56 protein-coding genes and 3 pseudogenes are annotated in these 54,726 nt (G+C 45.9%); 41 read left to right on the plus strand and 18 right to left on the minus strand.

What is annotated here, in order from left to right:
- The first annotated feature begins 340 nt into the window (after positions 1-340).
- Together JGK36_RS08400 and JGK36_RS08405 are read left to right on the plus strand one after the other, a co-directional pair.
- Complete coding sequence (locus tag JGK36_RS08400) at positions 341-634, plus strand: NAD(P) transhydrogenase subunit alpha (protein ID WP_106150865.1); 294 nt, start codon at positions 341-343, stop codon at positions 632-634.
- A complete protein-coding gene (locus JGK36_RS08405; RefSeq protein WP_293178165.1) occupies positions 631-2,040 on the plus strand; it encodes an NAD(P)(+) transhydrogenase (Re/Si-specific) subunit beta in 1,410 nt (469 codons plus the stop codon). The genes JGK36_RS08400 and JGK36_RS08405 overlap by 4 nt, the downstream gene beginning before the upstream one ends.
- Positions 2,041-2,422: 382 nt before the next feature.
- Here JGK36_RS08405 and JGK36_RS08410 read toward each other — a convergent pair whose 3' ends face one another.
- From JGK36_RS08410 to JGK36_RS08420, 3 genes are read right to left on the minus strand one after another with little or no spacing between them, the layout of a single operon-like run.
- On the minus strand, positions 2,423-2,785 hold the full coding sequence (locus JGK36_RS08410; protein WP_293178168.1) for a DUF5615 family PIN-like protein: 363 nt from the start codon (positions 2,783-2,785) through the stop codon (positions 2,423-2,425).
- Positions 2,785-3,126: a DUF433 domain-containing protein gene (locus JGK36_RS08415; protein ID WP_293178171.1), complete on the minus strand. Its 342-nt coding sequence runs from the start codon at positions 3,124-3,126 to the stop codon at positions 2,785-2,787. The genes JGK36_RS08410 and JGK36_RS08415 overlap by 1 nt, the downstream gene beginning before the upstream one ends.
- A 36-nt stretch (positions 3,127-3,162) precedes the next feature.
- On the minus strand, positions 3,163-3,549 hold the full coding sequence (locus JGK36_RS08420) for a tetratricopeptide repeat protein (protein ID WP_293178174.1): 387 nt from the start codon (positions 3,547-3,549) through the stop codon (positions 3,163-3,165).
- 295 nt (positions 3,550-3,844) lie between these two features.
- Here JGK36_RS08420 and JGK36_RS08425 point away from each other — a divergent pair, with 295 nt between their 5' ends.
- From JGK36_RS08425 to JGK36_RS08475, 11 genes and pseudogenes are all read left to right on the plus strand, one after another.
- Positions 3,845-4,450: a COP23 domain-containing protein gene (locus JGK36_RS08425; protein WP_293178177.1), complete on the plus strand. Its 606-nt coding sequence runs from the start codon at positions 3,845-3,847 to the stop codon at positions 4,448-4,450.
- A 30-nt stretch (positions 4,451-4,480) separates the two neighbouring features.
- Positions 4,481-4,750: pseudogene (locus JGK36_RS08430) on the plus strand (DUF5615 family PIN-like protein); the annotation flags it as partial.
- A gap of 38 nt (positions 4,751-4,788) precedes the next feature.
- Positions 4,789-5,115, plus strand: coding sequence for a DUF433 domain-containing protein (locus JGK36_RS08435; RefSeq protein ID WP_293178179.1), 327 nt, complete (start codon positions 4,789-4,791; stop codon positions 5,113-5,115).
- 123 nt (positions 5,116-5,238) lie between these two features.
- Complete coding sequence (locus JGK36_RS08440; RefSeq protein WP_293178182.1) at positions 5,239-5,934, plus strand: hypothetical protein; 696 nt, start codon at positions 5,239-5,241, stop codon at positions 5,932-5,934.
- A gap of 62 nt (positions 5,935-5,996) precedes the next feature.
- Positions 5,997-6,320 (plus strand): DUF433 domain-containing protein, encoded by a 324-nt coding sequence (locus JGK36_RS08445; RefSeq protein ID WP_293178245.1) that lies wholly within the window; start codon positions 5,997-5,999, stop codon positions 6,318-6,320.
- A gap of 195 nt (positions 6,321-6,515) precedes the next feature.
- Positions 6,516-9,062, plus strand: coding sequence for a protein-arginine deiminase family protein (locus JGK36_RS08450; RefSeq protein ID WP_293178185.1), 2,547 nt, complete (start codon positions 6,516-6,518; stop codon positions 9,060-9,062).
- Between the two features lie 316 nt (positions 9,063-9,378).
- Complete coding sequence (locus JGK36_RS08455) at positions 9,379-9,618, plus strand: DUF5615 family PIN-like protein (RefSeq protein ID WP_293192917.1); 240 nt, start codon at positions 9,379-9,381, stop codon at positions 9,616-9,618.
- 194 nt (positions 9,619-9,812) lie between these two features.
- Positions 9,813-10,904 (plus strand): hypothetical protein, encoded by a 1,092-nt coding sequence (locus JGK36_RS08460; RefSeq protein WP_293196696.1) that lies wholly within the window; start codon positions 9,813-9,815, stop codon positions 10,902-10,904.
- An 85-nt stretch (positions 10,905-10,989) separates the two neighbouring features.
- Positions 10,990-13,965 carry an L-glutamate gamma-semialdehyde dehydrogenase gene (gene pruA, locus JGK36_RS08465; RefSeq protein ID WP_293196697.1) on the plus strand — a complete coding sequence of 992 codons (2,976 nt, stop codon included), beginning with the start codon at positions 10,990-10,992 and terminating at the stop codon, positions 13,963-13,965.
- A gap of 517 nt (positions 13,966-14,482) precedes the next feature.
- Positions 14,483-16,156, plus strand: a complete 1,674-nt coding sequence (locus JGK36_RS08470) for a glycosyltransferase family 39 protein (RefSeq protein ID WP_293196698.1) — start codon at positions 14,483-14,485, stop codon at positions 16,154-16,156.
- A gap of 280 nt (positions 16,157-16,436) precedes the next feature.
- Positions 16,437-16,988, plus strand: coding sequence for a hypothetical protein (locus JGK36_RS08475; RefSeq protein WP_293200880.1), 552 nt, complete (start codon positions 16,437-16,439; stop codon positions 16,986-16,988).
- Positions 16,989-17,169: 181 nt separating this feature from the next.
- Here JGK36_RS08475 and JGK36_RS33820 read toward each other — a convergent pair whose 3' ends face one another.
- A complete protein-coding gene (locus tag JGK36_RS33820; RefSeq protein ID WP_367120247.1) occupies positions 17,170-17,247 on the minus strand; it encodes a hypothetical protein in 78 nt (25 codons plus the stop codon).
- Positions 17,248-17,255: 8 nt separating this feature from the next.
- The gene (locus JGK36_RS08480) at positions 17,256-19,178 is read right to left on the minus strand and encodes a S8 family serine peptidase (protein ID WP_293200882.1); all 1,923 of its coding nucleotides are present in this window, start codon (positions 19,176-19,178) and stop codon (positions 17,256-17,258) included.
- 104 nt (positions 19,179-19,282) lie between these two features.
- Between JGK36_RS08480 and JGK36_RS08485 the strand changes: the two genes are divergently transcribed.
- The 5 genes from JGK36_RS08485 to JGK36_RS08505 all read left to right on the plus strand — a co-directional run bounded on the left by JGK36_RS08485 (position 19,283) and on the right by JGK36_RS08505 (position 22,007).
- Positions 19,283-20,329, plus strand: coding sequence for a UPF0104 family protein (locus JGK36_RS08485; RefSeq protein ID WP_293196701.1), 1,047 nt, complete (start codon positions 19,283-19,285; stop codon positions 20,327-20,329).
- A gap of 202 nt (positions 20,330-20,531) precedes the next feature.
- Entirely contained in the window at positions 20,532-20,843 is a 312-nt protein-coding gene (locus JGK36_RS08490) for a DUF433 domain-containing protein (protein ID WP_293196702.1), read from the plus strand.
- Between the two features lie 70 nt (positions 20,844-20,913).
- Positions 20,914-21,333, plus strand: a complete 420-nt coding sequence (locus tag JGK36_RS08495; RefSeq protein ID WP_293196703.1) for an element excision factor XisH family protein — start codon at positions 20,914-20,916, stop codon at positions 21,331-21,333.
- Positions 21,321-21,656 carry a XisI protein gene (locus JGK36_RS08500; protein WP_293147098.1) on the plus strand — a complete coding sequence of 112 codons (336 nt, stop codon included), beginning with the start codon at positions 21,321-21,323 and terminating at the stop codon, positions 21,654-21,656. The genes JGK36_RS08495 and JGK36_RS08500 overlap by 13 nt, the downstream gene beginning before the upstream one ends.
- 120 nt (positions 21,657-21,776) lie before the next feature.
- The gene (locus tag JGK36_RS08505) at positions 21,777-22,007 is read left to right on the plus strand and encodes an addiction module protein (protein WP_293192906.1); all 231 of its coding nucleotides are present in this window, start codon (positions 21,777-21,779) and stop codon (positions 22,005-22,007) included.
- Positions 22,008-22,037: 30 nt separating this feature from the next.
- On the opposite strand, the gene JGK36_RS08510 is transcribed toward JGK36_RS08505, so the two are convergent.
- Positions 22,038-22,553 carry a LuxR C-terminal-related transcriptional regulator gene (locus tag JGK36_RS08510; RefSeq protein WP_293192904.1) on the minus strand — a complete coding sequence of 172 codons (516 nt, stop codon included), beginning with the start codon at positions 22,551-22,553 and terminating at the stop codon, positions 22,038-22,040.
- 369 nt (positions 22,554-22,922) lie between these two features.
- On the opposite strand from JGK36_RS08510, the gene JGK36_RS08515 reads away from it, so the two are divergent.
- From JGK36_RS08515 to JGK36_RS08530, 4 genes are all read left to right on the plus strand, one after another.
- Positions 22,923-23,147, plus strand: a complete 225-nt coding sequence (locus tag JGK36_RS08515) for a hypothetical protein (protein WP_293192902.1) — start codon at positions 22,923-22,925, stop codon at positions 23,145-23,147.
- A 40-nt stretch (positions 23,148-23,187) separates the two neighbouring features.
- Complete coding sequence (locus JGK36_RS08520) at positions 23,188-23,613, plus strand: ubiquitin-conjugating enzyme E2 (RefSeq protein WP_293192899.1); 426 nt, start codon at positions 23,188-23,190, stop codon at positions 23,611-23,613.
- A 108-nt stretch (positions 23,614-23,721) separates the two neighbouring features.
- Positions 23,722-24,573, plus strand: a complete 852-nt coding sequence (locus JGK36_RS08525) for a ThiF family adenylyltransferase (protein ID WP_293196704.1) — start codon at positions 23,722-23,724, stop codon at positions 24,571-24,573.
- 1 nt (position 24,574) lies between these two features.
- Positions 24,575-25,555 carry a hypothetical protein gene (locus JGK36_RS08530; protein ID WP_293192895.1) on the plus strand — a complete coding sequence of 327 codons (981 nt, stop codon included), beginning with the start codon at positions 24,575-24,577 and terminating at the stop codon, positions 25,553-25,555.
- Positions 25,556-25,660: 105 nt separating this feature from the next.
- Here the strand turns inward: JGK36_RS08530 and JGK36_RS08535 are convergent, their stop codons facing one another.
- The 4 genes from JGK36_RS08535 to purM all read right to left on the minus strand — a co-directional run bounded on the left by JGK36_RS08535 (position 25,661) and on the right by purM (position 28,378).
- Complete coding sequence (locus JGK36_RS08535) at positions 25,661-25,996, minus strand: DUF5615 family PIN-like protein (RefSeq protein ID WP_293196705.1); 336 nt, start codon at positions 25,994-25,996, stop codon at positions 25,661-25,663.
- Positions 25,989-26,309: a DUF433 domain-containing protein gene (locus JGK36_RS08540; RefSeq protein WP_293196706.1), complete on the minus strand. Its 321-nt coding sequence runs from the start codon at positions 26,307-26,309 to the stop codon at positions 25,989-25,991. Before JGK36_RS08540 ends, JGK36_RS08535 begins: the two co-directional genes overlap by 8 nt.
- 139 nt (positions 26,310-26,448) lie before the next feature.
- Positions 26,449-27,090, minus strand: a complete 642-nt coding sequence (locus JGK36_RS08545) for a Uma2 family endonuclease (RefSeq protein ID WP_293196707.1) — start codon at positions 27,088-27,090, stop codon at positions 26,449-26,451.
- 259 nt (positions 27,091-27,349) lie between these two features.
- Complete coding sequence (purM, locus tag JGK36_RS08550) at positions 27,350-28,378, minus strand: phosphoribosylformylglycinamidine cyclo-ligase (RefSeq protein ID WP_293196708.1); 1,029 nt, start codon at positions 28,376-28,378, stop codon at positions 27,350-27,352.
- A 54-nt stretch (positions 28,379-28,432) separates the two neighbouring features.
- On the opposite strand from purM, the gene JGK36_RS08555 reads away from it, so the two are divergent.
- The 4 genes from JGK36_RS08555 (at position 28,433) to JGK36_RS08570 (ending at position 33,614) form a co-directional block, all read left to right on the plus strand.
- A complete protein-coding gene (locus JGK36_RS08555; RefSeq protein WP_293185425.1) occupies positions 28,433-28,699 on the plus strand; it encodes a hypothetical protein in 267 nt (88 codons plus the stop codon).
- Positions 28,700-29,235: 536 nt separating this feature from the next.
- A complete protein-coding gene (locus JGK36_RS08560; RefSeq protein ID WP_293185424.1) occupies positions 29,236-30,303 on the plus strand; it encodes a septal ring lytic transglycosylase RlpA family protein in 1,068 nt (355 codons plus the stop codon).
- Positions 30,304-30,762: 459 nt separating this feature from the next.
- Positions 30,763-32,349 (plus strand): bifunctional pantoate--beta-alanine ligase/(d)CMP kinase, encoded by a 1,587-nt coding sequence (locus JGK36_RS08565; protein ID WP_293185422.1) that lies wholly within the window; start codon positions 30,763-30,765, stop codon positions 32,347-32,349.
- Between the two features lie 341 nt (positions 32,350-32,690).
- The gene (locus tag JGK36_RS08570) at positions 32,691-33,614 is read left to right on the plus strand and encodes a polysaccharide deacetylase family protein (protein WP_293185445.1); all 924 of its coding nucleotides are present in this window, start codon (positions 32,691-32,693) and stop codon (positions 33,612-33,614) included.
- Positions 33,615-33,813: 199 nt separating this feature from the next.
- Here JGK36_RS08570 and JGK36_RS08575 read toward each other — a convergent pair whose 3' ends face one another.
- A complete protein-coding gene (locus JGK36_RS08575; protein ID WP_293185421.1) occupies positions 33,814-33,999 on the minus strand; it encodes a hypothetical protein in 186 nt (61 codons plus the stop codon).
- Here JGK36_RS08575 and JGK36_RS08580 point away from each other — a divergent pair.
- Complete coding sequence (locus JGK36_RS08580) at positions 33,991-34,896, plus strand: Uma2 family endonuclease (protein ID WP_293196709.1); 906 nt, start codon at positions 33,991-33,993, stop codon at positions 34,894-34,896. The genes JGK36_RS08575 and JGK36_RS08580 overlap by 9 nt on opposite strands.
- 21 nt (positions 34,897-34,917) lie before the next feature.
- Here the strand turns inward: JGK36_RS08580 and JGK36_RS08585 are convergent, their stop codons facing one another.
- The gene (locus JGK36_RS08585; protein ID WP_293196710.1) at positions 34,918-35,988 is read right to left on the minus strand and encodes an NAD(P)/FAD-dependent oxidoreductase; all 1,071 of its coding nucleotides are present in this window, start codon (positions 35,986-35,988) and stop codon (positions 34,918-34,920) included.
- Between the two features lie 257 nt (positions 35,989-36,245).
- Here JGK36_RS08585 and JGK36_RS08590 point away from each other — a divergent pair, with 257 nt between their 5' ends.
- Both JGK36_RS08590 and JGK36_RS08595 read left to right on the plus strand, forming a co-directional pair.
- A complete protein-coding gene (locus JGK36_RS08590; protein ID WP_293185418.1) occupies positions 36,246-37,091 on the plus strand; it encodes a YaaW family protein in 846 nt (281 codons plus the stop codon).
- 52 nt (positions 37,092-37,143) lie between these two features.
- Positions 37,144-38,805, plus strand: coding sequence for an O-antigen ligase (locus JGK36_RS08595; protein WP_293196711.1), 1,662 nt, complete (start codon positions 37,144-37,146; stop codon positions 38,803-38,805).
- 41 nt (positions 38,806-38,846) lie between these two features.
- Here the strand turns inward: JGK36_RS08595 and glmS are convergent, their stop codons facing one another.
- The 4 genes and pseudogenes from glmS to JGK36_RS33825 all read right to left on the minus strand — a co-directional run bounded on the left by glmS (position 38,847) and on the right by JGK36_RS33825 (position 43,036).
- The gene (gene glmS, locus JGK36_RS08600; protein ID WP_293192880.1) at positions 38,847-40,790 is read right to left on the minus strand and encodes a glutamine--fructose-6-phosphate transaminase (isomerizing); all 1,944 of its coding nucleotides are present in this window, start codon (positions 40,788-40,790) and stop codon (positions 38,847-38,849) included.
- A 518-nt stretch (positions 40,791-41,308) separates the two neighbouring features.
- On the minus strand, positions 41,309-41,554 hold the full coding sequence (gene psaC / locus JGK36_RS08605) for a photosystem I iron-sulfur center protein PsaC (protein WP_015175986.1): 246 nt from the start codon (positions 41,552-41,554) through the stop codon (positions 41,309-41,311).
- 239 nt (positions 41,555-41,793) lie between these two features.
- Positions 41,794-42,670 (minus strand): annotated as a pseudogene (locus JGK36_RS08610) (CoB--CoM heterodisulfide reductase iron-sulfur subunit B family protein).
- A 144-nt stretch (positions 42,671-42,814) separates the two neighbouring features.
- Positions 42,815-43,036, minus strand: a complete 222-nt coding sequence (locus JGK36_RS33825; RefSeq protein ID WP_366516547.1) for a zinc ribbon domain-containing protein — start codon at positions 43,034-43,036, stop codon at positions 42,815-42,817.
- A 553-nt stretch (positions 43,037-43,589) separates the two neighbouring features.
- Between JGK36_RS33825 and JGK36_RS08615 the strand changes: the two genes are divergently transcribed.
- The 12 genes from JGK36_RS08615 to JGK36_RS08670 all read left to right on the plus strand — a co-directional run bounded on the left by JGK36_RS08615 (position 43,590) and on the right by JGK36_RS08670 (position 53,499).
- On the plus strand, positions 43,590-44,471 hold the full coding sequence (locus JGK36_RS08615; RefSeq protein WP_293185412.1) for an AraC family transcriptional regulator: 882 nt from the start codon (positions 43,590-43,592) through the stop codon (positions 44,469-44,471).
- Between the two features lie 147 nt (positions 44,472-44,618).
- Positions 44,619-45,074 carry a DMT family transporter gene (locus tag JGK36_RS08620; protein ID WP_293185411.1) on the plus strand — a complete coding sequence of 152 codons (456 nt, stop codon included), beginning with the start codon at positions 44,619-44,621 and terminating at the stop codon, positions 45,072-45,074.
- A gap of 202 nt (positions 45,075-45,276) precedes the next feature.
- Positions 45,277-45,864: a cytochrome b/b6 domain-containing protein gene (locus tag JGK36_RS08625; RefSeq protein ID WP_293185409.1), complete on the plus strand. Its 588-nt coding sequence runs from the start codon at positions 45,277-45,279 to the stop codon at positions 45,862-45,864.
- Positions 45,865-45,874: 10 nt separating this feature from the next.
- A complete protein-coding gene (locus tag JGK36_RS08630) occupies positions 45,875-46,462 on the plus strand; it encodes an isochorismatase family protein (protein ID WP_293185408.1) in 588 nt (195 codons plus the stop codon).
- A gap of 2 nt (positions 46,463-46,464) precedes the next feature.
- The gene (locus JGK36_RS08635; protein ID WP_293196713.1) at positions 46,465-48,261 is read left to right on the plus strand and encodes an iron uptake porin; all 1,797 of its coding nucleotides are present in this window, start codon (positions 46,465-46,467) and stop codon (positions 48,259-48,261) included.
- A gap of 12 nt (positions 48,262-48,273) precedes the next feature.
- Positions 48,274-48,435: a hypothetical protein gene (locus JGK36_RS08640; RefSeq protein WP_293185406.1), complete on the plus strand. Its 162-nt coding sequence runs from the start codon at positions 48,274-48,276 to the stop codon at positions 48,433-48,435.
- 295 nt (positions 48,436-48,730) lie between these two features.
- Complete coding sequence (locus JGK36_RS08645; RefSeq protein ID WP_293185405.1) at positions 48,731-50,122, plus strand: transposase; 1,392 nt, start codon at positions 48,731-48,733, stop codon at positions 50,120-50,122.
- A gap of 3 nt (positions 50,123-50,125) precedes the next feature.
- Positions 50,126-50,602: a hypothetical protein gene (locus JGK36_RS08650; RefSeq protein WP_293185404.1), complete on the plus strand. Its 477-nt coding sequence runs from the start codon at positions 50,126-50,128 to the stop codon at positions 50,600-50,602.
- Positions 50,603-50,972: 370 nt separating this feature from the next.
- The gene (gene acpP / locus JGK36_RS08655) at positions 50,973-51,227 is read left to right on the plus strand and encodes an acyl carrier protein (protein ID WP_293185403.1); all 255 of its coding nucleotides are present in this window, start codon (positions 50,973-50,975) and stop codon (positions 51,225-51,227) included.
- A gap of 97 nt (positions 51,228-51,324) precedes the next feature.
- Positions 51,325-52,578 carry a beta-ketoacyl-ACP synthase II gene (gene fabF / locus JGK36_RS08660; RefSeq protein WP_293185402.1) on the plus strand — a complete coding sequence of 418 codons (1,254 nt, stop codon included), beginning with the start codon at positions 51,325-51,327 and terminating at the stop codon, positions 52,576-52,578.
- A 301-nt stretch (positions 52,579-52,879) separates the two neighbouring features.
- Entirely contained in the window at positions 52,880-53,245 is a 366-nt protein-coding gene (locus JGK36_RS08665) for a papain fold toxin domain-containing protein (protein WP_293196714.1), read from the plus strand.
- Positions 53,246-53,271: 26 nt separating this feature from the next.
- On the plus strand, positions 53,272-53,499 hold the full coding sequence (locus JGK36_RS08670; protein WP_293185399.1) for a hypothetical protein: 228 nt from the start codon (positions 53,272-53,274) through the stop codon (positions 53,497-53,499).
- A gap of 4 nt (positions 53,500-53,503) precedes the next feature.
- Here the strand turns inward: JGK36_RS08670 and JGK36_RS08675 are convergent, their stop codons facing one another.
- Both JGK36_RS08675 and JGK36_RS08680 read right to left on the minus strand, forming a co-directional pair.
- On the minus strand, positions 53,504-54,385 hold the full coding sequence (locus tag JGK36_RS08675) for an IS66 family transposase (RefSeq protein ID WP_367120248.1): 882 nt from the start codon (positions 54,383-54,385) through the stop codon (positions 53,504-53,506).
- Positions 54,373-54,726: pseudogene (locus JGK36_RS08680) on the minus strand (hypothetical protein); the annotation flags it as partial. The pseudogene JGK36_RS08680 and the gene JGK36_RS08675, both read right to left, overlap by 13 nt.

Consider the following 54,726-nt stretch of genomic DNA (forward strand, 5'->3'; position numbering starts at 1 on the left):
GCGGCTACACAAACAATGTCCGCCTCCGCGGACTAATGAAGCCCCGGCGATTGAAATCGCGGCTACACAAACAATGTCCGCCTCCGCGGACTAATGAAGTTCTATAGTTACAGGGCTCTGCCTATCAGTGATACCAAATCTGGCTAGAATACCCCTTTTATTTCTTAGTCTGCGGAGGCAGACTTCGTTTGTGTAGTAGCGGTTTCAACCGCCGAATCATCTTTTATTTCTTAGTCTGCGGAGGCAGACTTCGTTTGTGTAGTAGCGGTTTCAACCGCCGAATCTTAATGCAAAACGCAACCGAGAACGAGTTATTTCCAATTACCAATTACCAATTGTCATGGCAGAAGGATTGATTGCAGGTTTAGTGGTGTTTACCCTAGCATCGTTTGTGGGATTTGAAGTTATTAACAAAGTCCCCCCGACGCTACATACACCTTTGATGTCGGGTTCTAATGCGATTTCTGGAATTGCAGTTTTAGGGGCGATTCTAATTTCCGGCCAAGGTAATGTAACTGTTACTTCGATTTTGGGGACGATCGCGATCGCCCTTGCCACAATTAACGTTGTCGCTGGTTTCTTAGTCACCGATCGAATGCTACAAATGTTCAAGAAAAAAGAGGTTAAAGCGTGAGTGATTTTCTGCCAAGTGCCATTCAACTAGGTTATTTAGTTGCCGCATCTTTGTTTATTGTCGGTTTGAAACAGTTGGGATCGCCCGCAACTGCGCGTCAAGGAAATGTGTTAGCTGCGATCGGGATGTTGATTGCGATCGTTGGTACATTACTAGAAAAGCAAGTAGTCAGCTACGAATTAATTGTAGTCGGAATTATCATTGGTTCGATCGCCGGAACAATCATGGCGAAAACCGTGGCGATGACGGATATGCCGCAGATGGTAGGTTTGCTTAACGGCTTTGGGGGCGCGGCTTCTGCCCTCGTTGCTGTGGGGGAATTCTGGCGCTATCTCAGCATCCCGGAATCGCCGGCACCTGATGCGACAATCACGATCCTTTTGGGCGTGTTGATTGGCGGAATCACTTTCACTGGAAGCCTTGTGGCGTTTGCGAAGCTGCAAGAATTGCTACCAGGTGCGCCGATGACGTTTCCGCTACAACAGCCGTTTAATGCCATGCTGGCGATCGCGCTTTTAGCCGGCAGCGGTTATATGCTGGCGAATCCCGAAAATGTCCCGGTATTCCTCGGTTTGGTGGCGATTTCCAATATCCTGGGAATCATGTTTGTGCTCCCGATTGGTGGCGGTGATATGCCCGTGGTGGTGTCGCTACTTAACTCTTATTCGGGGATTGCGGCGAGTGTGGCTGGGTTCATTTTGATGAACAATATGCTGATTATCGCTGGTGCACTTGTTGGCGCGTCGGGGATTATTTTGACGCAAATTATGTGCAAGGGGATGAATCGATCGCTTTCTAGCGTGCTGTTTAGCGCCTTTGGTAGTGGTGGCGGAAGTGCTGCGGCTGCTGGGGCTGCTGCTGGGGCGATCGACAAAACTGTTCGCAGCATTAATCTCGAAGAAAGTGCGATGATGTTAGGCTATGCGCGATCGGTTGTGATCATTCCGGGTTACGGGATGGCTGTAGCGCAAGCACAGCACGCGGTACGCGAGTTAGCCGACGGTTTGGAAAAAATGGGTGTTGACGTGAAATACGCGATTCACCCGGTGGCTGGGCGGATGCCGGGGCACATGAATGTGTTGCTGGCGGAAGCAAACGTGCCTTATCCGCAGTTGTACGATATGGATGACATCAATCCGCAGTTTGAAGAGACGGATGTGGCGTTGGTGATTGGTGCGAATGATGTGGTGAATCCGGCGGCGCGTCACGATACCGCTAGCCCGATTTATGGGATGCCGATTTTGGAGGTTGATAAGGCTAAACATACGATCGTAATTAAGCGCGGAATGAGTGCTGGTTTTTCGGGTGTTGACAATGAGTTGTTTTATAAGGATAAGACGATGATGTTGTTTGGTAGCGCTAAGGATGTGGTTGCGAAGTTGGTTGCTGAGGTGAAGCAGTTGTAGGATTGCGAGGCCTAGAAACCGGGTTTTTTACGAAAAGACGCGCTGTAGTCGATATATTTGATGAAAAACCCGGTTTCTTTGGAGTTAGCAACCATCTTGATTACTCGGCGGTTGAAACCGCGTCTACACAAACAAAGTCCGCCTGCGCGGACTAAGAAAATAAGCGGGTATTTAAGTCTAGTTTGATATCAATATTCTTCAGTCGGCGGAGGCCGACTTCGTTTATGTAGAAGCGATTTCAATCGCCGAATCTTATCTCAGAAAATAAGCGGGTATTTAAGTCTAGTTTGATATCAATATTCTTCAGTCGGCGGAGGCCGACTTCGTTTATGTAGAAGCGATTTCAATCGCCGATTCTTATCTATATTGTCCGCCAGATAAATTAATTTAACGGGATAAATTCAATCCGATCTTGATATTCATTTTCAAAAGATGCTCCCGCAATTTCTATTAATTCGTCAATCACTTTGCCCATATCTGCATTCAAGCGAATTGTGAGAATTCCTAGAACGTGACGACCTTCGGCTGTATGATCTGACAAATGAACTGGCATTGAGCGTCGGTTATTAGTAACAAGGATAAAATTATTATCCTCGCACCAACACAAGATTTCTGGGTCTTTCGTTCCTTTCGGCGGAACACCTTCATCACCAACCATCAAAACAACCAGATCGGATTGATGATACAAAAGCTGCACCCGATATTCAGGATCGATATTTTCGTCTAACAGATATTTGACACTCATTAATAAACTCGATCTAGTTGTTGAGATTTCTGATTTTGCTCTTTAATCTGACGCATTTTCAAGACAAAAGGTGATGGATTGCGATCGTATTCAGCTTCAGCTTTGAGGCAATATTCTAACCAATCTCCTACATATTTACCGACAGTCTTTGTATTTTCCAGATAGTAGAGAATCGTAGCATAAACTTGAGCCATAGTCACTGTCCGAAATTTTTGAGCTATGGCTTCTGGAGTTTGGCAGCGGTGGATGTATTCGTAGAGAATGTGTTCGATACCGACGCGGGTTCCTTTGATGCGGATATCTTCTGGTGTTAAAAATTCAAAGTAATCTTCTAATTGCATGATTGTTGATTATTTATATTTTTACTTGAGATTATATCACATCTTTCGCTGTTCGGTGGAGACGGGCGATCGGGTTTGGTTCCAATAGTCACTGGAAATAGGTATATGCAAAAATCCTTGTTCTCTGGCTGTTTGAAACCATTTTTCTGCTTCAGTGCGATCGGCTGCTACACCATCAGCACCGCACAGATAAATTCCTGCTAAGTTGTTTGAGGCAACACCATAGCCTTGCTCGGCGGATTTGATGTACCATTTAATTGCTTCTAATATTATCCTTTCTCGACCTAATCCTAAATGGTACATACTGGCAATAATGCACTGGGATTCGGCATTTCCTTGTTCTGCTAGTGGTTTTAACAAGCTAAATGCTTGGGTATAATCTTGGTTATTAAAGGCGGCTAGACCTTTTTCTAAGTCAGACATTAACGACGATTAATAAATTTTAAGTAAGTGAACATAAACATCATCATGCCATTGCGAGGAACGAAGCAATCGCCTAGTCTCTGCGATTGCTTCGTTCCTCGCAATGACAGACAATATATTATATGTTTACCTACTTATATACTATAATAGCATTAAACCAATTCAGGAAACATTTTCATGAACAGGGAATTAATTCCCCGGCGGTTTTCGGGAATTCGTTACTTGGCTGATGTAGAAATTCTCAACTTATTATCGCTGTTGTTGTCTATCAAAATTTTATCGAGGATTCAGTACCGTGAGTAATAATGGAAATTTCTTTAACGTCGCAAACCTGACTGTCGGTGTACTAGGTTTGTTTGCGGCTGTTGGCGGTGTCGCCATTGCTTATGCTCAAGGTTGGTCGCCCCTGGTGTTTGGAAAAGATGCTCGTTTTTCCTGCCAAAATCAGCCAGATACTCAGCGGGGAGGTGAAGTTTGGACTGTCATGTACCGTCAGGATAAAGGTCAACAACCTTGGCTAAAAATGGTGACAACTTTAGGCGGTGATTATACGCCTCTAAGACGCTGCGAAATAATTGCTGAACGATTGAACGGTTATCGCAAAGATGGTTTGACTAAGTTAAGTTATCGAGGCGATCCTAATACGCCAAAGCAATACGTGATTTGTGCTAAAACTAAGTTGAGTGGCGATAGTTGTCCGCTGTTGGTGACGTTGAAACCGGGTAGCGATACAGAGGCTTATAACGCAATGCGAGATATGACTGAAAGTTTGCAGAAAGGTACTCCGGTTTATCGGAGCGGGGGCGGGGTTCGCCTATCTTCTCGGTCTTCGCCAGAAATTGATTTAACTCCTTTTTTGGCAGAGGAGGATCGCCTTGCTGGAGCTAATTCTGCTAAGTGATATCATACTTGATAGCCAGCGAATGTCATTGTTTTAACAGTTCAAGAAGCCGGAAACGCAGGATTAGGAATTCCTGATGAGGATGTATTGGCTTTTGCAGTGAGTAATGAACGAGAAGTTTTGACTCTCAATCGAGGTGATTTTATTCGACTGCATCGCTCACAACCAGACCATGCTGGTATTATCATTTGTACTCAAGATAGCAACTGGGAAAGACAGGCGACCCGAATTAATGACGCTATTTCTGCTGAAGAAACATTGAGTGGCAAATTGATTCGAGTTAATCGTCCTTCAATGTAAAGAAAGCCAACCATATAAAATGATTGAGATTGTAAAAAATGGCACTGAAAGAATTAAAAAAACAACTCCTTGCCTTAACTCCCATTGAAAAAACTCAAGCAATACAGCTATTAGTTCAAAGTTTAAGCAATACTTGGCAAGGAATTGAAAAAACTCCGGGCGTATGTGGTGGCGATGCTAGAATTACCAAGACTCGCATACCTATTTGGTCGATCGCAAATTATCGCCTTCTGGGTGCAAATGATGTGCGGATTTTGCAAGACTTTCCTCATTTGAGTGCAGCGGATTTGGCGAATGCTAGGGCTTACACTGAGGCACACCCAGAAGAGATTGAAGCTGCGATCAGAGAAAATGAGGAAGCCTAAAACATGGCACAAATTTCTGCGATCGAAGATTTTAAATATAATAAAATCCTAAAGAATTAATCGAACTGCCAAAGTTGTACTAACCTTAGATCTAAAGTCAATTAAATTCAAAAAAAATCAACTATGTCAGATAAACCTTTTAACATCCGCCAACTAGACGGCCTAGACTATGACGAAGCAGAACCCCTCCTGGAAGATTATCAGGAAACTCTAATCGAGTTATTTGTCAATTCTCCCGAAGGAGAAGAATACGGTAAAACTTATCCAGACGTTGGATCTTGGATATCGCAGTTCATTTATTACGCTTTCAGCTATGAAGGTTTTACACTACCTTGCATGAAAGTGGCAGATGTGGAAACTGTAATCGAAGACTTATTTCCCAGGAAAGTGACTTTGCTTTCGCCGGAAGACGGTGAAAATGCTATCCCGGAATTATTGGCGTTATGGCAATTTTTGAAACGAGAATTTAAACTGCAAAATGCCACTTCAATTATCAAATACCTGCGGGATATTGAGCCGGAATTTCAGGAGATTATGGAAGATTCTTCTAAATTCGGATTTGCCAAATCCTTTGTAACGCTCGGTCATCAAGCAGGGTTTGATATGAGTACGGAGGAAGGTCTAAAACAATTTCAGCAGATATATAATGCTAAAATTGCCCCTACGCTTGCATCTGAAAACTCCGATCTATTTGGATGGTCAAGCAAACCGATCGGTGGTAGTCCTGTCAATGGCTCTAAGGCAAGTAAAGCAAAGCAAAAAAAAGCAAAAAATATGGCGGCTGAATCGAGAAAACGCAACCGCACTAAGAAAAAATAAGGGTTTAGCAAGTATCTATCCTCACTTCACTCTTCTTCTGATTCTTCTCGCCATCTTGCTCGCTGCTTCCCGCCCGCGAAACTTCCAAACTAACAAAAAATCCGGTTGATAAAGCTAAACTCATCAGCATCCTAACTCAAACTTTAACCAACGGTTCTCTAGGCGTTAAAAAAACTCCCGGCGTGTGTGGCGGCGATGCCTGTGTTGGCAATACTCGCATACAAGTTTGGGTACTTGTCGGGTATCGCCGTCTCGGATGCAGCGATGCTGAACTTTTGAAGTGCTATCCCCATTTGACTGCGGCTGATTTAGTCAATGCTTGGGCTTATGCTGATGCTTACCCAGACGAAATTGAAGCAGCAATAGTTAGAAATGAAGCAGCATAAAACATGGCGCAATTACCCATAACAGAAATTACCGACTCCGACAAAGAAACCGGGTTTTTTACAACAATACTTCGTTACTACCGACAGATTAGGTAAAAAACCCGGTTTCTGAACCCCATCCAAAAATCTTACAACTAAATCCCCCATTGAACCCAATATTAGGTAAAATCATCTGGGTGTCTGAGGATTAACTATATGCGCTGGGTTCGATATGTGGCGATCGCGATCGTCAATGCTTTCGGTGTCGTCATCGGTATAATTTGGGTTGCCATCCCTACGACAGTGGCTCAACCTACTCTAAACTACAAACTCGCACTCTCGGCGCGACAACCCGACGGCGACACTCCGCAATCCCTCCCGGAACTCTACAAATTGCGCGATCGCCTCAAGGTACGATTAGATAAACTTGCCCAAACTCCCGACAGCAGTCTGTTTTCTCCCGAATATTGGCAACCAGAAAGCCCCCGCAACCAATCCCAAACTCTTACGCAGCAACTCCAAAACCTTCAAAATCAGATTGAAATAGAAAAACAAGCCAAAAATAACTGGGACGAAGCTGCTAGATTAGCCTCCCAAGCCGTCGTCATTGGACGCACTTCTAAAGCCGATCCCGCTACTTGGGAACAGTCGCAACGCTTTTGGCAATTGGCTATCAATAACCTCCGGCTCATTCCCCACGGTTCTTTTTTGGCTGAACGGGCGATCGACAAAACCATCGAATATCAAGGAAACCTCACTCTCGCTACCTACGAATGGCAAGTAGCACGTTCTGCACAGAAAATTAGAGCCGAGGAAGAACAGGTAAGAGAAATTGCCAGAAAAGAACAAGAGAAGATAGAATTTGCTCGCCGCGAAATAGAGAGACAAGAACAAGAGAAAAAAGAACTCGCCCGCAGAGAAATAGAAAGACAAGAATTTGCAAGGCAAGAATTAGTCCGCAAAGAACAAGAAAAACAAGAACTCGCCCGCCAAGCAAAAGAAAGGGAAGAATTAGCACTAAAAGAACTCACAAGACAAGAATTAGAAAAGCAAGAACTCGCCCTAAAAGAACAACAAAGACAACAATTAGAACTCAATCAACAACCAACTCCTCAACCAACTCCCGAGTCAACCGCAACACCAACTCCCGAATCAACCGCAACCGCAACTCCCACCCCAGTTACGCCCGCAACCTCAGCGACCAACTTCTTCTTTGCCGGAGATACTAACAGAGACGGCAAAATTAATCAGGTAGACGAAGCCGGAAAAGAACAATGGTCATTGTCCAGCGGCGCGCTGATTGTGTATAACGATCGCAATAACGATCGCCGCAGCAAAATACCGACTTGGCAAGAAACCAAGGTTAGCGTTCCTCGCCGCGCAGCAATGCTTTCTCAAGTTAATTTAATCCTGTCGGAAAACTTCAAAGATTCTCAATTATTTATCACCGCTGACAGCATTGGCAGCTCTCACATCAGCGTTTTTCAGAAAACTGCCGACGGCTGGCTACCTGTAGATATATCCGGTACTAAACCCCTAATTTTCAACACGAATATTGTTTTAGGAGTGGAAGCAAAACAATTTGCCGATCGCAATTGGAACGGCCAGGTTAATCTCAAAGCAACTGCCGAAAACAACGGTCAACAAATCGCCACCACCACAATCCAAATGGGCGTTAGTCCTTGGATGATAGCACCAAATACAGCACCCGTAACAGAACTTCAGGTCAGCGACCGAGGCTCGGCTAACAGTGAATTTATCTCCCAACTCAAACAAGCTGTAGAACCCACGGGCGCTCAAGTAAAAATCATCCAGGGCGATAATGCTTGGATGCAAGACAGTCAGAAAAATGGCTACGTTCAAGTTCCCGAAAAATCCGATATGCGTCAAGTTAATGTCGCGATTAAAAGCCCTAGCAATTCAGCGCTCGACAAGCCGGCAAAGTCAACTCAGGAGCGAGATTTAAGAGTATTTAAAATTGGCAAACCTCGCTCTTTAGACCCTGTGAATCAGTGGTCTGATGGCTACGGCAATTTGCAAGTGACGCCACCGATTCCCGGACATCCAATGGGTCGAGTTTATTACGGAAATTCGGGGAATGCTGGTTTTAATCCTGAGGTACTTGATTTTATTCAAGCTCAAAGAATTCAAGGCCCAGCGGTGGATATTGATACTTCTTGGCTTTTGACTCGTCAAGTCGATGAAATTATCAATTTTATTCCCAGTCAAACTCCCGGAAAATATATAATGGCGATCGCCAGTCCAGAAGCCGGAGTTAGGCTGTTGGAAGAATTGGCGGGAAAAGGTTATGGTGATGTTACAATCAATCGCGGCTTGAGCACCGAAACTACAGTCAGGGCTGCATTGAATAATCCTGCTTTAATTCAACACAATCTCAATCTGCAAAAGCAGAAAATCTATCCGATTTTAGAGAAGTTGAAAAGAGAGTTTTCCCTCGCAGACGACCAAATCGTTCAGGTTCCAGCGATGTTTGGCTACAGCGGTTATGCTTGGTGGCCGAATATGGTCAATTCGGTGCCTGTTAACGGTAAGTTGTTAGTCTCAAATCCGCGCGGCCCGATAATTGATGGTCTAGATTACACTCAAGAAAGATTGCGCCAATTGCTGCTTCCTGCTGGTGTTAGCATGAGTTTTCTGGACGATAGATATTATCAAGAATTGAAAGGAAATGTACAGTCGGCGACGAATACTGTGAGGAAGCCTGAACCCCGGCCTTTTTGGCAATCTTTGCCTAATAATTGAGTATCTTGTAGGGGCTGGTTCGCCAAAAATTCCCGCCAAAAACCCACAATCTCAAAAACCCGCCCCCACCCAACGATAAATTCAAATGTACCAATTTTGTAGTCAAAGTAGGGTACGTCGCTACGATAATCTAGGTAATTTACGACAATATATGAGCGACGCACCCGCGCCGCGAGTGATATCGTTTCCGGTTGTATGGAAATGATTTAACCGCAGAGGGCGCAGAGGACACAGAGAGAGAATAGAGAGATTAATAATTCCTATGCAACGGGATTTGATATGAAAGTAGGGTGTGTCGCTGCGATAATCTCGGTAATTGACGACAATATATGAGCGACGCACCCGCGCCGCTGTTACAAACGAACGGGCAGTTTTGACACTAAATCGTATCGATTTTATTCGACTGCACGCTTCACAGCCTAACCATGCTGGTATCATTGTCTGTAAAGACGACCAACAGGACAGACAGAGGATGGCTACACGAATTTCGGAGGCTATTTCTAATGTGGAAACATTGACAGGGAGGCTCCTTAGAGTCAATCGTCCATCTCGATAAATATCAGAGGTTTTAAAAGTTGGTAAATTTGCGATCGCCCCAACCGACAAATTTCTCATAAAATTGGCTTGTAGTGAGGACTTCAGTCCTAAGTGCGATCGTCCCGCCCGCGCCCTCAGCATCATTGGGCTATCACCAGATTTAATATAACGTAAAATGTCTAAAAGCAGTATTTGTACAAAAAATTTAGTCCCATGAGTAACGAACAGGAAAAAAATCAAATTTTGACTCAGCAACCGGAAACAATTGCTACTGACAGCGATGAGTTCGCGAATACTGTCATTACCAATCCCCATACAACCTCCGAACCCGCAGAAACTCTCGCTGAAATCCCCCCAATTGAAGATGCTTTAGCAGCAACTTCCGAACCCCCAGAAACTCCTACAGAAAATCTCCCCAGTGAAAATGTTTTAGCAGCAACTTCCGAACCCCCAGAAACTCCTACAGAAAATCTCCCCAGTGAAAATGTTTTAACAGCAACTTCCCAACCCCCAGAAACTTCCGATGAAATTGCCGCACCCGAAAATATTTTAACGGCAATAGACGAAACAGAAACAATTCCAATTTCCGCCGAAAATGCCCCGGAAACCAGTCAAAATATCGGTGATTTACCTGTTACAAATTACACCGCAAATCCCGATCGCAAACCAAGTCGAATCTGGCAAATATTGGCAATTTTTCTGAGCGGAATGTTAGTCGGTTCCACGATAAGTCTCGGCAGTTTGCTCGCGTGGAGAATGTATCAAGAAAGAGCGAACCTTCAAATCAGATTGCCTTCCGACGTACCCCTGCCTGAAAGCCCTCCCCCTGTTCCAACAGCGCGCGCCTACCGCCAGCCCGGAGTGCCCCCAGCACCCCAGCAGACACTGCCCGCCAACAGCGCACCATCGCCGAATCCGACTCAAGTACCATCGCTCTCAGGCGTTCCGCAACTTGCTTCCCCGTCACCGTTACCTTCTCCGGCGGCGTCTCCCGCTGCGGTGGAAACCCCTGTAACTGAGCGAGTTAGCTTTCCAGCAGGTGCTACCGGAACTACTCTCAGCAATAGTTTGCCAGCCAACAAATCGAAGCGCTACTTGCTAGAATGCAATAGCGGCCAAAGCATGACAGTAAAGGTTCAAGAAGGTCAAGTTAGTGCAGATATTATTGCTCCTAACGGTGAAAAAGTAGGTACTGTTGATAGCACAGGTCAGTGGCAAGGTCAACTAGCCAGCAGCGGCGATTATACTATTGAAATTTCGGGCGATCGCCAAGCAAACTACGGAGTGAAAATTGAAGTCAAATAGCCAGTATAATTGTATCAGGGGGTAGTTGCACAATAGATCGACCCGCCCTGGTTGCCAATTACCCATTACCAATTACTAATTACCAATGGTCGCACAAGTATCTCCAAGCATCTACGAAGCAAAGACTCAGGAAATTGCTAAAGAAATCCTTAAGGCAACTCAAGACAAAAAGCGATCGTTTTTCGGTCAATTGCAAGACCAAATGCGCTGGGACGACAAACTGATGGATTGGGCAATGGCCAGCCCCGGACTGCGGGTGCAATTGTTTCGATTTATTGACTGTTTGCCCGCCCTCCGCAGCAAGCCGGAAATTGCCCGCCACTTGCAAGAATACCTGACTGTGGAAGAGGTAGAATTGCCGGAAGCTTTGAAAAAATTGCTAAGTTTTACTAACGCTGATTCGATTCCTGGACAATTGGCGGCGACGACGGTTGCACCTGCTGTAGAAACTTTGGCGCACAAGTATATTTCTGGGGAAAATATCAAGCAGGTAATTAAAACCTTAGAACGACTTCGCAAAGATAAAATGGGTTTTACAGTTGACCTTTTGGGCGAAGCTGTGATTACTGAAACTGAGGCGGAAGTTTATCTGAATCGCTATTTGGAATTGATGACCGAATTGAGCAGTGCAGCTAAGAATTGGTCGCAGGTAGATGCGATTGATAAGGCTGACGGCGAAACTCTGCCGCGAGTGCAAGTATCTGTCAAGTTAACGGCTTTTTATTCTCAGTTCGATCCGCTGGATGCGAAAGGCAGCGAGGAAAAAGTTAGCGAGAGAATTCGCCTGTTATTGCGGCGCGCTAAAGAGTTGGGTGCGGCTGTTCACTTCGACATGGAACAGTACGAATATAAGAGTTTAACTCTCAGCATTCTCAAAGACTTATTGTTAGAGGAAGAGTTCCGCAGTCGCACAGATGTCGGAATTACAATGCAGGCATATTTACGCGATAGCAAACAAGATTTGCAAGGCATTATTGCTTGGGCGAAAAAACGCGGCAATCCGGTAACGGTGCGTGTGGTGAAAGGCGCTTACTGGGATCAGGAAACTATCAAGGCGATGCAGAAGGATTGGCCGCAGCCTGTCTATAATGACAAGGTTGCTACGGATGCAAATTTTGAGCAGATGACTCAGTTACTGCTGGAAAATCACGAATATTTGTATGCTGCGATCGCAAGTCACAACGTCCGATCGCAAGCCAGGGCGATCGCGATTGCCGAGACTCTCAATATACCGCGCCGCCGCTTTGAGATGCAAGTGCTGTACGGCATGGGCGACAAACTGGCCAAGCTTTTGGTCGATCGCGGTTATCGCGTCCGAGTATACTGTCCCTACGGCGATTTGCTCCCAGGAATGGCTTATTTGATCCGCCGATTGCTGGAAAATACCGCCAACAGTTCGTTTATTCGGCAAAGTTCCGAAGAAATGCCGATCGAACAATTATTAGCCGCACCAGTCGCTAATGGCAACGACCAGATAGCTTACAGCAAAGTATTTCCCAACGTCGCCGATACCGACTACGCCAATACCAAATTGCGGCAACAAGCAGAAGCAGCCATCAAATCAGTGCGCGCCAACCTAGGTAAAACATATTTGCCACTAATCGATGGCGAGTACCAAAACACCGAAACAACAGTTAATTCCCTCAACCCTTCCAATCCCGCAGAAGTAGTCGGAAAAATCGGATTACTGTCTGAAGAACAAGCCAAACAAGCCCTAGAAGCAGCCAAAGCAGCCTCCACAAGTTGGCGCAAAACCCCCGTTCGCCAGCGCGCCGGAGTCCTCCGCAAAGCAGCCGAATTGATGGAACAGCGGCGCCACGAACTGTCAGCTTGGATGGTGTTTGAAGTCGGCAAACCAGTCAGAGAATGCGATGCCGAAGTTTCCGAAGCCATTGATTTTTGTCGCTACTACGCCGACGAAATGGAACGGTTGGAACAAGGACAAAATTACGACATTCCCGGAGAAAACAACCGCTATACCTATCAACCGCGCGGCATTTCTCTGATTATTTCACCTTGGAATTTTCCCCTGGCAATTCCCGTCGGGATGACAGTTGCATCGCTAGTTGCAGGTAACTGTACCTTACTCAAGCCTGCGGAATTTTCCACAGTAATTGCTGCAAAGATAGCTGAAATTTTGCTAGAAGCTGGCATCCCCAAAGGCGTATTTCAATACGTACCTTGCAAAGGTTCAACCGTCGGCGCTTACATGGTGAAACATCCCGACGTTCACATGATTACCTTCACAGGTTCTCAGGAAGTTGGCTGTCAGATTTATGCCCAAGCTGCGATTTTGCAACCGGGACAAAAACACCTGAAGCGAGTAATTGCGGAAATGGGTGGCAAGAATGGAATTATTGTCGATGAAAGTGCGGATTTAGACCAAGCAGTTGCTGGCGTAGTTTATTCTGCCTTTGGATATAGCGGTCAAAAATGTTCCGCTTGTTCGCGAGTAATTGTGGTCGAGTCGGTGTACGATGCTTTTGTGGAAAGATTGGTAGAAGCAGCGCGATCGCTCAATGTCGGCCCTGCTGAAAATCCCGGCACTCAAGTCGGGCCTGTCATCGATGCTACGGCGCAGTCGCGCATCCGCGAATACATCGAAAAAGGTCGCGCTGAAGCTAAGATAGCCTTAGAAATGGCCGCGCCCCAAACCGGTTATTTTGTCGGCCCAGTGATTGTGACGGAAGTCGCGCCGACTGCAACTCTCGCCCAAGAAGAAATTTTCGGCCCAGTTTTGTCGGTGATTCGGGCTCATAATTTCGATGAGGCGATCGCAATTGCTAACGATACAAATTTTGCTTTAACTGGCGGATTGTATTCTCGCACACCTTCGCATATCGATCGCGCCAAAGCCGATTTTGAAGTCGGAAATCTGTACATCAATCGCGGAACCACTGGCGCCGTGGTATCGCGCCAACCCTTCGGAGGATTCAAACTTTCGGGAGTTGGTTCCAAAGCGGGCGGCCCGGATTATTTGCTGCAATTCCTCGAACCTCGTACTATAACTGAAAATATTCAGCGCCAAGGTTTTGCACCGATTGAAGGAGTAGACGATTAATCAGTTGACAGTTGACAGTTGACAGTTGACAGTTGACGATTTGTAGGGGCGAAGCATTTCGGCAGTAAATCTCTGATTCTCACTCATAAGTTATGTGCCGAAATGCTTCGCCCTCTGCAAAAACCAGATGCACCTGTCCTCACTACAAACCATGTTGTCTGTAAGGACTTCAGTCCTCTCTCTGGCTATTAAGAAAGAAAGAAGCACTAATACCATTTTTTTAAAGTTATGACAGACTTTAGAAAACAGGGAAAGGGGATCATCCCGATTGTACAAACATATCCGCAAGGGCGAAGCATTCGCGCCTGTATCCTATCGACTATAGGAGAGATTGTCAGCGCGAATGCTTCGCCCCTACAAAAACGGGATGCTCTGAGCGTGAAAGTGGATTAATTACAATGTCTTGTCGTCCTCGATCTCTATCGGATCTTTAGACAGAAGGACTAAAGTCCTCACTACGAACCGTGTTGTCTGTGGGTGACATCAAAAAAGTTCTGCGAGATTAGCTAGCTAAAAAATGGAATCTACTGAAAATCGCGATCGACTAAATTCTCACAACCCTCCACTTGAGAAGTGGTTGCGATTTTTAATTATAGCCGTATTAGCGATCGGCATTTTATTTCGATTTGTCAATCTCGATCGCAAATTCTACTGGATCGACGAAAACTATACTTCCTTAAGAGTTTCCGGCTACACCGAAGCCGAAATTATCAAACAAATTTCATACCAGAAAATAACTTCGCCCTCGGATTTACAAAAATACCAGCAGATCAACTCCCAAAAAACTTTAAGCAATACCCTCAATTCCTTAACAACCGAAGACCCCCAACACCCGCCACTCTATTACATACTAGCGCGATTTTGGGCGCAATGGTTCGGCAGTTCCGTGGCAACAATGAGAAGTTTGGCCGCCGTCATTAGCTTGCTAGTATTTCCCGCCATTTATTGGCTGGCTTGGGAGTTATTTGAATCCTCTGCTGTGGCTTGGATGGCGATCGCAATTCTCGCCATTTCTCCCTACCACATCCTGTTTGCCCAAGAAGCCAGACAGTACAGTTTGTGGACATTAACTACCATTTTATCCAGTGCAGCCTTATTGCGAGCAATGCGCCCGGATGTCAATCAAAATCCAATGTTGCTGATTTATCACTGGACACTATACGCAGTCACAGCAGCAATGGGATTGTACACCCACTTATTATTTATCTGCGTAGCCGCAGCCCACGCAATCTACGTCGCAGTTATTGCCAACTGGCGCGATGTTAAAACATTTATTGCCTATTATGCAGCAGCAATGGTCGCCTTAATTGGCTTCATGCCTTCCCTCGTAAATATTGTCGAAAACTTCAATCAAGTTAGAAGTACCACAGTATGGGCAGAACAAACAAATCTCTTCAGATTAGTCAGCAGGTGGGTGGGCGCAGTCAGCATAGGATTTTTTGATATTGGCACTGATGGGACTGCCAACGCCGCACAACTAGCCTTGGTAATTCCCGTTGGCATCCTGATTCTAGCTTTAGTCGGCTATTCCCTTTATTTTCTATGCCGGCAAACACCAAAACGGGTTTGGTTATTGATATTATTGTTAATTGCCACAACTGCCTTATTTTTGGCAGTGCCCGATATACTTAAAGGCGGGAGGCGATCGGCAAATCCGCGATATTTAGTTCCTTGTTATGTGGGAATTCAGCTAGCAGTTGCTTACCTGCTGTCTGTGAAAATTAGCAACAATTTTGATAACTCAAAACTGCAAAGACTGTGGAAAATAGTTATAGTTGCACTGTTTTGTGCAGGCATCATCTCCGGTGGAGTTAGTTCTCAAGCCGATAGTTGGTGGAATAAAGGCAGCGGTTGGTTGCGTGCGGAATTAGAAGTCGCAGCGACTGTCAATTCTGCAAGCAATCCCTTAATTATCAGCGATGCGAATATCGCATACATCATGCCTTTAAGTTATCGCCTGCAACCAAAAGTCAAACTGCTAATCCAACCCCGCTGTTACACTTCTTGTTACACAAATCGAGAGTTGGCACGAAAAAAACCAGAACCTCCGAAAATTCCCAGCGGTTTGGGCGAGTTGTTTTTATACAGGCCTTCCTCAGATTTGCGATCGGCAATTGAACAGCAAAACTATCAAATAGATCCGGTTGGCGGTAATGTCGAACTCAATCTGTGGAAACTCACCAAAAAATAATTTATAGCGGTTCTCAAAAAAGTGAGGTACGTTGTTGGGATGGGAGCCCTCTTATATTTATTATATAGTAAGCGAGGTCGCATAAAAAACTCCATTTATAGTCATACCTCATCTTTCTGAGAAAGGCTATAAAAACATTAACTAATCAAAATCTGGTTTGCCGGGAAATACTGCCCAGAAACCTGGTTTTTGGAACTATGTCGCAAGTATAATAGAACATAATTACTTTTTGCGGTAAGCTATGATTTAAGAATCACAAACATAACATCAAAAATCTAAAATGACAGTAACTGAAACCTCCAATATTCGCAGACTGCTGTGCGATCCAGATTTAGGGCTAATCCCTCATCTAGAAAAGTGCCTGCAAGATTTGCACTCTTCCTCGATCGCCAATGGAGAGAAATTTAAGCTAGAACCTTACGATATCGAACTCAACAACTGCCACACTCAGAAGCATCCCAACGACCAAAAACCCCTTGTCACTCAGTCAGTGTTAATGAAAATTCCCCTGACTGGGAAAGTTCAAGACAAGATGCACCTGTATCTGATCGCAAGTGAGTTGCAGAACCAAATCGATATCAAAATTATCGACTGGAGTGCCTTAGAACGCCGCCAATACGACATTCACGGCATCCCCTTAAAGCAGCCGATTACCAAAATAGATGGCGAGATGAATTACGAGTTAGTATTCGATCGACCAGGCTACTGCTGCATCACCCTGTGCCGTCAATTTGACTTGAAGATTGGAGGAACGCAACGGGCAAGATGCCCGTTCCACAAGAATTATTTTTTCTGTGGAACAGGCATCTTGCCCGTTCCCAAATTTAATTAAAACGCAACGGGCAAGATGCCCGTTCCACAAGAATTATTTTTCTGTGGAACGGGCATCTTGCCTGTTCCCAAATTTAATTAAAAGGACTTTTGTAAGAGATATTTTGATCGCTCGGACTTTAGTCCTTCCTCGTAAAACTTCAAGGAAGGACTGAAGTCCGAACGATCGAACTGAATCGAGTTTAAACCGATCGACTCGCCGTTTCCGCCAGAATCTGCTTAATTTGAGCAGGAGTCAGACTGGGATTGGCTTGCAACATCAAAGCTATCACCCCGGATAAAAATATCGATAGGGAACCCCCGGTTGAGAAAGCGACACCGTTGAATAAACGTCCCCAGCATCAGCCCTGCCGCCGTCGCCACCCGGAGCGACAAAATAACTAATTGTGTTAGATCCCGCCCGGTTAGAATAATCGGTAAACAAGCCATTCCGGTTAACTCCACCGACAGTAATGCCTACCTCAGTTGCAAACCTACCCGGATAATCTACATCCGGGCGAGCATCATTCCCTGCCGCCGAAATCACCACCACGCCCTTAGCTTCCGCCGCTTGAATCGCGCTCAATTCTTGATCGTTGAACTGTTGACCGCCAAAACTTACATTAATTATCTTTGCCCCATTTGCCACCGCATAATTAATCGCATTAATTTCATCCCTAATTTTGCCTACTCCTGTGCTGTTGAGTATTTTCAAAGGCATAATCTTGGCAGTCGGAGCCGTTCCAGTTATTCCCACCCCATCCTTTTTCGCCGCAACTAAACCCGAGATATGAGTGCCATGATTGTTATCATCCATTGGATCGTTATCGTTGTTGGCAAAATCCCATCCCCGGAAATCATCTACAAAGCCATTGCCATCATCATCTACGCCGTTGCTAGCTTTATTTCTACCTGTGGCATCAACGCCATTTTCCCCCCCATTGCTCCAAACATTCCCTGCTAAATCTGGGTGATTGTAGTCAATGCCGCTGTCGATAACTGCTACGACAATGCCATCTCCAGTCAAGCCCTTCGCCCAAACTTCTGGAGCTTTAATTAAGTCTCTGCCCCACTCATCGCCGCCCAAGTCGGGAACATCAGGAAAAGTTGGCACACCTTGAGCTTTAGCAACTGCCGCCGCTGCATTCACCAAACCGAACCCAAAACGAGAGTCAAAACCCGGTGAGTTGCTGGGATTGTCAGGAACAATAGTTGCAGGAGTTGCAGATAAATTTAGGGTAAAATTTGTATTACCTTGGTTTTGATAAACTCGGACAAAGTATGTTCCGGCTGCCAAATTTTTGAGATCGATAGACTCTGGCGATAAACCGGGTTCTTTAGCAGAAGCAATAATATCGGTAAAGTCAATAGAATTGTCGCCGTTAATATCTTTAATCACAGCCACGTCAACATCGGCACTAAAACCGCTGACAGTTAATTTAAAGTCGTTATTTGCAGGCAAAGTAAAGCGATAAAGGTTGTCTGGGCGGGCGTTGCTAACCGAGTCAGCGATGGTTTGAGTGCTGCTCAAAACGCCTAAATCTCGGGCTTGGCTGAGTTGGTTGCCCAATACGGCATTTGCAGAGATGAACTTACCGCTGAGGTTTTGTGGTGATGTGTTGGCGACTAAGCCTAAAATAGCACCGGATTGGCGAATTTTAATTACTGTATTGGGAGTGCCGGAAACTGTTTCTAAAGTGAGGTCTGCTTCGGTAAGATTGTCAGTTAGTCCGATCGCATCCTCAAAACTGTTAAAGTCAGCGATCGCGTCTGCAACAGCCGGATCTGAGACTGGGGAGTTGCTGCGAAGGACAAAGGTATCTGCGCCCAAACCCCCTGTCAGCGTATCTTTGCCTCCATCGCCCATTAAAACGTCGCTACCGTTGCCGCCGTTGAGGCTATCATCTCCCCTACCTCCTTGCAAGGTATCGCTGCCCTTACCGCCAAATAGGAAGTCATTGCCGGCACCGCCGTTAAGCAAGTCATTCCCGACACCACCGAAGAGAGTATCGGAATTGCCACCGCCGAGGAGTCTGTCGTTACCATTATCACCGCTGAGGCGATCGGCATCCGAGGCACCGACAATAAAATCATTACCTCCGAGGGCAAAAAGTCCGTTACGATAAGGAGTCAAAAAGCCCGGAGTTAATGCGAAACTATTGGCGCTATCATCTAAAAGATAGGAAAATCCGTCGGGGCTCGGGCCGGCCATAAAAATTTACTCCTTAAATTGCGATCGATCTAAATTTTAGATTTCAAACATGAAATTGTCCTTAATAAATCTACCATCCCAAATTCATTAATCAGGATCGGAAAATGGGAAAACAACACTTGCATCGAATTCAGAATTTTTTCAACCTTGCGAAATCACGTTTAAAGCCTTATTTGCGCTATGTGATTTTGGGCGGCACGTTTTTATTTATTGCCAAAGCTTTTGTAACTCACTGGCGAGAAGTGGCTAATATCCGAATTCGAGCCGAAAGTTTTCCGTTATTGGCGATCGCGGTTGGTATCACGTTACTGTCTCTAATTTTTGTCGGCTGGGTGTGGATGTTAATTTTGCGCGAATTCCGCCAACCTGTCAATGCCGCGTGGGCGATTCAAGTTTTTCTCAAGACTAATATTGCCAAATATTTACCGGGGAATATTTGGCATTTTTGGGGTCGCATCTTGGAGGCCAAAAAGGCAGGCATTGCGCCGAAAGCTGCTACTCTCAGCGTCTTGCTGGAACCGTTGCTGATGGCTTCTGCGGGCGTGCTGATTGGCTTGATTTGTTTTGAGCGCATCAATGGGTGGTTGCGGATTGTCGGTTGTGCTGCTATTTTAACGGCGATTCATCCCCGAATTCTAAATCCGATCGTCCTATTTGTAGAGCGGTTGAAGTTATCCAAGAACAAGGGGGAAAATTCAGAGGTTGGGGATGCTGGGGGCGATCGACTAATTTCGCCTTTAGAGTCTAGCTCCAATCTAGCTAAAAAAATATCTAATGTCAAGTCCGAGCGCCAAAATAATTTGCCAATTAAACGCTATCCTTTAGTGCCGTTAATCGGACAAATCTGTTTTATCGGATTGCGGGGCAGCGGTTTTTTGCTAACGGTAATGGCTTTAAATCCGGTAAATTTTATCGATATTCCCAACTTGTTCGGTGCTTTTGCTTTGGCGTTTGTTGTGGGTTTGGTTGTACCGGGTGCGCCTGGAGGGATGGGAGTATTTGAAGCAACGGCGATCGCCCTTTTGGACGATCGCTTTTCTACGGGTATAATTTTGAGTGCGGTGGCTTTGTATCGGATTATCAGTATTCTGGCGGATGTTTCCGGTGCTGTTTTGGCGAAAATTGATCGGAGGCGCGATCGGTTTATGTAGGGCGGTGGATGGTGAATGATATCAGTTCAGGTTGCACCGTCAGGATACAGGACACGGCAATGCCGTCTCCTGTATCCAAAATAATATTGTAGGGACACGGCAATGCCGTCTCCTAATTTCTTAGGCTATAATCAAACAAGATTGTACAATGTGGTTTCTGTTTCAACTTAACTATTGAGCGATTTTAGTTTGGGATATCATTATGCTATCAATAATTTATCCTCATATCGAGAAAGTAGCGGGTCAACCCGCACGGTTGCAGCGGATACCCCGCGTGCGGGTTGTTCATATTGTGATGGATTATCTAGCTTATGGTTGGTCAGTGGAAGAAATGTGCCGCCAGCATCCTTATTTGATGCAGTCGGAGGCTCATGCAGCGATGGCTTATTACTTCGACTTTCAAGCTGAAATTGAGCAGGAGATTCGTGCAGAATGGGAGCAGGTACAACAGGAAAAATCTCTGCTTTCGCCTTTACCATTTTTCGTGAAAATGCGAGCTAAGGGGTTGCTGTAAGTGGCATCGCATTTTGGTATCAGAAGATTGGGTTGGGATAGAATAGAAATAAGGTCTTTGAGTAAAGTCTATGTCGGCTAGGGATGTTTTCCATGAGTCTGTCAAATCCGCTCTTCTGAAGGATAATTGGGTGATTACCCACGATCCGCTGAAGCTAAAGTTTAGCAAAGACGATCGACTCAGGATTGACTTGGGGGCGGAAAAGCTTCTAGTTGCAGAGCGAGGTTTACAGAAGATTGCAGTCGAGGTTAAAAGCTTTCTGAGTGAATCAGCCATGTTTGATTTCCACTTAGCCCTCGGTCAATTTCTGAATTATCGACTAGCACTCAGGAGTCTGGAGCCAGATCGATCGCTCTATTTGGCAGTTCCGATCGCAGCCTATAATTCATTTTTCTGTCGTGCTTTGCCACAAGCGGCTATCGCTGAGTACGATCTGAAGTTGTTGGTATACGACCCTACTAATGAGGTGATTTTGGAATGGATCGATTAGCTAAATATCGGCAGATTGTTCGCACTTTCCTGATGGAATATAGTAAGACTAAACCCATCAATGGCGACATTGAAGTTCAGGTATTATTTGACACCGAACATGACCATTATCAGATATTAGATTTAGGTTGGGACGGTCATAATCGGATTTATAGTTGCCCGATTCACTTAGACATCCGCAATGAAAAAGTCTGGATTCAACGCAATCAAACTGATGAACTGATTGCTGAGGAGTTAGTGCTGATGGGTGTGGCGCGGGAGGATATTGTTTTGGGGCTTCAGCCTCCCTATGCAAGACCATTTACGAGCTATGGAGTTGCTTAGGCTGTTTGGAAAATGCTGTTTTACTCTCGATCGCGCGATCGGCTATAATCAAACAAGATTGCACAATGTGCTTCCTTTTTTCAACTTAACTATTTAGGGATTTTAGTTTGGGATGTAATTATGCTATCGATCGAGCAACTGATGAAAGAAGCTTTATCTTTGCCAAATGCGTTGAGAGCGCAGTTAGCAGAGAGGCTAGTTGAGAGTCTTGAATTTGATATAGACGGAACAGTTCAAAAGTTGTGGACTGCGGAAGCTAAGCAGCGTCGCGATGAAATCCGAAGCGGTATGGTTGAGCCAATTCCAGGAGAAGAAGCGTTAGCTCAGATTAGGCAGATTATAGCACAATGATAGAATTAATCAGATCGCCCTTCAATTAGATTAGTTTGTATAGGGGCGATCGTCTGAATCTATATCTTCTGTTCTTTGGTATTCTGAAAATGATGGAAGTGATACCCGAATGTTGATATCAATTGTTCCTGTATTAGTATCAAAACATATATTTCCGATCTTTACTAATAGCTCATTCGGCAAATAATTCCTTGAGTCAGATTGAACAGATGACTTAGTTTTATATCCTTCTTCCTCTAGCCAGTTAGGAATATTTCTCCAGTTGCCTACTGTTTCATTAGGCACATCTTTAATTTTTTTAAAGTATTGATATAAAGTTTTAGAGACATAGACCTCAACACCCTTGCGACTTTGATGTACTTGGTTAGCTATTTCAGCCGGACTGTAGCCACACAGCAAACCGCGCAAAAAAAGCTTTTCCCGTTCTGTGAGTCCCTTTCTGGCACGAGGAGATACTTGCCACTTGGCTTCTGCCATAGCTTTGTAGAGCCTTTCCAAGTCCCAGTTATTCGCGGCATCGGCAAAAATATCGTCGTTAGATGTCATCGCAGGGCATTGTGGTAAGTTGATAGCTAGAGCCTAACCAAAATTTATAGCTATGGCTAGTTGCTAGCTGGGTATAGCTAGTTTATCATCGTATTAGCTACTCAGATTTAGCTTATTTGGACTAACAAGGCATTATACCCACCCAAAGCTTTGCTAAATCATGCTTTCAGGCTATGTACGGTTAAAAAAATTCAGGGTAAAAGAGGAATTGAGAAATCGTTAGCTTGACAGAGTAAGCTTTTAGAGTTCTTGCTAATTTGCAATAACTTCAGAATTTGTTACTTAAGTAAGTAAGTCAAGATTAATTGCTCCCTTTGCCCGAATGACTAAGTTAGGAGTAGCTAAAGCTGTTTTTCACGGGTTAATCAAATGCCAAATGATTTTGACGATATAGTCGATGGAATTACGGAAGGAGTAATTAGTGCTGCTGCTAGAGGCGTTGGCAGATCAATTGCAAATATGGCAGAAAGAGCCTTTAACGCTCAAGAAGAAGATGAGTTTGTAGAAATCGATTCAGATGGTGTAGTTCGTCCACTCGAACCCAATCAATCTCCAAAAGGAGTGGCACTGCGCGATCCAAAAGGTGAGTATTAGTTGCCTAACCTCAAAAGTAGTTATTAAACAATAATAAATAATGACAAATATTGCGATTAATCGTGGACTTATATTTCTCGAAAATGATTTATCTAGAGATAGGATGGCTGTTGAGAGTGAGAAAATTAAGCGCTACTATCCACAGTTTAATTTTAAAGCATCTAAAGGCTCTATCAAGGCTGTAGAGGGGTATTTAAAGACAGCGGACGAAAACTATTACCGAGTTAGAATAGAAATTCCTTCAAACTATCCTTACAATATGCCATTGATTAAGTTGCTTGAAAGAACCATTGAACCTGATTGTCCTCACAGGTATTCGAGTGGCAATTTATGTGTGATGAAGCCAGAGCAATGGACTTCAAACTATTCATTGGCATATATGGTATCTAAGGCTGCAATCTGGGTTAACAAATATGATGTTTGGCAACGTACTAAAAATTGGCCAGGAAAAGAGCAAGCACATTAATCAATACTTCGGACAGTTTTTCTATGGCCCAATGACTTATCCTCTATGACTTTGAGCCACTGTGGATAATTAAATCAAAGTCATGTCCACCCCTGACTAGTATTGTTAATGAAAGATCAAAATTATTCACTTGAGTTTGATAGAATTAGCTATCTACTTAATCCAGAGATTTTTTCAGATAAGCGGATCACTGTTGTTGGTTTAGGTAGCGGTGGTACACCAGCTTGCGATCACCTTGTAATGAATGGTATTCGGATTTGGGAACTTTACGATCCAGATACTCTAGAACCTGAAAATCTTGTCAAGCATCGTAGAATGCGTAAAGATTTAGGACGACTCAAAGTAGACATACAAAAGGAGTGGATAGAAGACAGAAATCCTGATGTAGAAGTTAAAAATTTTGCAGAGGATGTGATGCAATCTCCGAACTTTATTGAGTCGGTTCGTCGCTCCGATCTGGTTCTTTCTTGTTCAGATAAAAAGAGTGTCAGAGAGTTTGTCAGTGACCAATGTGTGGCAGCAAAAGTTCCTTTTGTAACAGCATCCGTGTTTCGGACAGGCATAGGAGGTGAAGTTTTTGGCTACATTCCAACTCTGACTGGTTGTTACAAGTGTTTACAACTTTTCTCCGAACTCAATCAACTTGACTTATCAGACGAGGTTTTGGGACTTACGGAAGATGAAGAAAGTAGAATTTATGGTCTTGATGAAAAAGAATTTCGTGCATCAGGACTCTCAATTGATATCCAAATGATTGCATTGATTCAAGTTAGGATGGCTCTCTCTATTTTGCTTAGAGAGTCAACTCAGTCCATGCCTACATTAAAAAGTAACTGGATTGTGTATGGAAATAGACCAGCCCCAGGAATATTCCGCAGTCATTTTGAAGCAAAGCAAATGCTTTTAAAACCTCAAAAAGTATGCTACTGCACTAATGTCAATCATCAAATGGAGGATTAATATGTCGGGAGTTTTATCTTGGTTTGGAATAGGTAGATCAGATTATAGGCCTTCTAATCTAGACGTATCAGTTGAAATTTTTGAGACTGTCATTGCCAGAATAAGTCATGCAGTATCAGTTTCTAACCGTGAGGAAGGTGGAAAGTTTATTGGAAAAATTAGTCAAAATGGCAATCATATAAAAATCCGAGTAGAAACTTATATAGACTCTGGGCCTCGTGTCAATAACTCAGTAGGTCACTTGATGCCAGATGGTGAGTATCAAGAAGCAATGTTTCGCGTGTTGGAGACATTTGACCAAGATATTAATTACCTGGGTTCTTGGCATACTCATCACTGCAATGGACTAGCAGAATTGAGTCAAGGTGACATTAGGGGTTATACAGAAACTGTGAATAGCCGTCAATATGATTTGGACTATTTCTTTGCTCTATTGATTACAGATTTGTGTGGCTCGGAACTTCGGAAGCGTTACTACTTATTTGTCAGAAGTCAAGGCTCTGCGGAAATCCCTGATTCTGCCGTACATATTATTAAAGGATCATCACCTTTAGAGCAAATTTTGAAAAGTGCCGAAGAAGCTGCATTTGCTCATCGTAGAAGTCAAGCAAATTTCTATAGAGGTGCTTCTGAACATAGACCTCAGATGGAGGTAGCCACAGATTTTATGCAAAAAATACGGAGTGAAGATAGAGGATGGATTTTGAATAACTTTCCTGCGGCACAGACACTCGAAGCCAAAAGGGATGGAGCTATATATTGGAGGTGGTTAATACCTTTAGATAATGGTGAACTTAACGTTCGTTATCAATATCCTATCTATTCTTCTTCTAAGCCAGCACATTTAGAAATTATCTATGACAGCGAGGAAGTTATCTCAGAAAATATACTATTAAATTCTTCTCGGTTTGAGCAAATTGATAAATATTTAGCTCTGGCAATGAAGAATGCGAAGTCAATAGCATCAAGAAACACAAAATGAAAAAAATAGGGTAGAAGATGAGTTATCTGTTATGTCCCAAATTGTCAAAAGTGCGATCGCCCTTTTCCCCCAAATAACCCAAAGTGCGATCGCCTTACAATCATGTCAAATATATTCAATCCTCCCGATCATTTCTTCAGGCGCATACACTTCATAAATTAAAATCAAACTACGGATAATCTCGCCCACAGAACGAGAATTAGGAGGACAATAGACAATCCCCGGATAATCTGTGGTATCGCTTGCCATAATTAAAAAATCGTCATCGTGAGTTACTATCACGCGCCGCTGTTCGCGAATAAATTCCAGGTGTGACTCGTCGCTTTTAGTCCGCAATCCTGCATCAACTGTTGTTGTAACATCTATGCCGTAACGACGCAAACCGCGCGCAATATTAGAGTCAATATGTTCGTCTAAATGAAAACGAATTTGCTCACTCACCTCTAATTGCCCTCAATTTTTCTTGTAACGGAGATGGTGGACTATTGCGCTTTAATTCTTCCACAATAGCTCGACTTTCAGCAGTGCGACGATCGATTTCTTCTCTCCGATCGTAATAATAGGTCATTGCTGCATGAACCGAGGCAAGTTGCAAATCATACTTGCCCGCGATTTCTTCTATAGACATCCCCATTTTCAGATACATTTCGGCGATGTGTGCTACAGCAATTCGATGGCCCGCAATGCGTGGCTTACCACCAAGTACCCCAGGCGTAATTTCGATATGTTCTGTGATGACTGATTCCTTAGACATCTTAGTTTAAAGGCTCTTAATCAGTAATGTTTAAGCTCTTTAATTTTAGCACAAAAGGTTTTTGCAGTAATTTGAGTATGCCGTCAAGCTTATGCTGATCAAGAGTCATAGCTACATTCGATCGGCATCTATTCTGGTTTTAACCAGAAATCAGTCGTTGTCGAAATTCCTTAACTGCTGCGAGCGAATTCGGATATCGGACATATTCCGCCAACAATTCTATATCTAAATCAGGGAGAATTTCGCTCCGATAGATTTGCTCATAACCGCAGGTTTGGACAAATTGAACTGGAATCTCTTCTCGCAGGTAGTAGAGGCTAAAACGTTCATTTTGCCAAAACCAAACCTCTTTAACATTTAACCTTCTGTAAACTTCCAGTTTATTCAGACCACCACTGGTAACAACAACCTCAATTGCCAAATCGGGAAATTCTTTGTCTGTACCAATGCAGTAAGCTTCATCGGGTTCCGTCCCACCTCTTTTTTCCTCTTGCCGCAGGGTTGTAGAACCAAAGGGAAAATAGTCGATATCTGCTTCTAAAAAGTAGATTTCTAAAAGGTCTCCAATGCGCGTTTTTCTGATTTCATGGCGACGGGAAGGTGAGATAATTTCTAAGACTCCATCTAAATATGTGACTCGATATGCCAAACTATCCCCATTTCTGGTGAGTAAGGTTTCGTATTGTTCCCAGTTAACGCGATCGGTAATATAGCGACATTCGGAATCTTGGCGTTGGAGTGCTTGTTGGTCAAGTAGAGCATTCAGATCGCTTGTCAACATAGTATTACCTCCTTTAGGTTGTCTTGATTATAATGAGAGTTAATGCGATAAATCTTGTTAAAAAATTTTGCCTTAAAAAAGAAGTATTACCTATTGACTAGGCTAGAATTACTGTGGTATATTTTAGATAATGGGAGTGGTAACTTTAATTTTAAAATTGCCACTATTTCCATTATCCAATTGTACTTTCTTTGCGGCCAGAAGTCAAGCATTTAACCCGAAAAAAAAGGGCGATTTTTTTTAATTCACGCAACTAAAATTAATCGACGCCCATTACCAATTCCCCGTTACCCTCAATAACTTCGCCGATCGCAAAAGCACCAATTCCCTGAGACTCAAACCACTTCACAGCCTGCTCAACTTCCCGGCGATCGACCAACAGCACAAAGCCAATACCCATATTAAAAGTATTGAACATATCGGCAGTCGCCACAGAGCCAGCCTCAGCAATCCAGTCAAAAATTGGCAAACTCGGCCAGCTATTACTGTCAATTTTCACAGATTGATTGGCTCCCAAACAGCGGGGCAAATTTTCCGGCAAACCGCCGCCTGTAATGTGAGCCATACCGTGAATTTCTAAACCGCTCTTAAGGGCTTCGAGGACTGGTTTCACATAAATTGTAGTCGGAGTCAGCAGCACTTCTCCTAAACTTTGGCCGCCCAATTTTTCCGGTTGGGAATTCCAATCAAAACCTAGATCGCCCGCAATTTTTCTCACCAAACTAAAACCGTTGCTGTGCACGCCGGAACTAGCCAGCCCGACAGCCACATCTCCCACCCGTACCTGGGAAGCGTCGAGCAATTTGCTCTTTTCGACAATTCCCACGCAAAAACCAGCCAAATCGTACTCGCCGGCTTGGTAAAAACCAGGCATTTCTGCGGTTTCCCCTCCGAGCAAAGCACAGCCCGCTTGTTTGCAACCGTCAGCAATTCCTGTCACCACCCCAGCTAATTGTTCGGAGTTTAACTTTCCTGTCGCTAAATAATCTAGAAAAAAGAGGGGCTCGGCGCCGGATGTCAGCACGTCGTTGACGCACATCGCCACCAAGTCGATACCTACCGTGTCGTGCCGATCGAGATCGTGGGCCAATTTCAACTTAGTTCCCACGCCGTCAGTGCCCGAAACCATCACTGGCTCTTTTAAACCCTCCGGAACGCTGAAAAACCCGCTAAATCCGCCGAATCCGCCCAAAACTCCCGATCGGTGGGTGCTTTTGACTGTATTTTTGATGCGATCGACAAAAGCTCTGCCCGCCTCAACATCCACACCTGCTGCTCGATAATCCATAAGTCCCCCAAATCCATTTGTAAGTTTTAGTTTATTCCCAAGAGTCAGCCGATTTTGGATTTTGGATTTTGGATTTTGGATTGGGGATTGGGGATTGAGAATTGGGCATTGGGCATTGGGCATTGGGCATTGGGCATTGGGCATTGGGCATTGGGCATTGCGGATTTTGGATTGAGGATTGGGGATTTTGGATTGAGGATTGGGGATTTTGGATTGAGGATTGGGGATTGCCGATTGCGGATTGAGGATTGCCGATTGCGGATTGGGGATTGGGGATTGCCGATTGCGGATTTTAGGCTTCCAGGTAAGCGCCAAGGTTGAACGAGCTCTGGAGCTGGGATCTCGAACAGAAGTATAAAATTTTGCGATCGCAGCAAGTATCCATTTGGGGGCGAACTCAACATTTAATACTTGACAAACAGATTTTTTCAGGCTAATCCTTCGGCAGCCATAAAATACACGAATTTTTTGTAAATTTTTGTAAAAATTTCTGGAATTCTGAAAATGGCTGTAACCACTGCAATTAAAGGACTTTATTAGACAGAGTTCTGAGAAAATTTGAGCAATATTGCTCAAATGTATCGAAACAGCGATCCCCAAGCGCAAAAGTTTGTGGTAGTCTGTTGCAGTTCGTTACCAAAACACAAATTGCAGATCGAGTATTGAGTTGTCAAAGATCGGGGAAGTTTCAGCCAAAATTTTTTTTTCGCTGAAGCATTACAGCAAAAACGCACCCGGATACTTTGCTTTGACTCACGGGGGAATAGCGAAGGGATCGAGAAAAATCCTTGACGCCTGCCGCCAAATGGCCAATCCTCCAATCTCGGTTGGCAATGGCTCTTCACAAAAATGGACGTATGAAGGAAAAATTTGTTGGTGGTTTACTCGCTGTCCTGTTAGTTCCTGTGGTAGGAACGGCCTCTTCTTGTCACGCACAAGCGACAGACGCTCTGAAGCCAGACTCTCAGGGCTCCAAGCAGCAAGTAATTGCCACCCAACCGTCCCCGCAGTTAAACGCAACTCGGGCCGAAGCACAAAAAGTTGGACAGTATCAGTACCAAGCAAGAGCTGACATTGACCAAGACTCGATCGTCAAAATTCAGCCCCACGACTTGGAGGGGCGACAAGCAGTGACAGTCTACGTGCGAAACATTCCAGTCATCACCTTTCTGAACCCAAGCCAGGAAACCAACACCAAAATTGGAGAAACTGGCGATCGCAAAGCCAGTGGTAGCAGTCAGTCAAAAGTAGCCGGCACAAAAGAAAATCCCAAAGCCGGAAACACTGCCAGCAATTCCACCAATCAAGAACCAGATCCAATGTGGCGGGCATCTAGCTTAGCAGCAAGACTCAACCAGCTAAACCGCAACAACATCGATCCCAACAGCATTACCGTTAAGTGGGAAAAAGGCGATCGCTACATAATCCAGGCAAACGGCGAGGATTTGGTAAGCATCAACGCTCAAAACATCCTCCCCGACACCACGAGCAACTTCAGCCGAGATGCTCTGCAAGTAACCAATCGCCTCCGCCGACTCCTGGGCAACGCCCCACCCTTGGAAGCAGTCGCAGGCCAACCCCAACCCGAACCAGAAGCCCCCGTGCTATCTTTGGGCCCACTTCAAGTGCGGCTCAGCGGCTTGGCTTCCTGGTACGGCCCCGGATTTGATGGCAACCTCAGCGCCAGCGGCGAGCGTTTTAACCAAAATGCCTTGACTGCTGCACACCGCCACTTGCCCTTCGGCACTCTAGTCATGGTGCGAAATCTTGACAACGGCCGCTCCGTCGTCGTTCGGATTAACGATCGCGGCCCCTACGTGGGCGATCGGCTGATTGACTTGTCGGCCGGCGCAGCCAACGTGCTCGGAATGATGAGCAGCGGCGTTGCGAGAGTGGAAATCCAAGTAATCGAACCGAAAAAGTAAACAACAGTTGACAGTTGACAGTTGACAGTTGACAGTTGACAGTTGACAGTTGACAGTTGACAGTTGACAGCTTGAGGGCGACCTCTACCTAGAAGTCCGAGGATTGGAGTAATAGACCTCTTGCAAAAATCGGAAAACACCCTGAAATCATCTGCGTTTATCTGTGTTTATCTGTCTGACATCTGCGGTTGAAGGATCGCTCAAAGACAATTCTTTCTGGTAAGGCAGAATACAAAAGTTATCCGAACTGTAGAAAGCAGAAACTAGAATAAAACTTGTCCGGGCTTGAAGTATCTGACATCTTGCACTCGTCGCCATAGTCTCGCGCCCCACCATAGTTTATTTGTTGTGGAACTCGCACGCGAGGCAAGTTGCTAACATTGGTGCCAGATGTCCGATCGAACAAATTCAGACAAATAAATTCTGCATTCTGCCGAATGCCTTGAGGAGATTGTATCGGTGCAACTGTTTACTAGCATTGCAGCACTTCGCTGCTACTTAAATTCACAAAAGTCTGCTGCACCTCACGTGACAGTCGGTTTGGTGCCGACGATGGGAGCTTTGCACGCCGGACATCTCAGCTTGATCCAGCGGGCAAGACAAGACAATGCGATCGTCCTAGTCAGCATTTTTGTCAACCCGCTGCAATTTGGGCCGACAGAAGATTTTCAAGATTATCCCCGGAATTTGGATCGAGACCGGCTGCTGTGCGAACAAGCTGGCGTTGATGCCATTTTTGCTCCCCCAGCAACAGAAATGTTTGGGAACCCAGGGGGCGATCGCACAGCAACCGACAAAACCGCCCAAACACAAAATCAACTTTCATCCTTAACTCAAGTAGTGCCGCCACCCGCGATGACATCGGTGTTGTGCGGCAAGTCTCGGCCCGGTCATTTTCAGGGCGTCGCGACAATTGTTACCAAACTTTTGAGTTTGGTGCAGCCGACAAAAGCTTATTTTGGTCAGAAAGACGCCCAGCAGCTAGCAATTATCCGCAAGCTCGCCTGGGATTTTAACTTGCCTGTAGAGATTGTTGCTTGCCCGATCGTCCGCGAAGAGTCTGGACTAGCAATGAGTTCTCGAAATCAGTATTTAACAACAGAGCAAAAACAGCAAGCCTGCGCCCTCTACCGCGCGCTGCAACAAGCCTCAAAAACTTTTGCTTCAGGCGACCGCACCTGGGCCGCCACACTCGCTGCCGCGCGCGCCGAAGTCGCTGGAGAACCCGAAGTTAAGCTCGAATATGCCGAACTCGTCGATCCCGACACTCTGATGCCGTTGGAGGTGGTGGAAACAGCGGGACTTTTAGCCGTAGCAGCCAGAGTTGGCTCTACTCGCTTGATTGATAATATAATTCTCAGGAACCGCAGGCCAATTGTGGCGATCGATGGCCCGGCGGGGGCTGGCAAATCTACGGTAACTCGCCAAGCAGCAAAAGCTTTGGGCTTGTTTTATCTCGATACCGGCGCGATGTACCGGGCGCTGACTTGGCTGGCTTTGAAAACAAACACGCCGATGTCCGACGAATGTGCGATCGCCGAATTAATTAGTTACAGCTATTTGGAATACAATCTCGATCCCGCATCTTTCATGCTGAAGATTAACGGCGAAGACATAACCGAGGCAATTCGCAGTTTGGAAGTGACATCTCGCGTCTCGGAAATGGCGGCAATTCCCGCTGTGCGCCAGTTTCTAGTAGATGAACAGCGGCGCTGCGGTACAAAAGGTGGGATTGTGGCAGAAGGCCGCGATATAGGAACTAATGTTTTTCCCGATGCGGAATTGAAGATTTATTTGACGGCTTCGGTACAAGAGCGATCGCGCCGGCGGATGTTAGAACTTAAAGACGCCGATCGGGCTAATATTAGTTTGGCCCAGTTAGAACAAGACATCGCTCTGCGGGACTCCAAGGACAGCACTCGCCTGATAGCACCTTTACGGAAAGCTGCTGATGCTGTGGAAATTCAAACAGATAATCTGACTGTTGACGAAGTTATCGATCGGATTGTCGGCTTGTATCAAGAAAGAATCGGCCCTAAAAGTTAATTTGAAGACGCTGGGGCGGGCGATCGGCCCGTAGTGTCAGTTAGCGGCCCGGCTTTTTGGGTCTGAGCCCCTAACTATATAGAATAGAACGTGCAATTAACGGGATTTAACTACCTTCCGGAAGATTGCCACTATTCCCCGTTTTGATCGGTTAGGGGAACTCTCGGTGAAAATTCTTAAACTTGTTAATCCTGCCGGACTTCCCCGCGATCGGTCATTTGCAGTAACATTTCTATGGACAATCGCATTTAATACGATCGTCCTGAGTGGATTAACTTGATATCAAAATAAAATCTAGAATTAATTTTCCAAGGTGTGAAGGAGATAATGACGTGACAAATATGAAACGGCTTTTGAGGCGGCAAAAAAAATTAATCGTTGCTTTTCTGGCCGCCGCAGGAAGTTTTTTGCTGGGTGTGACGTTACCAATGAACTTGCGGGCCAATCAACCAGCGCCACCGATGCAGCCACAAGTCTTGGCTGTATCCTCGCCAGAACCAAAACTGATATCTAATGTTAGTGGGATCGCAGGAGCGATCGCCCATCGAGTAGAAGTTTCCCAAAAAGCTCTAGCTCAACAGCAGGAAACTCGTTTTCAATCATCCCTACCATCCCAGTTTAAAGGTACCATGCTGCGTCAGGCAAAACTGGACCAGCAGCACAAGGCGATCGCCCTAACATTTGACGACGGGCCCTGGCCGACAACTACTAGACAAATCCTAGAGATTCTCAAGAAAAACAATATTAAGGCTACATTTTTTTGGGTAGGAAGATACCTGCAAACATATCCCGAACTTGGCAAACAAGTTGCGTCAGCCGGTCACGCGATCGGCAACCACACTTGGAACCACCAATACATTAAATATAACGAAGACGGTGCGGCTCGCGAGATCGATCGCACGTCATCATTAATTGAGGAAGTAACCGGGGTAAAAACATCACTGTTTCGGCCACCAGGAGGCATTTTAAACAATGGCTTGGCAGCCTACGCACAGAAGAAAAATTATGCAGTTATCATGTGGTCTGCTGATTCTTTAGATTGGCGGACTGCGACGCAATCGTTGATGGACAACGTGATGCGGCAGGCAAATTCTGGCGGCATTGTGTTGATGCACGACGGCGGTGGCAATCGATCGAGAACTGTACAAGCTTTGCCGGATATTATTGCTAAACTGAGAAAAGAAGGGTACAAATTTGTAACAGTTCCAGAGTTATTGCAGATGCAAGAACAAGCTTTGAAAAAGCAGGAGACAGCACAAAAATAAAAAATGGGGAAAGTGGCAATTTACACCATTTCCCAGGTTTTTGTAAGTCATATCAATTCCGGCTGCGCCGGAATGATATAGAGGACACTCAAGATGCCGTTTCCCTACCGCGATCAATTGTAGGGACTAAGGCACTCGCGGTATCCTCCGTTTATATGATTCCGATGAAGAGCGGATTTGATATCATTCGATCTATTTTTTAGAGCAATAGCTGAATGAATAACGAAGAAGTAGCAACCACGCCCGGTTCCACCGGATGTTCTTTTGCTAAAATCATTGCTTTAATTGCCTTCTTCCTCTGCACAAATCGATCGACAATCGCTATGCTGTGGTAATAGAGCATCAGTCCGATCGCTAGGTCGATCGCGTACCAGTCATGACCCAAAGTCTCAGTACGACAGGCTTACCCCCCGCCTTCCCGGATCACACGCAACTCCCCGAATCTGATGGCACTTTTGTGAAAAATTTCCAAGAGCATCCCCAAAGCATCTTGCTCACAGACTCCCTAGAAATCACACTGCAAAGGCTTCACCCCGACGGACAATATGCGATCGGGCAAGATTGTGGCATCTACTGGCGCGAAACCGACCCACCAGAAAAGGGTGCCGAAGCGCCTGACTGGTTCTACGTCCCCAACGTTGGGCCCCTCGTGGACGGCGAAATTCGTCGCTCTTACGTGATTTGGCGCGAGTATATGGTGCCAATAATTGCGATCGAGTTTGCCAGTGGAAATGGTTCCGAAGAACGAGACAACACGCCTTTATCTCGTTTACCAGAAGGTACTAATCAGAAACCAGGGAAGTTTTGGGTATATGAAAAGATTATCCGCATTCCCTACTACGCCATTTATGTAATTAAAACTAGCCAACTGGAAGTCTACAACTGGGTGAATGGTTGCTATTGCCGATTGGAACCGAACGATCGCGGACATTACCCGATCGACCGCATGGGCATAGAGTTAGGCGTATGGGAAGGCAGCTATCAAAATCAGGCACAGCGGTGGTTGCGGTGGTGGGATAACGAAGGAAATTTGTTGCTGACAGGGAGCGAGCAAGCCCGACTCGAACGCCTCCATACCGAACAGGAACGCCAGCGGGCTGAAGCTGAAAGCCAACGGGCTGAAGCTGAAAGTCAGCGGGCGGAAGCTGAGACTCAGCGGGCCGATCGCGCACAGCAAACACAACAAGATGCGATTCCGCAACTGCTGGCAATGGGTTTGACTGTCGAACAAGTCGCTCAGGCGCTTTCGCTGTCGGTGGAGGAGGTGCAGCGTTTGGGATAAAGGGCGATCGGGCTGAGGATATTACCAATTTAGACTGGAATCTAACGGCAAATTTTGCAACTGAGAATTCACCCAATTAGCCGCCGCTAAGCCCGATCGCAAAGCAGCTTCAATTTGACCTTCCCCGCACAAATCCCCCGCACAAACCAACGGCAAAGTTTCTTCCGCCACCAAACAAGAAACAGGTAAAGGATTCCGACAAAAAGCATAGCGCCAGCGGTGAACCTGCAACCATTCCGGCTGCTTGAGCCAAGGCATTAAATGTTCAGAAGCGCGATCGAGCAATTGCTGACCGATTGTTGGCAAATCGGTAGATTCTAGATGGCGATCGGCAAAATTGGCGCTGCTGTGAACCACAAACACAGGCTGTTGCGGATCGTCGAGCCGCTTGCTGCTGTCGAGCCCAATCCAACTTAAATCAGAATCATCGGGAAAAGAAACCGATTTCCACTGCGGATTTAGATTGCTCAAATCAGAATTTCGTTCCGCAGAATAGCCAGCCATAACTGTAATGCAAGCGTCGTATTCTACAGAGCGCAATTTGTCAAGAAAATTAGAGGAAAAACCAAGTTCTGTATCCAAAAACATTAAAGCTTGAGGAGCAGGAATTGCCACCACCACAGCCTTAGCAATCAATTCTTGAGGTAGATCTAAATTGTCGTCGGTAACTTCCAGAGAAAGATGCCACATTTGACTGTCGGTACGAGAAATCGCTTTGACTCGGCGGCCGTACCAAATGTCTAAACCCTCTGCGATATACTTACCGACAGCATTCATCCCAGCAGGTGCGACATAACAAGAACTAGGAACCGAAGATATTTCTCCTTCTCGAAATTCTCCCACGCTATCCGTCCAAAGTTTCAGGATCTGGCGATCGACCAAAACATCAATTAACGCCTGCACCGCATCCCCCTGCGACTCCAAATAGCGGGCCCCGTGATCGGCTCTAGTCCCCTGCACGCGACGAGTAGCGACTCGTCCGCCGGGGCCGCGAGATTTCTCAACAACCGCCACAGAATAGCCAGCCAGACGCAACTGTCGAGCACAAATCAGCCCCGCCATCCCCGCACCGATCGCCACAACATCGAACATACGTATAAATTGTGAGGTATTTTTGATTTACCAATCAGCATAAAGGCTGCGGGTCAAAAGATGCTCTGCACCACGAACATAAAAGCCCAAAGCCGTAGCGGGGCGTAAGCCATCGCCCTCCGCCAGGTAGTAAAATAATCGACAGGTAAGATTAGTTGAAAAAATGTAGCGCTCGGCAAGTTTCAAAGCGCGCTACTCAGCGACAATCTAAAATCTAAAATCTAAAATCTAAAATAGTATGACGGGAGGGCAAAATCTTGGACGAACTCAGAGCAGCACTAGAATTGACAACAGAAGAAGAATTGCAGCAACTAACCGAACTTCTGTTCAGTCGCAAGTTTAACCCTTTAGATTACGTGCAAACCCCCGCACCCCTAGACGTACAAAGCCGCGATCGCGAAGCATGGCTAGACGCCGTAGAACAAAGGTTTCGGTATCTTGCCGCCGACGGGTTGACGGTACTGAGAGGGCGAACCGAACAAGTAACCTACAGACAAGCACTAATTCAAGTTTGCCGCTATCTCAAAATCCCTTATCCCAAACAGTTGTCAACCACCGACTTAGAGGCAGAAGTATTTCTGCATTTAATGGGCCGCACCTGGAAGCGTTTACCGAAAGACGAACAGCAAGCCCTGACAGTCCGCGTACAGCGAGCAATTGTCGATGCTAAACTTTCTGAACCGTTGCCAATTTCTGCTGAAAAAGACCCGCTCGGTTTGCTGTTCAAAGGTGGCAGCGCTTTAGCCGTTAGTTCCATCTTAAAACCCATGTTGCTGAAATTGATGGCCAATCAATTTGCGCTGCACTTTGCTACCTATCAAATGGCCACACAAGTAGCGATCGCAGGGACTGCAACCGCAGCAACCCAGTTTCAAAATTATGTCGCAATTCAGACGGCGCGGCGGGGGATGGCCGTGACTGCGGCTCGTTACGGTGCGACACGGAGCGTGTTTTCATTGCTCGGCCCGGTGATGTGGACTTGGTTTTTAGCAGATTTGGGTTGGCGATCGATTTCTACGAACTACGGGCGCATTATCCCGACCATTTTTGCCTTGGCTCAAATTCGCTTAACGCGATCGGAATGCGTTTGGGAACTAGCATAGCGATTTTGGATTTTGGATTTTGGAGTGAAGAATTGAAGAATTGGGAGTTTGGGTGAATATCAAAAAAACGTGGAAATTAGCTGTAAAACAGACAGCAAAAAATCTCAATTCTCACCTGCAAAAACATCCCGATCGCCGCCTGCAAATCCCTTGGAATTTCGCTCAAATTGGGATGCTAATTTTTCCGACAATTCCAATCTTGGGAGCTTTAGGAATATTCCTAGGATTGGCCGGCACTTGTCAGCAAAAGTTCCGGCAAATCTGCCGCAGCCCGCTGAATCGAGGATTCGCAATTTTGAGTGTGCTGCTAGTCATCACGACGATTTTTGCCAACAACCGTATCGAGGCTGTTTTAGGCTTGTGCAATTTTTGGCCATTCTTTATATTGTTTGCCGTTTTCAGCAGTTTAATTCAAACTCCGGCTCAGTTAAGACAATTGTCTTGGATAATAGCAATTAGTGCAATTCCCGTCATAATTTTAGGTTTGGGACAGCAATTTTTAGGTTGGAGCGGCATCGATCAATTGCAGCCTATTTTTGGCTGGGTACTCGAACCGAAAGGCAATCCCCCCGGCCGCATGGCTTCTGTATTTATGTACGCTAATATTTTAGCCGGCTATTTAACAATCGCTTTTATTTTAACACTCGGATTGTGGATGGAAGAACGAGGAAGGAAGAAGGAAGAAGGAAGAGGGAAGAAGGGAGAGGGGGAAAGGGGGAGAGGGGGAGAGGGGGAGACGGGGAGAGGGGGAGAATTGCCCAATTACCAATTACCAATGCCCAATGCCCAATCCCCAATGCCCAATGCCCAATGCCCAATGCCCAATGCCCAATGCCCAATGCCCAATACCCAATTCATATTTTTAAGTTTTGCAGTAGTAGGAAATGCTGTTGCTTTGATTTTTACTAATTCTCGGAATGCTTGGGGATTGGCAGTTTTGGCAGTTTTGGCTTTTGCATTTTATGCGGGTTATAAAAAAATATTAGCTGCGGTTTTTAGTGCAGTGGGTGCAGTGTTTTTGTCGGCGTTTGGCCCGGAACCTTTACGGCAATATTTGCGAATAATTATCCCGGCTTTTTTCTGGGCGAGACTTACGGATGAAATGTTTCCAAATCGCCCGACTGCTACTTTGAGAACTACTCAATGGGAATTTGCTTGGTCGATGGCTCAGCAGCGTCCTTGGACTGGTTGGGGACTGCGAAATTTTACGCCTCTCTATCAAGATAGAATGCACGAATGGCTGGGTCATCCTCACAGTTTGATGCTGATGTTGGCTGCGGAAACGGGATTCCCAACAACGCTTTTGTTATTTGGTTTAGTTGGCTGGGTTTTGGCTAGAGGTGTTTTGCTGTTGGCGAATTGGCAGGTTTCTGCTGTGGATATTAAACAAGAGCAAATAGCAACTCTCGAAGTACCAGAAAATAATTTAGTTCTCAATCAAAATTCAATATCTAGTAGCACAAATCAGGTGGTTTGTCAAGATGTCGAAAATGCCGATCGCCTAATTTTCTTCAGTTATTTATTAGCCTTCGCCGCCTGTACGCTGTTTAACACTGTAGATGTAACTCTGTTTGATTTGCGGGTTAATACGATAAGTTGGGTGTTGTTGGCGGCGATTTGCGGAATCGGGAATAGGGAATCGGGAATAGGGAATAGGGAATCGGGCATCGGGAATCGGGCATCGGGCATCGGGAATCGGGCATCGGGTAATTGACAACAGTCAACAGTCAACAGTCAACTGTCAACTGTCAACAATTATTCCACCGTCACCGACTTCGCCAAATTGCGTGGCTGATCCACATCCAAACCTCGGCGCGCGGCAATGTGATAAGCCAACAATTGCAGCGGAATCACTGTCACAATCGGCGACAACAATTCATCCACCAAAGGCACCGGCAAAACGTGGTCAAAAATATCAGCTTCCGCCGCGCCATGCTTCGGCGTAACGCCAATTAAACGGGCGTCGCGGGCTTTGGCTTCCTGGGCGTTGGAAAGGACTTTTTCGTAGACGCTTCCGGGCATCGCGATCGCCACTACAGGCACTTTAGCATCCAAAAGGGCGATCGGGCCGTGTTTCATCTCTCCCGCCGGATATCCTTCGGCATGAATGTAACTAATTTCCTTAAGTTTCAGCGCCCCTTCCAAAGCAATCGGAAAGTTAATTCCCCGCCCCAAAAAGATAAAATCTTGGGTTTCTGTAAACTGGTGCGACAATTCCTCGACATACTGTTCTTGAATCTCCAAAAACTTCTCGATTTGGGCTGGTAACTGGCGCAAACCCGCAAGAATTTCTGCCAATCTCTCGGTGCTGATGGTTTGCCGCTGGTGCGCCAAATCCAAAGCTAAGAAATAGAAAGCCATCAACTGAGTGACAAAAGTTTTAGTTGCCGCCACCCCGATTTCTATACCAGCGTGGGTGTTGATGATGTGTGGCATCATGTGGGCGATCGAGCTTTCAGTCCTGTTAGTAATGCCCAACATTCGCGATCGAAATTTATCGGTAAAAGCCGCGCGACGCTGCTGTTCCATCCCCAAAGCAGCCAGCGTATCCGCCGTTTCTCCCGACTGAGTTACCCCAATAATTAAAGTATTTGCTGTCAGCGGTGCGGGCGCGTAACGGTACTCAGAAGCGTACTGCACAGCCGTGGGAATATTAGCTAACTGTTCCAACAAATATTTGCCAATTAGCGAGGCGTGCCAGCTCGTTCCGCAGGCGAGAATGGAAATTTGCTCGACATCGGCGCAAAGTTCTGGTGGCAAGTTGAGATTGATGGGAGAGCCTGGATTTCCGGGCTGCCAATCGCTGTCTAAATAAGTCTCCAAACAAGCTCGAACGACTGCCGGCTGTTCGTAAATTTCCTTGTGCATGAAGTGCTTGAAGCCCTGTTTCTCGACTGAAACTGGGTTCCAGCCGAGGATGCGCGGAGTTTTTTTCAGCCTTTGTCCTGCAAAGCTATAAACTTCTACTCCCATCGGAGTTAGTCTTGCTAATTCGCCATTTTCGAGGGACAAAACAGCGCGGGTGTGAGATATTAACGCTGGCGTGTCGGAAGCACAGAAAAATTCACCTGCACCAAAGCCAATCACCAAAGGAGCTTGCTGTCTGGCGACAATTATTTCGTCTGGAAAATCTGCACAAATTGTGGCGATCGCAAAAGCTCCTTCTAGCCGATTCACCGCCTTTGAAACCACATCCAAAAACGACAACTCAGTAATTTCCTCTGCTGTTGGATCTTGTCCTTCTTCCTTCTTCCTTCTTCCTTCTTCCTTCTTCCTTCTTCCTTCTTGGAAAATTTCAGCTATTAAATGAGGGATAACTTCTGTATCCGTATCCGAGACAAATTTATGTCCCTTGGCTTTCAATTCTTCGCGCAACTCGCGATAATTTTCGACAATTCCATTTTGAACTACGGCAATTCGCCCGCTATTATCTAGGTGAGGGTGAGCGTTATATTCCTCTGGTTTGCCGTGAGTTGCCCAGCGGGTATGTCCGATACCGATGGGAGCGGGAGAGTCTATCTCTGCTAGCTTTTCCCGGAGGTTGTGCAATTTGCCTTTTGCTCGGATGCAGGTAATTTTTCCTTCGGAGATGGTAGCGAGGCCTGATGAATCGTAACCCCGGTATTCCAGTTTCTCCAATCCTGATAGCAAAATCTCGCTTGCTGCTTGCGTGCCGATATAACCAACGATTCCGCACATTTAAGGTACTACTCCTGCTTAGCGATCGCGATAAAACCCAATTTTTATCATTTTTACACCAGTTGCAAAAAAGAATGCAACTGTAGGGAAGATCCCAACCATGATACTCAGTCGATTTTAGATTGTAGATTTTAGATTTGACTTGCAACTTTGAATTTGGAAGCTGGAACTAGGATCTAACTGAGATCTTGCACGCCTTGTCAATAAGAGGATTTTTCGTGGGGTCGGGCGGGTTTATAGAACCTGTTTGCTACCTTTAAGGCTACTGGCGAACCCGCCCCTACGGCTAATTGAGAATGGTGCAAGATCTCAGATCTAATATTTTGCTTTTGATCCTGACACTCGCGTCGGGGGCTTGTGTCCGTTTGTTGCCGATCGTCGAAAATCCCAAATCCCAAATCCCAAATTGTATTACCTTCTTCCTGTCGCAGAATGCAGATTCCGCGACAAAAAGAGAGGGGGCAATTTAATCGCCCCCTCTCCTGTGCCCGTAACTCGATCGACAGTTCGATCGATATTTAGTAAGCTAGACCCATACTGCGAGTGGTTTCTGCTCCCAGGTAAACCCGGATGCTCAGAAAATCGGTAGGACAAGCTGTTTCGCAACGTTTGCAACCGACACAGTCTTCTGTGCGGGGAGACGAGGCAATCTGAGCCGCTTTGCAGCCATCCCAGGGTACCATCTCCAAAACGTCAGTCGGACAAGCGCGGACGCATTGAGTGCAGCCGATGCAGGTATCGTAGATTTTGACTGAATGAGACATTGAATAAAGGCTCCCAACGAGTCACTAAAAATTTGCGGGCTCTGCGAGTTAAAAGATTTGACGGCGAGGTACCACCGCTTATGCCTGCACAGAGAATTAAAGGTTAGTCTACCGCAGTGCTTGGAAGCACTTCGCGAAAAAGCGACAAAACTTCACAGTCGATCGTAGGTTCGTAGTCAGGACTTTAGTCCTATCCGAGTTAGAAAGGACTGAAGTCCTGACTACGAACTTTAGAAAAACTAAAAGCCTAATTTTTCTAACACGGGCTTAGTTGAAACAATATGCCGATCGAGTCCTAGTTTTTTTGGCTCAACACCCAAAGCCAAAGCCACCAATTGCGGTAAATGCAATACGGGCAAACCCAACTTACGCCCAATTACTTTTTCGACTTCCGGCTGACGCGAATCCAAATTCAAGTGACAAAGCGGACAAGGAGTTACCATACAATCAGCACCGTTGTCAAGAGCATCTACAATATGTTTGCCGGCCATCTGAAAAGATTGGTTTGTGGCATAACTCGCCAGCGGCCAACCGCAGCATTGCGTCCGTCCTCGATAGTAAACCGGAGTTGCCCCGATCGCCCGAAACACATTTTCCATGGATTCCGGTTGGTGCGGGTCGTCGTAAACCAAGTTATCCTGAGCTCGCAGCAGGTAACAGCCGTAAAAAGCCGCGCACTTCAAACCCGAAAGCTTGTGAGTAATCAGCAACGATCGCCCACAGGAGATGTTTCACTTCCGTACTGCCTTGATAAGGCGAACAGCCTTGTTTTTCGAGTAAACCGTTTACTTTTTCGAGGTAAGGTCGATCGGTCTTTTGGGATTCCTTGAGGCGATCGTCCACATGACCGATTACCCCTTGACAAGTGCTGCAATGCGTGAGTAAAGGCAGATTAAGTTGTTCAGCCAAAGCAATATTGCGGGCGTTAACAGTATCTTCCAACAACTGTGAATCTTCCTTAAAAGTGCCAGAACCGCAGCAGGAAGCTTTTTTGAGTTCCACCAGTTCAATCCCCAAAGCTTGAGTCAGCGCTTGGGTAGAAAGGTAAAGTTCGCGGGCGGCCCCTTGGGCGACACAACCGGGAAAGTAAGCATATTTGAGATTTGGGGATAGCATAATTGTTTCTGCTGGGGACATAAGGCAAGGGACAAGACAGGAGGGCGATCCTCTTCGTTGGCTGCGCTAACGAGGTTGGGATGCTTCCTCTCCATATCCTTACCCAGATACATTTAACCCGGCAAATCCAGGACTAAGACAGAATTAGCCGTGTATGGCAAGACAAAGAAAGCAGCAAGCTCTCCCGTCAAGGAGGTATCTCTCAAAGCTTTCAACAAGATATTGAAAGCGCCATTTAAATCTCTGTCCACACTTTGAACAGGTTTTTGATGTGTATTCTTCGGTTATGTTTACTACAAAACTGCTATATTTAACAGCTTGACGCTTCAACATTTGCTGGAAACGATAATGACTCAAAGTGACCATCACCTTAGCTAGCTGTTTTAATCGCTAGAGCGTTTTTTGTTCCCAATATATAGTACAAGCTTTTACCAAATTATTCAAGAAGTTTCTAGAAAATCATTTACTTTGCATCAACAGTTTTAAACGATTATTATCGATGAGGATGCACTTTTCAGTTTGGTGGCGGGGCGATCGGGCTAATCTGGTTAAGATGCTTTTGGGAAAATTGGATTACCGATCGTTAAACTAAACACTGGACTAGGCTAATTAACGGTTGATTGACACTCCTCGGCCTAAAGGCACGAGGATTCTTGCATCAGCCAGTCGAACTTGTCTCTGTTTTGTCGCCACCATTGAGTAGAGATCGGTCTGTCCGCAAGCGTGAATTCCGGCGTACCCCGCCGTATTTAAATCAATTCTTGCTTGTTTCAACCCTTTGATTAAGATGTTTTTTGCGGCATTGCGATCGCGATCGAGTATCGTTCCACTCTCTGCAATCTTTTCAAAGCTTTTTCACTCTTTCTGAGATAGTTTTTGGGTAACCTAATAAACTACAGGTCTTCACGAAATTACAGCAATGTCTATCAATCCACTCAGCCTCTTTTCAGGGAAACCGACGATCGCCCATCACTCTATCTCTATCGACAAGGGACTAACCATTCACTATCGTCACGACATTCCAGGTGCGTTGGATGCGCCGCAAGGGCTGAGTCATCATATGCTGACCTACTTTCTGTCTACAAACGAACGTCAAGTGACCCATTTTGATGAGTGCGGAGAATACGACGGCGTGATGAAGTCTGGCGATTTTTATCTGTACCCTGCCGATCGCTCTGGATTTACACGCTGGCATTCGATCGACAAAACGCTGCATATTGTGATTAAGCCGGAGTTTCTGAATAAAGTTGCTCGCGATGCAGAGTGCATTAGCCCTGAGAAGATTGAGCTTTTGCCAGTGTTGAAAACGCGCGATCGCAAACTTGAGAATTTGGTGCAGCTCTTTTTGACTGAGATTGACGAGGGTGGTTTCGGAGAGAAGGCGTATCTAGAATCACTCAGTTCTCTCTTTGGGATTCAATTGCTGCGCCGATACTGTACTGTCACACCTAAATTTCGGGAGTATACCTGCAATGGACTCGCACCCTATCAACTCAGTGTAGTTCTAGAGTATATCCAAGCCCATCTGGGCAGTGATTTGAGTCTAGATACTATGGCAGACCAAATTGGCATGAGTCGTTGCTATTTTGCCACTCAGTTCAAGCAATCTATGGGAATTGCACCGCATCAGTATGTTAACCAGCAGCGGATCGCTCAAGCAAAAGAGTGCTTGCGATCGCAAAAGTTATCTATTTCTGACATTGCGATCGAGTGTGGCTTCTCGAATCAAAGCCATTTGACCAAGGTGTTCAAACAGCAAACGGGTACAACGCCTAAAAGCTATCTCCAGCAATCGAGATAAATTCGATCGAAAGAATTGACAAAAATTAGAACATATTTAAAAGACTAAAAGCATCCAAAGGCAATAGAGTAACGATGTCCTTGTGACGGAACGACTACTGATTCTTTTACGCTGAATATTTCTCAACATAGCTGTGCAATGCTGGATATGAACGGACGCACTATTTTTCTTTTAGCTGCACTCGCAGGCGGGGCTGTTCTTCCGGTGCAAGTGGCGCTCAATACGCTGTTGCGTCGCTATGTGGGAGAACCCATGCAGGTAACGTTTATTTCCTACCTAGCTGGTGCTCTCGCATCGCTAGTTGTCTGCTTCATCGCTCAGTATCCGCTGCCGACTGCTGCGGCTCTGGGACAAACCTCTTGGTGGATGTGGGTAGGTGGCTGTTTAGGCACGTTCTATGTCTGGTCAACCATTTTCGCAACCCCAAAGATTGGTGCTGCCCTTGCTCTGGGACTGACGATTGCCGGTCAGATGATCGCCGCACTGTTTCTAGATCATTATGGCGCGATCGGACTGACTCGGCTTGAGGCGACTCCCACTCGAATTACTGGCGTTGTTCTGGTGATATTAGGTGTTTCGTTAGTTGCTTACGTCAAACGATGATAATCAATCAGTCAGCGTCATCAGCCACAGACTTACTCAAATTATTTACTAGGAAGTGGATAAGATGCCTTTAAATATCAGAGAGTGGGATTGTCCTAAGTGCGATACACATCACGATGCATTTTTGGCATCGGATGCAGCGCGATGGGTTAATGGGCAAACGATTCAAGTTAATGGTGGCATTCTGTAAGAGGCATTCAGCATGAGTTCACTTCAAAACGCAACCGTCAAAAAGCCAAGGCTCAATTCTGCTTTCCAACGATTGATGTCCGTTCATTGGTGGATGGCAGGCTGCTATCTGATTCTATTTGTCGGTGGCACGTTCATGGCGCGGTTGCCTAGAACTCCGGTTCGAGGATTGCTTTATGACTTTCATAAGTCGATCGGTGTCCTGACAATGGCATTGCTCACCTGGCGGATTTTGACGCTGATTCAGGTGATGTGGAAGAAATACGCGAAGCGATGGCCAAAGTTCTCGCAGCAATGGTGGAGAAATTTTGCATTGCACGCATTGATGTATGTGTTCATGTGGGCAGTCCCGATCGCAGGTTTTTTCTTTTCTAATTCTTTTCGATCGAACAACGTCAAATTTTTCGGGCTGCTGCTGCCAGATTTGTTTCCGCAAAATGATGCAATGGTCGATTTGGGTCGATCGCTCCATTTTTGGCTGGCTTATACCTTTCTCGCTTTTATTGCAGTGCATCTGATTTTTCAGTGGAAAGTAGCAAAAGCCAATTGGCGGCGATTGACAGGCTTCTTGAAAACTAGGAAAGCAACAAAGGAAACTTAAGAGACTTACCATGAACTATTGTGAAAAACTAACTCGCGATAATTGCGTTGTGGTTTTGGTTGACTTCCTAGACGGATTTTTGCCAGGACTGAAGACTATCAATCACGACTTACTCCGAAAGAATGCAGAAGCCTTTACTCGCCTGTCAAATATCTTCGATATTCCAACAATTATGCTGGGAGAAGAAGGCGGATTTCGAGGCAAGTTCTTTTCGGAAGTCGTTGCCCATGCCGATCGTGCGATTCGGATCGAGCGTCATACACCGAGTGCTTGGGATGAACCCACGTTTCGGGATAAATTAGCTGCGATCGGGCGTAAGAAAGTTCTGCTAGGTGGAATTTCTCTAGATATCTGCACGCTGCAACTGACACTCGATTTACTGGAAGCAGGTTACGAAGCTTATGTCGTGGTAGATGTTTCTGGATCTGATACGCAGTTGAATGAAACAGCAGCGCTTCTACGCATGACTCAAGCAGGAGCCGTTATGGTGTCTTGGGCATCGGTTGCTTCAGAAATCATGAAAGACTGGGAAACGCCAGAAGGCCCAGCGGTTGGGCAGCTTTACCAGGAACTGAGCTACTGGGGCAATCGGCTGTAGAAATGAAGCAATTAGGACTTTACAAAGTGTTGGCTTTGGGCTTGGGACTTTGGATAGATTGCTGCTATACCCTAGCTCAGACAGCTTCCGCTGATTCTGCGATCTCAACGAACTTACAGCCAGAAATCATTCCGTCGGTCGATCGACTTGCAGAGGTGCTTCCATCTGCCGCTGATTCTGTGGATTCAACGAACTTGCAGCCAGAAATCATTCCGTCGGTCGATCGACTTGCAGATGTACTTCCATCTTCCGCTGATTCTGTGGACTCAACGAACTTGCAGCCAGAAATCATTCCGTCGGTCGATCGACTTGCAGAGGTGCTTCCATCTGCCGCTGATTCTGTTGATTCAACGAACTTGCAACCAGAAATCATTCCATCGGTCGATCGACTTGCAGATGTACTTCCATCCAGTTGGGCATTTTCAGCAGTGCGATCGCTCGTCGAAAAATACGGCTGCATTGCTGGTGATTCAGAAAAACGGTTTAGAGGCGAACAAGCACTTTCTCGTCAAGAATTCGCAGTAGCGCTGAATGCTTGCTTAGAACGGATCAACACGATCGATGGGTTAACTCGCGACGATTTGATGGCTGTAGAACGTCTTCAGCAAGCATTTACGACTGAGTTAACTGCTTTACGCGATCGAGTTGAGGGTCTAGAAACTGAAGCGAACAGATTGGAATCTCAGCAATTTTCAACGACGACGAAACTATCAGGACAAGCAATTTTTGCAGTCAATGCAGGCGGATTTAGTGGAGATCGAGTGATTAGTCCTAGAGGTGCGATCGTCACGCGCGATCGACCGAATCCGACCGCTTTGTACCGCTTCAGTCTGGATCTAAATACCAGTTTCAAAGGTACTGACTTACTAAAACTTCGCCTACTGGCTGGGAGTCCTGGAACTAACGATAATGCGGCTGGATTTCTAGAACCGAATCTAGGGAGTACCTTAGATTTCGCGATTCCTGGCACAACGCAAATATCTCTTTCTCGTTTATACTATAGTTTTGCTCCTACTAAGGATCTCAGCGTGACTGTCGGGGCAAGAATGGTCGCGGGTGATTTTGTTGATAAAAATCGATTCGCGAACGTTAACTTTCGAGATTTTTCGACTCAATCCCTCATCAACAATTTTGTTCTGTTACCTAGGCCGGGAGGTGCGGGCGCTGCGATCGACTGGAAGCCGAATCAAGGTGCTTTAAGGCTGCGTGCAATTTACATTGCTAGTAGTGCCGAAGAGAATTTGCCCGAAAATCGAAGCTTCTTTGGCGGTGGCAGTCCTGGAGATATTCGGCTTTTTCCGATCGCAGGAGGCGGCGCAAGAGGCGGATTGTTTGGCGATCCCTACATGGGCGTTGTGGAACTAGAATATGCACCGACAAGCTCCTTCTCGGCCCGCTTGCAGTACAGCGGCGGAGAAGTTCTTGGCAGCAATTTTCAGTCTGTTGGCGCAAACTTTGATTGGGCAATCACATCACGGCTTGGCATCTTTGGGCGCTATGGTTACGCTTCCTATCCTGATACGACGATCGGGGATATTCGCCCTAGTTATTGGTCTGCTGGCGTTTCTCTTCAGAATTTGTTTGTCACAGGTGATTTAGCTGGATTGGGTGTCGTTCAGCCTTTCATTTTGACAGAGGTAGGAAACGCAACACAAACAAATATTGAAGCGTTCTACAACTTTCCGCTAGCCAACAATATTCGGATTACTCCATTGATTCAAATCATTACTCATCCAGCCAATCAAAACAGCAATGGCACGATCGTGACTGGAACACTCCGCACCGTTTTTACCTTTTAGCATTTACATTCTATGAAAGAACATTCCGCACCTGCTGTCGTGGCGATCGCGCGTCGCGTTAAACCAGGCTATGAAGCCGACTTCGAGGCAGCCGTCCGAGGTGTCACCCTAGCAGCCAGTACATTTCCGGGCTATTTAGCTAGAGCAGCAGGAGCCTCACGCCATAATCTTTGATTTGGCGCGAGAGGAATGCGCGTGAGTCGAGGAGTGGTGTCTGACCAAATTGGCGTAGCCAACAGGAAAGACATCGACGACGAGACGAACAAACTACCGCTCTGGCAATGAACGAATAAACTCTCGGATGACATCGGTTTTATTGCGCTTCACCCGCTTACAGTGGTTTTATTGCGCTTCACCCGCTTACAGTAATTATCTAGAATTTTCTTCTCTGTTTTTGGCAGTCTAATATTGATGGAATCGTCATATTTCATGGCTTGCACCGCAAGGCAATATCAATTACAATAATGACATGAAATACACCTACCAGTACAAAGCACTTCCCACAACTGAACAGAAGCTAGAGCTTAATCTCTGGTTGCGGACTTGCCAGTATTGGTACAACCGTCAACTAGGAGATAGGTTTGACTGGTGGGAATGTAATCGCTCTTATGTCAACGCTTGCCCTTTGATCTGCCACTTGCCTGAGCTACGGGATCAGCCCAACTATTACAGTCAGAAAAAATACCTGCCTGACATCAAAACAGATCTAGTTACGGTCGGTTGGTCATCTGAGTTGTTGGACTTCTCACGGGTTCCGGCTAACACGTTGCAGGAGGTTTGTAAGCGAGTTGATAAGGCGTTTGAACGATTTATTGCAGGTGACAGTACTGGCAAACGGAGTGGTAAACCTCGCTTCAAGTCTGCTGACCGATTTCGCTCCATGGTGTTTGAGGGTGCTGGAGTCGAATTGCATTCTTGTTCGTTAGGTGGCAAATATCTGTTCGTCAAGATACCTAAGCTGAGACTGCTAAAAGTGCGGATGCACAGAGATCTTCCAGATGGCGCAATCTTGAAGCAGGTGCAACCGATCGAAAAGGCAGATAGTTGGTATGTCAACCTGCGACTAGAAGATCCAACTGTGCCTATCAAATCTGATGGGGTCGATCTGAACTGGGATACTGCTTTGGGTATGGATGCAGTTTTGCATGAAGATGACTACCTGGCGACCTCTGAGGGTGAAAAATTGCCATCTCTGAAGTCGTTTCGCAAGTCTGAGAAGCGGTTGGCTAAAGTGTCTCATCGCAAGGCGGCTAAGAAAAAAGGAAGTCGTTCCCGTCGCAAGTTGGCTCATCGTGAAGCTAGAGAACATCAACGCATTGCGAGGGCTAGACGCGACCATGCCTTCAAAACCGCTCACAAGGTTGTGAGGACGGGTAAAACAGTATTCTTTCACGAGAATCTCAACCTGAAAGGGCTGAGCAAGCGCAATGGCGCAAAACAAGATGAGCAGGGAAAGTACCTGCCGAACGGGCAATCGGCTAAGTCTGGACTAAACAAGTCCTGGAACGATGCCGCGTTTGGGCAATTCTTCACAATCCTGGAATACATAGCTGCAAAAGCTGGAGCCGTCGTGATTGGAGTGAACCCCGCCTACACATCCCAACTACTTGCATATCGTGATGAGTTCATCTTCACCGATTGCAGCATTCGAGAGTATTGGGATGAGGTAGAAAATATGAGGGTTGATAGGGACATCAACGCCGCTATCAATATCAAAAGAGTCGGGCTGGGCGAGTTCCCGACTATAAATCGCCGTAGAGGGAAAGTTGTTGTGGGCCGTTCTACAACTGATAGTACCTCGAAGGAAGTTCTCTCTACTCTCCGGAGTCTGGAGAAGCCCACACTATATGCAAAGCATTAGTGTGTGGAGTCGTCACGCGGCGAAGTTCTCTACCCCAACAATCGAGGCGGTGAATGGCAACTAATTATGCGATTCGACACGCTGATTCATTTACAGGAATGGGAAAACTCTCCAATTTGCCAAGGTTGGATTGCACTGGCAGATGCCCTCACAGAAACGCCCAGAGTATCGCGAGTGAATGGATTAGAAGCTTGGTTTGCTTTACCTGAAATGCCGAATGTTGCGCCACCGCCAAAATGGAAAACTGCGATCGTCAGCGCGATCGGTATTTATCCAATGATTTCTCTGATGCCCATTCTGTTGAAACCAATCACAAACGGACTCCCTACTTGGCTAGTAACCCTTGTCAGCATTGCAATCATGATGCCGTTGATGACTTGGGTCGTCATGCCTCAGATAACACGGTTGTTCAAGCTCTGGCTTTATCCTCCGATGGCAAAGCATTCAGCCCATCAATCATCTAATTCAAACCCAAATTAAAGGAGCCTCTGGCAATTAGGCCGATCGAAAATTCAGCGTGAATTATTGATAATCGATTCGTCTGCATTACCGCCCTGATCGACCTACACCGCGGCCTCGACCGTAAGGGCCTAGTGATGCAGAATCGCGCAACATAACGTAGGGGAGAGGGGAATGGGGAGAAAGAGAGGGAGTCAGAGGGATGACTCAAGAGCTTCGGAAATTCATCACTCCATCACCCCATCACCCATCACCCATCACCCATCACCCATCACCCCATCACCCCATCACCCCACACCAAGGGTCAGTTAGAAAAGCGGCAAGCCTTCCTCTTGCAGATCCCCCTTTCGGATAAGATTAGATACGCAGCAACCAATGAGGACACGATGTTATGAGTCAAGACGACATTTTTGCTAGAGTCAAGAAAATTGTGGCCGATCAACTAGAAGTCGATCCCACCGAAGTCAAGCCCGAAGCCAACTTTGCTAACGATTTAGGAGCAGATTCCCTAGATACAGTAGAGCTGGTAATGGCATTGGAAGAAGAGTTTGATATTGAAATTCCCGACGAAGCAGCCGAAGCAATTACCACGGTTCAAGCTTCTGTAGATTTCATCAGCAGCAAACTTGCAGCTCCAAAAGCATAAAATACCTGTCTTTTCCCCTAAGAGGAGAGAAGTTAAAAAACTAACAACTCCTCTTTTGTTCTGCGTTCTGGGTGTTTAATTTTTTGAAACTGAAATCATGACAAATTTAGAGCGTAAGCGCGTTGTTATCACGGGTCTCGGCGCGATTACACCGATCGGCAATACCTTGTCTGAATATTGGGACGGGTTGCTGGCCGGGAAGAATGGCATCGGCCCGATCACCTTGTTCGATGCGTCGCGGCACGACTGCCGGATTGCTGGAGAGGTGAAGGGTTACGACCCTCACGAGTATTTAGAGCGCAAGGAAGCAAAGCGGATGGATCGCTTTGCTCAATTTGGGGTATCAGCGAGCAAACAAGCTCTGGCTGATGCGAAGTTTGAGATTAACGACCTGAACGCAGAACAGGTGGGTGTCATTCTTGGCACCGGCATTGGCGGGCTGAAGGTTTTAGAAGACCAGCAAGAAATTTATCTGACTCGCGGCCCCGATCGATGCAGCCCGTTTATGATTCCGATGATGATTGCGAATATGGCCGCAGGCCTGACGGCGATTCAAACGGGCGCCAAGGGGCCGAACTCTTGCACGGTGACAGCCTGCGCTGCCGGCTCAAACGCTGTGGGCGATGCGTTTCGCCTAGTTCAGGGCGGTTATGCCCAAGCCATGATTTGCGGCGGTACCGAAGCGGCGGTAACTCCTTTGTGCGTGGCGGGTTTTGCTGCGGCGAGGGCGCTTTCGACTCGCAATGATGACCCGACTCATGCTTGCCGTCCGTTCGATCGCGATCGTGATGGTTTTGTCGTCGGCGAAGGTGCTGGGATTCTGCTTTTAGAAGAAATGGAACACGCTTTGGCACGAGGCGCCAGGATTTACGCCGAAATCGTCGGCTACGGTTTAACCTGCGATGCGTACCACATGACATCCCCAGTACCGGGGGGCGAAGGTGCATCGCGGGCGATCGCTTTAGCCCTCAAGGATGCGGGTTTGACGCCGGATCGAGTGAGCTATATCAACGCTCACGGCACGAGCACGCTTCCCAACGATTCTACGGAAACCAAGGCAATTAAGAAGGTTTTGGGAGAAAGCGCTTACAAAGTAGCAATTAGTTCTACCAAGTCCATGACAGGCCATCTTTTGGGCGGTTCCGGGGGAATTGAGGCGGTGGCGACGGTAATGGCGATCGCCAACGATAAAGTCCCGCCGACAATCAATCTAGAAAATCCCGATCCTGAGTGCGATTTAGATTATGTTCCCCATACAAGTCGCGATCTAAAAGTTGATGTGGCACTGTCCAATTCCTTTGGGTTTGGCGGCCACAACGTGACACTGGCATTCAAGAAGTTTGTTCCGTAACCCGAAATCGGAAAGTCGCAAGTTAGAAGGTGAAAAACTAATTTTTCACCTTCTAATTTTTTTAGGTGAATTTTTAGGTTGGGTACACTGCGACTAAGGAATGAAAATTTAATAACTTACACGCTCGATGATTGTTGTGGGATGGGCGTCCCGCCCGTCCTTTCTGCACGGGCTCTCCCGCCCATCCCACAAATTACCGGGTTTTTTACCGAATCTGCGGGCTACAGCGAATATTTTTCGTAAAAAACCCGGTTTCTGGCCATCGATGCGTAAGTCATCAATTTGTTGGTTGTGGTGGGATATGAGTGAGATTACTGCTGAGCAAATACTGCAAATCAAGGCTATTGTCGATCGCCATGAAAACTTTAAATGTGTTGAGTGCGCCACCAATCTCAAAGATTACTTGACAAGTCAAGGAATTCCTGGAAAGCGCATAAAACTGTACACTGGATTCGGCAGAGGCAGGAACAGTGGCATTTATGATGATAGCGTACCGAGAGATGCTATTTCAGAAAATGGTCGCCACGAAGGAATCGGTATTGTTATCAACAATATAGAGACTATTTTTGATAACCATCACCCGGATGGACTTACTAAAGAGCAATGGATGACAAATCTGCAATTTCACGGTAAGCTATTCAATGATTTACAGTTTATAGTAATATAAGAAGACTTTTAATAGGAGACTTTTTTATGGTGGTCGAAGTTAATGTTAATAAACTAGATGTTAAAAATGAATACTTTTTTGATTTACTCCAAAGAATCAAACAAAGACCGGGTATGTATTTGGGCAAGTGTTCAATTACCCGCCTGCGCGCGTTTTTAAATGGATATGAGATGGCGAGAGCGGAACTTGGATTGCCCGACACAGAACAACAACAACAACTTGATGGATTTCAAGAGTGGATACAAGAAAGGTAATTGCTCAACTAGGGGAAAAAATGGAGCCATCAGTAGAGAGAGCTTGTTGAATAGATTGATAAGCAGTTAAACCCTGACGCTTGCCAGTATTGACAACGGAACGAACGGCAGCAAACAAATCTCTGCCCCATTCCGAACGAAATCCATTAGTCACACGGCGAAATATCACACTCATCCTAATCGCCTGTTCACTACTATTATTTGTTGGTGGAATCGCCGCATCTTCCAGAAATAGAAATAAATTGTCAATTAGCCCACCATAGCGTTTTCGTAACCGGATACCATCCGGATGATGTGGCGCTAAACTCAAAATCCCGGTTAATCTTTCCTGTAAATTGTCTCGATATCGATTGAGTCTGGCATCGTCGATTTTTGATCGTCGTCGATGGATGATAAAAGCTCTTAATAATAACCTCTTCATCGCTGGGGCAAAAATTCTGTCTCCAGCATCAATCGCATATTGGCAATCCCGTAATTGATGAGCCAAACACACTTGCCATTGTGGTGCGGGATGATTTTTTTGAGCGCTAAATAAATCTGACACCCAGATATCGGGACGATGTTCTGCGAGAACTTCGTTAATTACCCCAGTCCCTCGACTCGGACGGATGACGTGTAAACAAACATCCTGGTTCTGAAACACCCACTCCCACTGATTCTGTCCGTTAACTCTCGCACTCGTTTCATCTGAACAAATTAATTTTGCCCGCCGCAACCGTTGTAGTATTTGACTTACTTGGTCGTCTAAACTGGTTTTGACTTTTGCCAACAGGTTTGCGATTGCTCCTTCGGATATCTTGAGTCCAAAGACTTCTCCAAATATAGACGATAGCCGTTCGTAACTGATGGCATGAGTGTAACGGAGATATGTAACTAAGCTTTGAATTGAACTGCCAAACGGTGAACCTGGTCAGGTGCAACATACTTGGTTTGACAGCACGCACACTGACCACCATAACGTTCACGGAGGGTGATAATGGGGCGAATTGGGGGTAGTTCGATTTTTTCGTAGACGGATTGCAATTTTTGGGTGGCGGCGGTGACTTTCTCTCCACACTGGGGACAATTTTTGAGTTGGGCGATGATTGTTTGGTCGGGATGAGGATGTAGTTCTCTTCCCCCTCCCGCTCTTCCTAGGCTTTTTTGTCTTTTGCTCCCCTCTATTTTCGAGGGCTTAATGTTGGGCTTGAATCCTTTGGACGGTGGAGTGCTGGAATTTTTGCTCGT

This window comes from Microcoleus sp. PH2017_35_SFW_U_B, assembly GCF_020737865.1.
Taxonomy (GTDB): domain Bacteria; phylum Cyanobacteriota; class Cyanobacteriia; order Cyanobacteriales; family Microcoleaceae; genus Microcoleus.

Excerpts from the sequence above, each read along its gene's own strand:
- JGK36_RS08630 (WP_293185408.1), top strand. The coding sequence starts at position 45,875 with ATGAACTATTGTGAAAAACTAACTCGCGATAATTGCGTTGTGGTTTTG.
- JGK36_RS08400 (WP_106150865.1), top strand. The coding sequence starts at position 341 with ATGGCAGAAGGATTGATTGCAGGTTTAGTGGTGTTTACCCTAGCATCG.
- JGK36_RS08545 (WP_293196707.1), bottom strand. The coding sequence starts at position 27,090 with ATGTTGACAAGCGATCTGAATGCTCTACTTGACCAACAAGCACTCCAA.
- acpP (WP_293185403.1), top strand. The coding sequence starts at position 50,973 with ATGAGTCAAGACGACATTTTTGCTAGAGTCAAGAAAATTGTGGCCGAT.
- JGK36_RS08540 (WP_293196706.1), bottom strand. The coding sequence starts at position 26,309 with ATGTCTAAGGAATCAGTCATCACAGAACATATCGAAATTACGCCTGGG.
- purM (WP_293196708.1), bottom strand. The coding sequence starts at position 28,378 with ATGGATTATCGAGCAGCAGGTGTGGATGTTGAGGCGGGCAGAGCTTTT.
- JGK36_RS08470 (WP_293196698.1), top strand. The coding sequence starts at position 14,483 with ATGGAATCTACTGAAAATCGCGATCGACTAAATTCTCACAACCCTCCA.
- JGK36_RS08510 (WP_293192904.1), bottom strand. The coding sequence starts at position 22,553 with ATGACATCTAACGACGATATTTTTGCCGATGCCGCGAATAACTGGGAC.
- JGK36_RS08485 (WP_293196701.1), top strand. The coding sequence starts at position 19,283 with ATGGGAAAACAACACTTGCATCGAATTCAGAATTTTTTCAACCTTGCG.
- JGK36_RS08450 (WP_293178185.1), top strand. The coding sequence starts at position 6,516 with ATGCGCTGGGTTCGATATGTGGCGATCGCGATCGTCAATGCTTTCGGT.
- JGK36_RS08635 (WP_293196713.1), top strand. The coding sequence starts at position 46,465 with ATGAAGCAATTAGGACTTTACAAAGTGTTGGCTTTGGGCTTGGGACTT.
- glmS (WP_293192880.1), bottom strand. The coding sequence starts at position 40,790 with ATGTGCGGAATCGTTGGTTATATCGGCACGCAAGCAGCAAGCGAGATT.
- JGK36_RS08420 (WP_293178174.1), bottom strand. The coding sequence starts at position 3,549 with ATGTCTGACTTAGAAAAAGGTCTAGCCGCCTTTAATAACCAAGATTAT.
- JGK36_RS33825 (WP_366516547.1), bottom strand. The coding sequence starts at position 43,036 with ATGGTCACTTTGAGTCATTATCGTTTCCAGCAAATGTTGAAGCGTCAA.
- JGK36_RS08440 (WP_293178182.1), top strand. The coding sequence starts at position 5,239 with ATGTCAGATAAACCTTTTAACATCCGCCAACTAGACGGCCTAGACTAT.
- JGK36_RS08670 (WP_293185399.1), top strand. The coding sequence starts at position 53,272 with ATGGTGGTCGAAGTTAATGTTAATAAACTAGATGTTAAAAATGAATAC.
- JGK36_RS08570 (WP_293185445.1), top strand. The coding sequence starts at position 32,691 with ATGAAACGGCTTTTGAGGCGGCAAAAAAAATTAATCGTTGCTTTTCTG.
- JGK36_RS08645 (WP_293185405.1), top strand. The coding sequence starts at position 48,731 with ATGAAATACACCTACCAGTACAAAGCACTTCCCACAACTGAACAGAAG.
- psaC (WP_015175986.1), bottom strand. The coding sequence starts at position 41,554 with ATGTCTCATTCAGTCAAAATCTACGATACCTGCATCGGCTGCACTCAA.
- pruA (WP_293196697.1), top strand. The coding sequence starts at position 10,990 with ATGGTCGCACAAGTATCTCCAAGCATCTACGAAGCAAAGACTCAGGAA.
- JGK36_RS08500 (WP_293147098.1), top strand. The coding sequence starts at position 21,321 with ATGGATCGATTAGCTAAATATCGGCAGATTGTTCGCACTTTCCTGATG.
- JGK36_RS33820 (WP_367120247.1), bottom strand. The coding sequence starts at position 17,247 with ATGTTGCAAGCCAATCCCAGTCTGACTCCTGCTCAAATTAAGCAGATT.
- JGK36_RS08525 (WP_293196704.1), top strand. The coding sequence starts at position 23,722 with ATGAAAGATCAAAATTATTCACTTGAGTTTGATAGAATTAGCTATCTA.
- JGK36_RS08625 (WP_293185409.1), top strand. The coding sequence starts at position 45,277 with ATGAGTTCACTTCAAAACGCAACCGTCAAAAAGCCAAGGCTCAATTCT.
- JGK36_RS08415 (WP_293178171.1), bottom strand. The coding sequence starts at position 3,126 with ATGCAATTAGAAGATTACTTTGAATTTTTAACACCAGAAGATATCCGC.
- JGK36_RS08515 (WP_293192902.1), top strand. The coding sequence starts at position 22,923 with ATGCCAAATGATTTTGACGATATAGTCGATGGAATTACGGAAGGAGTA.
- JGK36_RS08530 (WP_293192895.1), top strand. The coding sequence starts at position 24,575 with ATGTCGGGAGTTTTATCTTGGTTTGGAATAGGTAGATCAGATTATAGG.
- JGK36_RS08460 (WP_293196696.1), top strand. The coding sequence starts at position 9,813 with ATGAGTAACGAACAGGAAAAAAATCAAATTTTGACTCAGCAACCGGAA.
- JGK36_RS08615 (WP_293185412.1), top strand. The coding sequence starts at position 43,590 with ATGTCTATCAATCCACTCAGCCTCTTTTCAGGGAAACCGACGATCGCC.
- JGK36_RS08620 (WP_293185411.1), top strand. The coding sequence starts at position 44,619 with ATGAACGGACGCACTATTTTTCTTTTAGCTGCACTCGCAGGCGGGGCT.
- JGK36_RS08505 (WP_293192906.1), top strand. The coding sequence starts at position 21,777 with ATGCTATCGATCGAGCAACTGATGAAAGAAGCTTTATCTTTGCCAAAT.
- JGK36_RS08480 (WP_293200882.1), bottom strand. The coding sequence starts at position 19,178 with ATGGCCGGCCCGAGCCCCGACGGATTTTCCTATCTTTTAGATGATAGC.
- JGK36_RS08475 (WP_293200880.1), top strand. The coding sequence starts at position 16,437 with ATGACAGTAACTGAAACCTCCAATATTCGCAGACTGCTGTGCGATCCA.
- JGK36_RS08410 (WP_293178168.1), bottom strand. The coding sequence starts at position 2,785 with ATGAGTGTCAAATATCTGTTAGACGAAAATATCGATCCTGAATATCGG.
- JGK36_RS08640 (WP_293185406.1), top strand. The coding sequence starts at position 48,274 with ATGAAAGAACATTCCGCACCTGCTGTCGTGGCGATCGCGCGTCGCGTT.
- JGK36_RS08520 (WP_293192899.1), top strand. The coding sequence starts at position 23,188 with ATGACAAATATTGCGATTAATCGTGGACTTATATTTCTCGAAAATGAT.
- JGK36_RS08435 (WP_293178179.1), top strand. The coding sequence starts at position 4,789 with ATGGCACTGAAAGAATTAAAAAAACAACTCCTTGCCTTAACTCCCATT.
- JGK36_RS08585 (WP_293196710.1), bottom strand. The coding sequence starts at position 35,988 with ATGTTCGATGTTGTGGCGATCGGTGCGGGGATGGCGGGGCTGATTTGT.
- JGK36_RS08580 (WP_293196709.1), top strand. The coding sequence starts at position 33,991 with ATGACCCAAAGTCTCAGTACGACAGGCTTACCCCCCGCCTTCCCGGAT.
- JGK36_RS08495 (WP_293196703.1), top strand. The coding sequence starts at position 20,914 with ATGTCGGCTAGGGATGTTTTCCATGAGTCTGTCAAATCCGCTCTTCTG.
- JGK36_RS08490 (WP_293196702.1), top strand. The coding sequence starts at position 20,532 with ATGCTATCAATAATTTATCCTCATATCGAGAAAGTAGCGGGTCAACCC.
- fabF (WP_293185402.1), top strand. The coding sequence starts at position 51,325 with ATGACAAATTTAGAGCGTAAGCGCGTTGTTATCACGGGTCTCGGCGCG.
- JGK36_RS08665 (WP_293196714.1), top strand. The coding sequence starts at position 52,880 with ATGAGTGAGATTACTGCTGAGCAAATACTGCAAATCAAGGCTATTGTC.
- JGK36_RS08560 (WP_293185424.1), top strand. The coding sequence starts at position 29,236 with ATGAAGGAAAAATTTGTTGGTGGTTTACTCGCTGTCCTGTTAGTTCCT.